Here is a 57,671-nt window from a genome sequence, read left to right as displayed (position 1 = left end):
TTGTTGTAAAAGGATTTTTCACGTTTTTTACAATTATGGTCCACATATCGACTGCATAAAAAATCCTCCCAGGGGAGATACTGTCCATGAACAGCATCATCGACTGGGAGGGTTGACTATAATGACAAGACATAAAGTAGAAATATGTGGGGTTGATACATCAAAGCTACCCGTACTTAAAAATGAGGAAATGAAGAAATTATTTGTTCGAATGCAAGAAGAAGGAGACCTCACTGCACGGGAGGAATTAGTAAATGGTAACCTACGTCTCGTGTTAAGTGTTATTCAACGATTTAATAATCGTGGTGAATATGTGGATGATTTGTTTCAAGTAGGTTGTATAGGACTAATGAAATCTATTGATAACTTTGATTTATCACATAATGTACGTTTTTCCACGTATGCTGTTCCGATGATCATTGGTGAAATTAGACGTTATCTACGTGATAATAATCCAATTCGAGTTTCCCGTTCCTTACGAGATATTGCTTATAAAGCATTGCAAGTGCGTGAAAAATTAATTAGTAAAACATCAAAAGAACCATCTCCTGCAGAAATTGCGAAGGAAATGGATATTCCTCAAGTAGATGTTGTGTTTGCTTTAGATGCAATACAAGATCCAGTTTCGCTTTTCGAACCAATCTATAATGATGGAGGAGATCCAATCTTTGTAATGGATCAAATAAGTGATGAGAAAGATAAAGACTCAAGCTGGGTAGATAAATTATCTTTGAAAGAAGGTATGCATCAACTCAATGAGCGTGAAAAAATGATATTAAACAAACGTTTCTTCCAAGGGAAAACACAAATGGAAGTAGCAGATGAAATTGGTATCTCACAAGCGCAAGTATCTCGCTTAGAAAAAGCGGCAATAAGTCAAATGAATAAGCAAATGTTCGAATAATAAATAGGTGTTGTTACATTTAGAAAAACCTGACCGTGATAGATAGGTCAGGTTTTTTGTAGTTGTTAACTTATTTTACGAAAAAATTAGGCTTGCTTGCATATATTGTATAAAGAAAGGATGATAGCTATGGTTAAATTATCGGACTTGCAGATGAAGGAAATTATAGCAGTGGATGATGGGAGTAGGTTAGGCCATATTATTGATTTAGAAATAGACGGGAATAACGGAAGGATTCTTGCAATCATTGTAGAAGGCAAGGAAAAAAAGCAAGGAATGTTTGCTAAAGCAGATGAACTTTTGATTGCTTGGGAAAAAATAGTTCGAATTGGTGAGGAAGTAATTTTAGTGAAAGAAATTTATGGGCCTGGAATCTATGGCAGTGCATAAGGAAAATAATTCATAAATATGATACCATTATGACAAGATGAAATAGTATTTTCCGGGGGGATATGAGAGTGAAAGATATATTTATACAAAAAGAAGCGAGTTATTTTCATGTGGAAGAGTGGGAGAAAGAATACCCTGGATTATTGGTGGGTTTCACGACGAAAAATGGTGGTACAAGTATAGATGAATATAATTCTTTAAATATGGGATTTCATGTAAATGATGAGGAGAGCAAGGTACTCCAAAACAGAAAAATTTTGAGTACGCAATTGCAAGTAGATTTATCGAATTGGGTGGCTGGTGAACAGGTACATGATACGAAGGTGGCAATTATCCAGACAAATGATATAGGGTGTGGTAGTAATACAAATAAGACATCATTATCTGGGATAGATGGATTAATTATCCCCCCTAATGTAGATGCCTTAGCTGTATCACTATATGCTGATTGTGTTCCATTGTATTTTTTTGATCCAGTGACGAAATTTGTTGGAATTGCACATGCAGGTTGGAAAGGTACAGTTGGAAGAATCGCAACGGAAATGGTACAGTCACTTGTAGACCAAGGATCTGAAAAGGAAAATATTAAAGTGGTTATTGGCCCTTCGATTTCTGGAGATGTTTACCAAGTGGATAGGAAAGTTATTCAGTATTTAACTGATAACGAAAAACAAATTTGTGCGAATCAAGTATCTGATAATCAGTTTTTATTAGATTTAAAGGAGTTAAACAGAGAAATCCTTTTACAATCTGGTGTTTTTCGTCATAATATAGAGGTAACCAAATATTGTACGTATCGAGATGAAAAGCTATTTTTCTCTCATCGTCGAGATAAAGGGAAAACAGGTAGAATGCTTGGATTTATCGGATATAATGTGTAAAAAAGGGTGGAGAACGACAAAATGGTAGATGTGGCAACGAATTTATCTAACATACAACAAAACATTAGACAAGCTTGTGAAAATGCAAACCGTAATCCTGAAGATATTCGCCTTATTGCTGTGACAAAATATGTTACAATTGAACGAGCGAAGGAAGCGATTAGTGCAGGAATTGACAATCTTGGCGAAAATCGAAACGAAGGTTTCTTAGAAAAATATAATGAAATTCAAGATCAAGCCAAGTGGCATTTCATTGGTTCCTTACAGTCACGTAAAGTGAAGGATATCATTGATCAAATAGATTATATACATTCTTTGGATCGAAAATCATTAGCTAAAGAAATTAATAAACGAGCAACTCATCCAGTTCACTGTTTTGTTCAAGTAAATGTAAGTGGGGAAGAATCGAAACATGGTATTTCTCCAGATGAAGTGATTACATTTATCAAGTCATTATCTGTATACGAAAATATTAAAGTTGTTGGACTAATGACAATGGCACCACATGTAGAGGATCCAGAAAATGTGAGATTTGTATTTAAAAATTTAAGAAATCTCCGAGATAAAATAAAGGAAGAAGCTTTACCGCACGCACCTTGTGAATGGCTTTCAATGGGAATGAGTAATGATTATCACGTTGCGATTGAAGAAGGAGCAACACATGTACGTATTGGGTCAAAACTTGTTGGATAGAATTTACTAAAGAAGAGAGGTGAAGGAGATGAGTTTTAAAAATAAATTAAAAGATTACTTTATGGGTGATGAGTATGACTATGAATATGTAGATGAAGAAGAAAATGATCAAACTCAAGAACCAAAACAGAAAGATTCTAAAGCAAGCACAAAAAATGTAGTTAATTTATCTAGCGTGCAGCAAAGTAATTCTCGTGTCGTGTTAATTGAACCGCGTAATTACAATGAAGCGCAAGAAATTGCCGATAATATAGTTAATAGACGTGCAGTAATTATTAATTTACAACGAGTAGATCATCAACAAGCAAAACGAATTGTTGATTTCTTAAGTGGTACTGTATATGCTGTCAAAGGTGATATCCAGAAATTAGGAGCAGAAACATTCTTATGCACACCAGATAATGTAGAGGTATCAGGTACAATTACTGAGATGTTGTACGAACAGGAAGAATATGATAAAGGATGGTAACAGCATATGATACAAATTTTAAATCTTATTAATATGGGGATCACAATATACAGCTTAGCTTTATTTGTTTATATTATGTTGTCGTGGTTACCAGGTGCAAGAGATACTTCATTTGGAGAACTGCTTGGAAAAATCTGTGAGCCTTATCTAGAAATATTTCGTAAGTTTATCCCCCCATTAGGTATGATTGATTTATCTCCACTCGTAGCTATCTTAGTACTTAATCTTGCAAATCAAGGAATTATCGAGTTTTTCCGAATGTTTATGTATTAAGGGAAAGGAATTATCATGGAAGTTTATCAACATTTTCGAAAAGAAGAACAGCCTTTTATTGATCAAGTACTTTCATGGAAAGAACAAGTGGAACGTTCTTTTATTCCAAAGCTAACGGATTTTCTCGACCCCCGTGAGCAAGAAATCGTCATCATGTTGATTGGGGAACATAATGAAGAGCTTCAGGTTAAAGACTTTGGTGGCGGTAATAATAGTGAGAGAAGGAGAATGCTATTAGCTCCAAAATATGAAGATTTAAGTGAAGATATGTTTCAGGTTGAACTACTCGAAGCAAATTTCCAACCAAAATTTGTAACAATAGAACATCCAGATGTAATGGGAGCTTTTTTATCACAAGGAATGAAGCGAAAGAAACTCGGTGATATTATCATTGCGGATGGAAAGATCCAGATTATGGCTGCTTCAGAAATATCCACATTTGTACAAATGAACTTAACATCAATTAGAAAATCGTCGGTCTATTTTGAACAGCGGGATTTGCAATTATTGATTAAAAAACATGAAAGCTGGATTGAACAAGAACGAACTGTATCTTCGCTCCGTTTGGATACGGTAGTTAAGGAAATTTATCCAATTTCACGAAAAGAAGCCACTACTTTTATCCAAAAAGGATTAGTGAAAGTAAACTATAAAGTAGTTGATGACAATAAATTCCAATTACAAGAAAAAGATATGATTTCAATTCGAGGTCATGGAAGAAGTAAGCTCACTTCTATAAGAGGGAAATCAAAAAAAGATAAAGTGAAAATAACGATTGCTACACTGAAATAATGATATAATTATTGCAGGAATTATTATTTATTTGTCGAATTAATGTGTAATAAGGATTTTTAAGTATTTATATCGCTTAAGGAGGTGACGATGGTGGCATTATCACCATTGGACATTCATAATAAAGAGTTTGCAAAAGGATTTCGCGGATATGATGAAGATGATGTAAATGAATTTCTAGATCAAATTATCAAAGATTATGAACTAGTTATTCGTGAAAAGAAAGAGCTAGAGGAAGAAGTTAGACAATTACGTGAGCGTTTAGGTCATTTTACAAATATTGAAGAAACATTAAACAAATCGATTCTTGTTGCACAAGAAACAGCAGAAGAAGTAAAAGGAAATGCTTCTAAAGAATCAAAACTTATTATTAAAGAAGCAGAAAAAAATGCTGATCGGATTGTTAATGAAGCACTCAGCAAGGCTCGTAAAATCTCTTTAGATGTGGAAGAATTGAAAAAGCAAGCGAAAGTATTCCGTACTAGAATGCGTATGTTAGTACAAGCGCAATTAGAAATGCTGGGTACAGATGATTGGGAAGAGTTGTTTGATACAGAGATTGATGAAGAACTAGAGCTTCTAGAACAACAATCATAGTGACTTGACGTTTATATGAAAATTACATATAATTCTATAAAATGAGACGCTATCAGTAAGGATTATTTAGCCTTTTCTGGTTGTTAGCGAGAGTTATCATGGCGCTAGCATCGTTTATAGCACACTTCGACTCACTCGAATCCTTCTCAAAGTCATGGATGAGAATTTACGGGCGATTCGTTATCGTGATAATCTGCTAGAAATTTAAAAATTTGTAAATACAATGATAGAGACAGTATAAAAGTAAAACTGGTTAAGCGATCTGAGGATGGTGAGAGCTCAGTCCAGAAGACTTTTAGAAAATCACTCTTGAGTTTTCATTATGAATAAAGTAGTAATGAACGGATAATCGCCGTTATCGATTTCGAGTGAATCTAATGAGTTATTATTAGATTTATAAGGGTGGTACCGCGAGTCTTCTCGTCCCTTTTGGGATTTAGAAGGCTTTTTTTATTAGGAAGAAAATAGGAGGTTTTAATGTAATGGATTATAAGGAAACATTATTAATGCCAAAGACTGCATTTCCAATGCGTGGAAATTTGCCGAATAAGGAACCAGAACGACAAAAACAATGGAAAGAAACTAATCAGTATGAAAAAACTCTTGAACGTACACAAGGTAGACCGTTATTTATCTTACATGATGGACCGCCATATGCAAATGGTGATATTCATATTGGTCACGCTTTAAATAAAGTATTGAAAGACTTTATTGTACGATACAAATCAATGACAGGGTATCATGCACCGTATATACCAGGATGGGATACACATGGATTACCAATTGAAACAGCTTTAACGAAGAAAAAGAAAGTTAAACGCAAGGATATGGATGTAGCTGATTTCAGAAAGCTCTGTGAAGAATATGCACTTGGGCAAATTGATAACCAACGTGAACAATTTAAACAATTAGGAGTACGTGGTGATTGGGACAATCCGTATATTACTCTAACAAAAGATTATGAGGCTTCACAAATTAAGGTTTTTGGCGATATGGCCAAGAAAGGATATATTTATAAAGGATTAAAACCAGTTTATTGGTCTCCTTCATCTGAGTCTGCATTGGCAGAAGCAGAGATTGAGTATCAGGATAAGCGCTCACCGTCCATCTATGTTGCATTTGAAGTGACTGACGGAAAATCCTTGCTGTCTGGTGGAGAGAAATTCATAATTTGGACAACTACGCCATGGACAATACCTGCGAACCTAGGAATCAGTCTACATGCAGATTTAACCTACATTGTTGTAGAAGTAAAAAATGATAAATACATTATTGCAGAGTCTTTATATGATGATGTTCGTGAGGAACTTGGGTGGGAAGATCCGAAAGTAGTCCAAAGCTTTACAGGAAAAGAAGCAGAAAGAATTGAAGCGCAACATCCGTTTTACAATCGAACGTCATTAGTGATGTTAGGAGAGCATGTTACAACAGATGCCGGTACAGGTTGTGTTCATACAGCTCCAGGACATGGGGAAGATGATTTTTATGTATCACGTAGTTATGGAATCGATGCTTTCTGTCCTGTAGATGAAAAAGGTGTATTTACTCAGGAAGCACCTGGTTTTGAAGGGCTGTTCTATGATGCGGCAAACAAAACGATTACGGAAAAATTAGAAGAGACTGGTGCATTATTAAAATTATCTTTTATTACACACTCTTATCCACATGACTGGAGAACGAAGAAACCAACTATTTTCCGTGCGACAGCACAATGGTTTGCTTCTATTAAAGATTTTCGTGAAGATATTTTGGAAGAGATTAAGGAAGTAAATTGGTATCCACATTGGGGAGAAACGCGGTTGTATAATATGGTTCGCGATCGTGAAGATTGGTGTATTTCCAGACAGCGTGCTTGGGGTGTTCCGATTCCAGTATTTTATGGAGAAGATGGTACTCCAATCATTACCGATGAAACGATTAATCACGTATCTGAATTATTCCGTGAACACGGCTCAAATATTTGGTTCGAAAAAGAAGCTAAAGATTTATTACCGGATGGGTTTACCTCCAAGCATAGTCCAAATGGACATTATACGAAAGAGACCGATATTATGGATGTTTGGTTCGATTCTGGATCTTCGCATGAAGGTGTTTTACTAAACAGAGAAGATCATCAACGACCAGCTAATGTGTATTTAGAAGGAAGTGACCAATACCGCGGATGGTTTAACTCATCATTATCAACATCAGTTGCAGTCACTGGAAAAGCTCCATATAAAACTGTAATAAGTCATGGATTTGTTTTGGATGGTAACGGAAGAAAAATGAGTAAATCATTAGGGAATGTCATCGTTCCTTCAAAAGTTCAGAAGCAATTAGGTTCCGATATTTTAAGACTCTGGGTTTCAAGTGTAGATTATCAAGCCGATGTTCGAATTTCTGATGATATTTTAAAACAAACCTCAGAGAGCTATCGTAAAATAAGAAACACATTCCGATTCTTATTAGCTAACCTTGCTGATTTTGATCCTCAAACGGATCGCGTAGAAGATGAGAATTTAGAAGAAGTAGATCGTTATATGATTCACCGTTTACAAAACGTATTATCTCAAGCGCATAAAAATTATAATCAGTATGAATTTGCTCCTGTTTTCCAACAAATTCACCACTTTTGCGCAGTCGATTTAAGTTCATTCTATCTGGATTTTGCAAAAGACATTCTATATATTGAAGCAAAAGATCACCCTCGTAGACGTAGTATTCAAACTGGTTATTATGAAGTATTGACGAGCTTAGTGAAGCTTATTGCCCCAATTATACCGCATACAGCGGAAGAAGTTTGGGAATATATCCCTGGTTCCGAAGCGGAAAGTGTTCATTTAACAGATATTCCAGATTCTCGAGAAGTTGGAATTGATGAGCAGACTGTGGATAAATGGAATCATTTTATGAAAATTCGAGATGATGTATTAAAAGCTTTAGAAGAATCTCGAAGTGAGAAAGTTATCGGTAAATCTTTAGAAGCAAAAATATCGATTGCAGTTAAAGATGCTAAAACCAAAACAGTATTAGAACAGATGGAGCACTTACATCAATATTTTATTGTTTCAGAGGCAGTAGTGGTTGATACATTAACGGATGCAAAAGAAGGGAATTATGTGGATGTAGTAGTTGAGGTACATCCTGGAGACACGTGTGAGCGCTGTTGGGTTTCTTCAGAAACAGTTGGTGACGATCAGAGTCACCCAACTTTATGTAGCCGTTGTGCTGAAGTAGTGACAACTCATTATGCTGAATGAATATAAATGTAGCTCTTTGATTTAAATGCATGTGTCCACTCTGTTGAACGAGGCTTTAACTAATAACTCGGAAAAGATAACTCCTTTTCCGAGTTGATTATTAGGTCGGGCTGTTCGGAAATAGAGTTGCCTCCTTTCATTAAATGAAACGTATGTATAAAATTAGAAAAGAACTTAATATATGTGTAGTTAAATCGTGAAAGCTTTTCTTATAGAATTATCTGACTTATCTTACTGGTCTCTCCGTGTTACTTTTGTTCTTAGAGACTGCCCCGAATGTTTTTTACCATCCCTATATTACTTTAGATTGGTAAATGATGCGATAAAACTAATTCATTTAACTTTTCCCATGAATCAATGTGTGTTTTTCTTTTCGATGTATTTTAGTTGCCATAATGGATAGGAATCACGTTTGTCCTTGAAAATGTTTGAGTAGCAGTATAAGATAAGAAATAGTTCGATTAGAATCGAGGGGTAAACAAATGATTATTTATTATTTAATAGCGATTGTGCTCGTTATCGTTGATCAATTTACGAAATGGTTGATAGTTTCGCGTATGGAATTAGGTGAATCTATTCCTGTTATCGATAATTTCTTCTATATAACTTCACATCGGAATACTGGAGCTGCCTGGGGAATTTTGGAAGGGCAAATGTTGTTATTTTATATAATTACTACCGTGGTTATTATCAGTATTATTTATTTTTTACATACATACGTGAAGGGTGATCGGTTATTATCCGTTGCATTAGCAATAATACTAGGTGGAGCAATAGGTAATTTTATTGATCGTATATTTAGACAAGAAGTAGTCGATTTTGCAAACTTTTACATCTTTAATTATAATTTCCCAATTTTTAATGTTGCCGATTCAGCCCTAACTATTGGTGTAATTATATTTTTAATAGCTACAATTTTGGAAGAAAAGCGTCAGAAAGGAAAATCAAAATCATGACAAAGAGTCAACACATCGTGAAAGAACAACAAGGGAAAACTAGAGTAGATAAACTATTAACGCAATTACTGACAGATCAATCACGTTCACAAATACAGGGATGGATTGATGAAGGATTAGTAGAAGTAAATGGAGTTATAGTAAAGGCAAATTATAAATGTGTTCCAGGAGATACACTAACCTGGGAAGTTCCAGAAACAAAGCCATTAGTATTAGAGCCTGAAAATATTCCATTAGATGTCGTTTATGAAGATGTGGACGTTATTGTGATCAATAAACCAAAAGGGATGGTCGTACACCCTTCTGCTGGTCACCAAACTGGAACACTTGTACATGCTTTACTTTACCATTGTGATGATTTGTCTGGTATTAATGGGGTTGAACGTCCTGGAATCGTTCATCGTATTGATAAAGATACAAGTGGATTATTAGTGGTTGCGAAAAATGATGTGGCGCATCAAAAATTATCCGAACAATTACAACAAAAACAATTAAAGCGTAAATATGTGGCAATTGTTCACGGTGAAATTGGACATGAAACGGGATTAATTGATGCTCCCATTGGTCGTGACTCTAAAGATAGACAAAAAATGGCCGTTGTAGATAATGGGAAATCTGCTGTTACACATTTTCGTGTAGTAGAAAGGTTTCCTGACTACACGATTGTGGAGTGTCAGTTAGAGACTGGAAGAACCCATCAAATTCGTGTGCATATGCAGTATATCGGTTTTCCGTTAGTGGGGGACCCAAAATATGGTCAACGTAAAACAATGAATGTAGAAGGTCAAGCATTACATGCAAAAGAAATTGGCTTTTATCATCCTAAATCTGGTGAATGGCTTGAGTTTGAAGCAAATCCACCTGCAATTTTAGAAGAAACCATTTCTTTTATCCGAAAAATGTATTGACAGTTTCACGATGTTTTGGAATAATACAAGAAGAACAGTTGAATAGAACCTTTAAAAAATAGTCCAGAGAGGCTAAAAAGGGATCGTCTGATACGTAGTAAAAGTATGCCCTTTTTCCTTTCTTGGAAGAGGGCATTTTTAGATTGAGGTGAGATACGCAGATGAAAAAGAAAACGGAAATACTGGATGCAGCATCCATACAGCGAGCATTAACAAGAATGTCTCATGAAATATTGGAAAAAAATAAAGGTGGAGAAAATCTTGTGTTGATTGGAATAAAGACGAGAGGTGTCCCACTAGCAAAGCGTATCCAGCAGAAAATTAAGCAAATCGAATCAATTGAGGTTCCGTTAGGTGAACTAGACATTACAATGTATCGAGATGATCTCGACAAAGTATCCGAACAAGAAGAGCCAAAGATTAATTCTGTTTCTATCGGAATGGATATAACAGATAAGCATGTCATTTTGATCGATGATGTATTATTTACTGGTAGAACGGTTCGAGCAGCAATGGATGCCGTTATGGACGTCGGTCGACCATCCACGATCCAACTAGGTTCATTGGTGGACCGTGGGCATCGCGAGTTACCGATTCGAGCTGATTATGTTGGTAAAAATATTCCAACATCGGACCGAGAAATTGTAGTTGTTCAATTAAGTGAGCAGGATCAACAAGACCTTGTATCCTTATATGAAAAATAAATATGTTCAGCTTTTAATCAAATCCCGTGAGGTTTGGAAGGTTGTTGTTTTTTGACTACGTATACCTATTAGATATTTTTTTTAGGATACGTATAGCTCTCTGCAACCTTTTTGCAGAGAGTTTTTTTTATAGCTAAAAACGAACACAACATGAAAGGGTTTCGTTATTACGGATACATGAAGGAGGAAGTCGATGAGAGATTTTATTTCTGTTAACCAGTTGGAAGCCGATGAAATGTATCAAATAATACGAAAAGCAAATGAGTTAAGAGATCGACCAAATCAATTAAATCGCCAATTATTTGCTGGTAATTTATTTTTTGAACCGAGTACGCGAACAAAAATGAGTTTTACAGTTGCAGAACGAAAACTAGGCGTGGAGATATTAGATTTCCATACAGAAGAATCAAGTTTAGCAAAAGGTGAATCATTATATGATACAGCAAAAACTTTTGAAGCGATCGGCGCTAATTTCTTAGTGATTAGGCATCCATCAGATCAATGGATAAGTGAATTGGAGCAGGAAGGAAAATTAAACATCCCAGTCATTAATGCGGGTTCCGGCAAAGAAGAACATCCAACCCAATGCATGCTCGATTTACTGACGATGTACCAAGAGTTTGATTCGATTAAAGGATTGAAAGTTATAATTGCTGGCGATATCAAACATAGTCGAGTAGCTAGATCGAATGCAATGGCGCTGACTAAATTAGGGGCAGAAGTAATCTTTAGCGCTGCACCAGGATTTGAAGACGATACGCTAGATTATCCATATCTGACTATGGATGATGCCGTAGAAGAAGCAGATGTGGTGATGTTACTGAGAATCCAGCATGAACGACATCTTCATAAAGCAGAGACTTCTGATTATCTATCCCTGTATGGATTAACGAAAGAAAGATATAAAAAATTACAAGATCATGCAATTATTATGCATCCAGCTCCGATAAACCGTGGAGTAGAAATAGATACAAGTTTAGTAGAAAGTGAGAAATCGAGAATTTTTAAACAAATGGACAATGGGGTCTATGTACGCATGGCAATTATCATGCACGTATTATCAGAATGGGGGATTATTCATGAAAACAATCTTATTAAACGCAAATCGCTTACTGCCATCTAATGAATTAGAGAAAGTAGAAGTACTTATTGAAGACAATAAAATAACAAAAATTGCATCGCAGATTCCTGAGGGGGCAGAAAACTATATTGATATAGAAGGAAAGTTGCTGCTTCCTGGACTAATTGATGTCCATATTCATTTACGTGAACCTGGTGGAGAACATAAAGAAACAATAGATACGGGAACGATGGCAGCTGCAAGGGGTGGATATACAACCGTATGTGCCATGCCAAATACAAATCCAGTTCCTGATCATCAAGGTGCTTTAACGAGTTTGCTTTCCAAAATAGCAGATGCTGCACATATACGTGTATTACCATATGCATCCATTACCATGGGTTTGAAGGGAGAAGAAAGAACGGATATTCAATCATTAATCGATGCTGGTGCATTCGCATTTACAGATGACGGGGTTGGTATACAGACAGCGGATCAAATGTACCAAGCGATGAAAGATGCAGCACGTCATAACACTACCATTGTGGCCCATTGTGAAGATAATAGTCTTGTATACGGTGGAGTTTTACATGAAGGAGAAGTAAGTGAACGATTAAATTTACCAGGAATCCCATCTTTAAGCGAGTCGGTACAAATTGCAAGGGATGTATTATTAGCAGAAGCAACAGGCTGTCACTATCATGTCTGTCATGTGAGTACAAAAGAATCGGTACGTGTGATTCGCGATGCAAAGAGAGCAGGCATTCATGTAACAGCGGAAGTCTCACCACATCATCTATTACTCAGTGAGACGGATATTCCTGAAGATAATGCAGACTGGAAGATGAATCCTCCATTGCGTTCAAAAGAAGATCAACAAGCATTATTCGAAGGGCTAATGGATGGAACGATTGATATAATTGCAACCGATCATGCTCCTCATGCAGCAGAAGAGAAAGCATTAGGATTCAGAGAAGCTCCTTTTGGCATTGTAGGATTAGAAACAGCATTTCCGCTTTTATATACACATCTGGTTTTAGAAGGAAAAATGACGCTACATCAGTTAGTAGAAAGAATGACCGAAAAACCAGCAGCGACATTTCAACTTCCTTATGGAAAGTTAGAAGTAGGCTCTGTAGCTGATGTTACTGTCATTGATCTTGAAAAAGAAGAAACGATTCATCGTGACACCTTTTATTCAAAAGGTAAAAACACACCTTTCGATAATTGGACAGTAAAGGGAATTCCTGTACTTACAATGGTAAATGGAATCGTCGTATATGAGGAGGCTAAACAACATGAAGAAGCGTAAATTAATTCTAGAAGATGGAACAGTTTTTAATGGAACAGCGTTTGGCAGTGATTCCGAATCTAGTGGTGAAATTGTATTTAATACTGGAATGACCGGTTATCAAGAAGTCATAACCGACCCAAGTTATTGTGGTCAATTCGTTACATTAACCTATCCTCTAATTGGAAATTATGGCATTAATCGTGATGATTTTGAGACAGTGACACCATTTATTCATGGTCTTGTTGTAAAAGAGTTTAGTGAAAATCCGTCTAACTTCCGGAATGAAGAGACATTAGATGAGTTTTTAAAGGTGCATAATATTCCAGGGATTGCAAATATCGACACTCGGAAGCTTACTCGAATCATTCGAAAACACGGTACAATGCGAGCAGTCATGATCGATGAGGAGAAAAAGGTACAGGACGTACTAGATCAATTAAGACTTGCTGAAATGCCAAGAGACCAAGTAAAACAAACATCAACTAGTAAACCTTATGTTGTACCAGGTAGAGGGCTACGTGTGGTGATGGTTGACTTCGGTGCAAAGCACGGAATCCTACGAGAATTAACAAAACGTGACTGTCATATCACTGTTGTACCTCACAACTATAGTGCGGAAGCAATTCTGCGATTAAAACCAGATGGAATTATGTTAACGAATGGTCCTGGAGATCCAAAGGATGTTCCAGAAGCAATTGAGATGATAAAACAGCTCATTGGCCAAATTCCTATATTCGGTATTTGCCTGGGGCATCAATTACTGGCGCTTGCTTGTGGAGCTGATACAGAAAAAATGAAATTCGGACACAGGGGAGCGAATCATCCAGTAAAAGATTTGAGAGCGAGAAAAACGTATTTAACATCGCAAAATCATAGTTATGCAGTTAACGCTTCTTCACTAATAGATACAGGACTTGAACTAACTCAGATTGCATTGAATGATGAAACGGTAGAAGGGATTCGTCATACTGCTTACCCAGCGTTTTCTGTTCAATATCATCCAGAAGCTTCACCTGGTCCGGAAGATACCAATTATTTATTTGATGAGTTTTTAAACCTGATGAAATACAGCACAGTGAAACAAGGAGGAGAAGTATATGCCTAAACGTACAGACATCAACAAAATTCTTGTAATCGGATCAGGACCAATCATCATTGGTCAAGCTGCTGAATTTGATTACTCAGGTACGCAAGCTTGTCAAGCATTGAAAGAGGAAGGGTATACCGTAATATTAGCTAACTCTAACCCTGCGACCATTATGACCGATCATACTGTAGCAGATAAAGTTTATATGGAGCCATTAACAGAAGAGTTCTTAACTAAAATTATACGTAAAGAACATCCGGATGCCATCTTACCAACATTAGGAGGACAAACAGGTCTTCATTTAGCAATGGAGCTGTTTCACAAAGGAATTTTGGAAGACCATCAAGTTCAGCTGTTAGGGTCAGCACCTGATTCGATTGAAAAAGCAGAAGATAGAGAGCTATTCCGGAAGTTAATGAATGAGTTAAACGAACCTGTTCCTGAAAGCGCGATTGTGCATACGGTAGAAGAAGCGTTCGATTTTGCTAATACGATCGGCTATCCACTAATTGTACGTCCTGCATACACACTGGGTGGAACTGGTGGTGGAATGTGTTACAACGAGGCAGATTTAAAGGAAATTACGAAAAATGGCTTATCTTTATCTCCAGTGAATCAGTGTTTAATCGAACGAAACATTGCAGGTTTTAAAGAAATTGAATATGAAGTAATGCGAGATAAGAATGACCAAGCTATTGTAGTGTGCAATATGGAGAATATTGACCCAGTTGGAATTCATACCGGTGACTCAATCGTAGTTGCGCCATCGCAAACATTAAGTGATCGTGAGTATCATTTATTACGAAATGCTTCATTAAAAATAATTCGAGCATTAGGAATTGAAGGTGGATGTAACGTTCAGTTAGCACTAGACCCGAACAGTTTTCAATATTATATTATCGAAGTTAACCCAAGAGTGAGTCGATCGTCTGCTCTTGCATCAAAGGCGACTGGGTATCCGATTGCGAAAATTGCTGCAAAAATTGCAGTTGGCTATTCCTTAGATGAAATCATTAATCCAATTACAGGTAAAACATATTCGATGTTTGAGCCTGCACTTGACTATGTAGTGACAAAATTCCCACGTTTCCCATTTGATAAGTTTACGACAGGAGATCGTCGCCTTGGAACACAAATGAAAGCAACCGGAGAAGTGATGGCGATAGGAAGGAATCTTGAAGAATCATTATTAAAAGGGGTACGATCGTTAGAAATAGGTACAGAAGAGTTATATTTAAAAAAGGCAGTAAATATTACAGAGGAAGATTTGGTGAAACGGTTAACTCGAGCAGATGATGAACGTATCTTCTTAATTGCAGAAGCACTTCGTCAGGGCTATTCTGTCGATTGGATTTTCAATCATACGAAAATCGATCCTTTCTTTTTATATGCCATTGAGCGGGTTGTAAATATGGAAGAAGAATTAAAAAGTGATGTTGGTAATCTAGAAAAATTAATAAAAGCAAAGCAATGGGGACTATCCGATTCTGAAATTGCTAGGTTATGGGAAATGACAGTTGATGATATATATCAAATTCGCAAAGAAAATCAAATTGTACCTGTGTTTAAAATGGTAGACACATGTGCAGCAGAATTCTCCTCAGAAACACCTTACTTTTACAGTACCTATGAAGAAGAAAATGAATCGATTGTTACAGATCGAAAGAAAATATTAGTGTTAGGTTCAGGACCAATTCGAATTGGTCAAGGAATCGAATTTGATTATGCAACTGTACATTCTGTTTATGCGATCAAAGAAATGGGTTACGAGGCGATTATTATGAATAATAATCCAGAAACCGTATCTACTGATTTTACAATTTCCGATAAACTTTACTTTGAGCCACTAACCTTAGAAGATGTTATGCATGTTGTCGATCTAGAACAACCAGAAGGAGTAATTGTTCAATTTGGAGGACAGACGGCAATTAATCTAGCAGAGGGACTAGAAAGAAGAGGTGTTCGCATCCTTGGTACAGGATTGGATGCAATTGATCGTGCAGAGGATCGAGATAAATTTGAAGTTTTATTAGATGAATTAAATATACTCAGACCAAAAGGAAAAGCTGTACCTCGGTTAGATCAAGCAATTGATACAGCCAATGCGATTGGTTACCCGGTTCTTGTTCGACCATCCTACGTAATCGGCGGAAGCAGAATGGAAATTGTATATAACGAACAAGAATTAGAAAATTATTTGGAAAAATCCAGTCACATTGATTCCGCACATCCAATTTTAATTGATAAGTATTTAACAGGTATGGAAGTAGAAGTTGATGCGATCAGTGATGGGGAGACAACGATCATTCCAGGTATCATGGAGCATATTGAACGTGCGGGAGTACATTCTGGAGATTCAATGGCGGTCTATCCACCTCAACGGTTGTCAAATGCTGTAAAAGAAAAATGCTTAGGTGCTGCGATAAAGATTTCAAAAGCACTTCAAGTGAAAGGATTAATAAATATTCAATTTATTATCCGCGAAGAAGACGTGTATGTTCTGGAAGTAAATCCTAGGGCGAGCCGGACGATTCCTTTCTTAAGCAAGATCACAGGGGTTACTATGGCAAATATCGCAACGAGATGTATTCTTGGTGAGAAACTAGCAGATCAAGGCTATGAAACTGGAATTCTACCAGAACAGGATCAAGTATCAGTTAAAATACCAGTATTTTCTTTTGAAAAATTACGTAGCGTAGATACAATTCTCGGACCAGAAATGAAATCAACTGGTGAAGCAATAGGCTATGACAGAACCTTAGAAAAAGCACTTTACAAAGGAATGATTGCTGCAGGTCTAACTGTACCTCAAGAAGGAGGAGTACTTCTCACGGTAGCGGATAAAGATAAGGCAGAGATGTTAGAAGTAGCGGAACATTTTCACCAACTTGGATTTGTTCTATATGCAACTGAAGGGACAGCGGAATACGTACAACATGAAGGGAATTTACCGGTGGTTCCAGTTGCTAAGATTGGAGCAGAAGAACCAACTGTACTCTCAATAATTGAATCAGGGCAAGTCCAGTTTGTGATTAACACCTTGAATTCCGGTCAAAAGCCTCGTTCTGATGGATTCTTAATCCGAAGAGAAGCAGTAGAACATGGAATTGCTTGTTTGACAAATATGGATACCGTAAACGCCATATTACGAGTAATTGACGCAACATCGTTTAGTGCGCAACCGATTGGAGTAGATAAGAAGGTGGTCATGTCATGAGAAAACGCGAGACAATGTCTGTTCTATCAGTAACACAAATTGCTACAGACACCTTTGAGATGATAGCGAAAAATAGTAGAATTAGTGAACAGGCAAAACCAGGACAATTCGTACACATTTACATTCCTGGACATACGTTACGGCGCCCAATCTCTATTGCAGCAGTGGATCCCTCCACTGCTAGCGTATCGCTTGTATTTAAAGCAATCGGGGAAGGGACCAAACAATTATCCAACTATCAAGCGGGGATGCAAATCGATGTGTTAGGACCAAATGGTAATGGTTTTTCGCTAGATATTAGTGACGATGAACGTGTGCTGCTAATTGGAGGAGGAGTAGGTGTTCCACCAATGTATCACTTAGCAAAACGATTATCCGAAGAAACTTCTATAGATATTGTCTCGGTACTTGGATTTCAGACGAAAGATGCAGTTTTTTATGAAAAAGAATTTAACCGTATTGGTGAAACACATATTGTTACCGATGATGGCTCTTATGGGACACATGGTGTTGTTACGGATGTAATAGGACAATTTAATGATTGTACACAATACTTTAGCTGTGGTCCATTGCCAATGTTAAGAGCAGTGAAAAGTCAGCTTAATCATATCCCCGGTAAGGTTTCTTTAGAGGAAAGAATGGGATGTGGAGTAGGTGCATGTATGGCCTGTGTGCTACCTACCGTGGATAATCACTATAAGAAAATTTGTAGTGAAGGACCAGTATTTGTTGCTGAGGAGGTTGTTCTATGAATCTATCTGTAAAGTTACCAGGGTTAAACTTAAAAAATCCTATCATGCCAGCATCTGGCTGTTTTGGGTTTGGGAAAGAGTATAGTGAATATTATGACTTAAGCCTTTTAGGCGGAGTAATGATGAAAGCAGCCACTCCATTTGAAAGATTAGGTAATCCAACTCCTCGTGTAGCAGAAACAAATGCAGGAATGTTAAATGCAATTGGACTACAGAATCCTGGAGTACAACAAATAATTGATTATGAAGTACCACGGCTGGCCAAATACGATACATCGATTATTGCAAATATTGCAGGTAGTTCTATTGAAGAATACGAGTTTGTAGCAGCTGCATTTAATCAAACAGAAGATGTACATGCACTCGAATTAAATATTTCTTGTCCAAATGTTAAACAAGGTGGAATTCAATTTGGTAATGATCCTACTATGGCAAAAAAAGTAACGGATATAGTTAAGAAAGTGAGTAACAAACCTGTTTATGTAAAGCTTTCACCAAATGTGCATAACATTACGGAGATGGCAAAAGCAGTGGAAGAAGCTGGTGCGGATGGGCTATCGATGATCAACACATTAACCGGAATGAAGATTCATCTACCATCACGAAAACCATTAATCGCTAATAAGACCGGGGGGCTATCTGGTCCTGCAATAAAACCAGTTGCTATTCGTATGATTTATGAAGTAAGGCAACAAGTTTCAATTCCAATTATTGGGATGGGAGGAATCTCTAACGCAGAAGATGTCTTGGAGTTTTTAATTGCTGGGGCAGATGCTGTCGCAGTTGGCACTGCGAATTTTCAGAATCCATTTGCTTGTGTGGATATCATAAACGAATTACCAGTAGTATTGGACCGGTATGGGTTTCAGTCAATTGAAGATGTTATTGAGGAAAGGGGGATAATGGTATGACGATGTTTGTAGCACTTGATTTTCCTAATTGGAAACAAACAGAGGCATTTCTATATAAAAATGAATTGCAAGGAGTTCCTGTTAAAGTTGGTATGGAACTTTTTTATAAAGAAGGTCCTAAGGTAATCGAAAAATTAAAAAAGAATAATCATTCGATATTTCTAGATCTGAAATTACATGACATACCAAATACAGTCCATCGAGCAATGAAAAATATTGCTTCTTTAGGTGTTGATTTAGTTACAACGCATACACTTGGCGGGAGCGAAATGATTACTCAAGCAAAATTAGGACTTGAACAATCACAAACAAAATTGATTGCAGTAACCTTGTTAACATCGGTAGATGAAGAAGTGATTCAACAACAATTGCGTCTAGCTGGAAATGTTCCGGAAAATGTTGATCATTTAGCAAGATTAGCAAAAGATGCAGGAGCGGATGGGGTAGTTAGCTCAGTCCATGAAGTAGAATTTATTAAAAAAGCATGTGATGCATCTTTCTTAACATTAACACCAGGAATACGGTTTGACACTTCAAATGTTCATGATCAAAAACGTGTCGCAACACCAGAAATGGCAAATCAAGTTGGTAGTGACTTTATTGTAGTAGGTAGAGCGATAACACAATCTGATCATCCTTACGCAACATATATGGAAGCAAAGAAACGTTGGGAGGGAGCATAGGATGAACAAACAAATAACAAAGGAACTACTGGAAATAGGAGCAGTACAGATTAATCTAGATACCTATTTTACTTGGACCTCAGGATTAAAATCCCCTATCTATTGTGATAATCGTTTAACAATGAGTTATCCTAAAGTTCGAAAAAATATTGCTTATGCATTTATTCATATGTTAGAAGATGATGGCTTTAAACCTGATGTAATAGCAGGATGTGCTACAGCTGGCATACCGCATGCTGCATGGCTATCTGATCTTTTAGATCTACCTATGGTATATGTTAGATCAAAACCGAAAGGACATGGAAAAGGAAATCAAGTAGAAGGTGCCAGTGTAGAAGGGAAAAAGGTACTAGTAATTGAGGATTTAATCTCAACTGGCGGCTCATCTATTGAAGCTGCAAAAGCTCTGCAAGGAGCAGGAGCTAACGTCCTAGCAGTCTATTCAATTTTTACATATGGGCTGAACAAATCAAAACATGCTTTTTCACAGGCTAATATCACTAATCGATCCATTACAGGTTTTGACGAATTAATTCAAGAACTAATCGATGCCTTAGGGTTATCAGAGAAAGAAAAAATAGAGTTATTGACTTTTAGAGAAAGTTTATAAACATAAAGAACGGTAGTTGGAGAAAAAACCTCCGTCTAGAATCGTAGTTCTAAAAAAGCAAGGTGAGTCTCGTTGATAAGGAATATATAGGGGCTCACCAGCTGCTTTATAAAGTGAAGATATTTCTTACAATCATAATTTATTTCTAAAAGTTAGATTTCTTTTAGAGGGTTTCGCAATAATTAATCTCCTTTTTGATACATTACCATCCATTCATCAATTGAAAATGATTGAAGTTGCTCATTTTGTTGCTTAACATCAAAATAAGCTTTCACTCTCGGATTAGCACCTAATAGATAAGATTCCACAATATTTTTCTGGTTTGGATCTTCAACAGTACGGTCAACCCAATCTTGGAAGGGGAGCACTTTCTTTTGAAGTTGCTCTTTTCTAATAGATAAGGGGTAGATAGAAATAATTTGTTTCCATTCAGAAACCTTTAATGAGCGCATATGACTGGGATCACGTAATTTTTCTAATTCGTTTACGTAGAGTTCAAGCTCAATGTCTTCACTGGAAATATTATCAACGAAAATAAATGTACCTTTTGGTTTTAAAACTCGATTTGTTTCTTCTATAAATTTTGTAGGATTTGGAAAATGATGAGCTGCAATTCTGCAGCTTACGATATCAAAAGATTGATCCAAAAACGGCAAGTTCTCTGCATCAGCAACTACATAATGAATATTAGTATAATTTTTTAGATGATTACGCGTTTCTTGAAGCATTTTTGGAGTTAAATCAGTTGCTATCACATTTTTTACATGAGGAGAATATTTTTTTGCTACATGCCCTCCACCTGTTGCTAGATCTAACATAACCATTTCTTTATTAGGCGCTGTCCACGTCATCATCTTATCCAGTTCTTTTTCATTGGCGTGAGTTTTACTTGTAATATACGCATTACTATTCTTAGCGAATGTCTTTTTTACTAACGATTTCTCATCCATCTACATCTTCCTCATCGATTTAATTTTAGAATTCCATTTACTATTAGTTTATGTGGTATGATGTAATAAGTAAAATACAATAAATTAATTAATATTGATAATATATACTTATATGAGGTGTTCAAAATGAGGATGGATGATTATGAGTTATTAATACGCTTAAATGAAATTGGTACGATTCGTGGAACGGCAAAGGCTGTTTTGATTTCCCAACCAGCTGTTACTCAACGCTTAAAATATATGGAAGAGTATTTCGGTGAAGCGATATTTATCCGAACTTCTAAACGTTTACTACCAACTCCAGCTGGGGAGATCGTTATTCAACATGCGAAGCAAGTCATTTATCAAGAAAAAGTCTTAAAGAACCGACTAGCAGAGACTGGTGAAGAAATTCAAGGAACGCTGTCTATTGCATGCTCTACCCTAATAAGTCAGCGATTTTTACCAAGTATCTTAGGTGAATTTACAGCTAAGTATCCCAAAGTAACAATTGATTTAGTGACCGGTATTAGTGAGGACATAAGGAGAAATCATAAAAAATATCATATTTGTATTATTCGAGGCGAAAAATTAAAAGAAACAACATCTGTTCATTTATTTGATGATCCGTTATATATGTTTGATACGGAACCATTTCCAAATAAACAAGTAAAGGAAAGGCCGTTAATTTCTTTTAAAAGTGATGATAGTATGCATGAACTTGTCGATAATTGGTTATATCATCAACAAGAATCTATTAAGCCCGTAAAAACATTAACAGTAGACCAAATCGAAACGTGTAAACAATTTATGAAACAAGGAATTGGAATGGCGGTTTTACCTGAAAGTGTTTCTGATCACCTAAAGGAAGAATATCCCCATATTGCTCTTGAGATAAATGGGAAGCCAGTTACACGCGATACGTGGGTATGTTATCAAGAAGGTATACGCAAATTACCACAGGTAGACCATTTTCTTGAATTACTACAGAAAACTACTTTTTAAATTCTATGTTTACAAATTGAATTTAACGGAAATATAAGAACTATACGTTAGAATAATAAGGAGTAGTGATCGTATGAGTGATATTCTATTTACTTCAACAGCCACAGCCAAAAATGGTAGAGATGGACATGTGAAATCAGATGATGGGATTATTGATGTAGATTTAGTTAACCCTGCTGGAGGTAAATCCGATAAAAAAGGATCGAATCCAGAGCAATTATTTGCTGCAGGATATTCTGCTTGTTACGATGGTGCGCTTAGCCATGTAGCATCTGAAAAAGGGAAGAAAATTAGTTCTGAGACAACTGCAGATGTCCATTTTATGAAAGATCCATCTGATGGTGGCTTCAAAATTGGAGCTACACTTCATATTAAAATAGAAGGTGTTAGCCAAGATGAGGCACAAGAATTAGCAGAAGCAGCACATGATTTCTGTCCTTATTCAAAAGCAACTCGTGGCAATATTGAAGTAACATTAAAACCAGAAGCTGTTTAATTAGGAAATATATAATAAAAGGTTCAAACCAAATCAGGTTTGAACCTTTTTTCTATGCTAAATTTAACTTTATCCTTTTCTTAATCGATCGACAGTTTCTTTAGATGGTGTTACATAAATCGTTTTTTGATTATCATAAATGACATAACCTGGTTTGGCACCGTTTGGTTTTCTAACATGACGAATGAATGTATAATCTACGGGTACCGAAGAAGATTGCTGTGATTTGCTAAAATAAGCAGCTAATTGAGCAGCCTCTTCTATCGTTTGTTCACTAGCTTGTTTATCTCGAATAATCACATGCGAACCAGGGATATCTTTTGTATGCAACCAAATATCATCACGATTTGCTAAACGCATCGTTGCGTATTCATTTTGTTTATTGTTTTTGCCGACAAGGATCGTAGTACCTTCTGAAGAGATATACTCTTCTGGTGCTGGTTTTTGCGGCTTTTTTTTCTTCTTCGACTGTCGCTGTTTTTTCAAATAGCCTTCTTCTCTTAATTCTTCGCGTATTTCCTCAATATCTTCTGTACTAGCGACATCTAATTGTTGTAATAACTGGTCTAAATACTGGATTTCCAAGTCTGTCCGTTTAATTTCTGATTGCATAACCTGTCTTGATTTTTTTAATTTAGCATACGTTTTAAAATAGCTTTGTGCATTTTCACTTGGTGATTTTTGAGGATTTAGTTTGATTAATACCTTTTTTTGGTCAGGATCGTAATAATCCACAACCTCTACCTGCTTATCGCCAAATTGAACTTCATGCATATGCGCAGTCAAAAGTTCTCCTAATCGCTGATATTCATCGGCATGCTCTGATTTTTTAACTGTTTGTTGATGTTTTTTTAGTTTACGTTCATTTTTCTGTTTTTCATTTTTTATAAATCGATATAAATCCTTTGCTTGCTGTTTTACTCTATCTCGTTCTGCTTTTCCAGAATAGAACGCATCTAACATTTTATTTACTGATTCAAATGATTCTTTTTCTACATTGCTTTTTAATGTTAATGGAAGTACGTGAAAATCTTCTTTTCCATTTCGGTAGATCGATGGAGTATATTCATGTGTAGCTAATCGACGTTGTACTTCTTCAAACATGGATTGATATTGTTCATTTGTTCCTAGAGCTACTTTTGATGCAAGATCTTTCGTAACCAATGGTGAAAAACCTTCCAGTATTTCTAGCATCTGCTGATCAATTTTGCCTGAATTAAAATCAAGCTTTTGAATAAATTGCTCGCTTGAAAGTTCTAATGGATGGAACTTTTGCTGATCTGGTGGTGCTTGATAGGATTGACCAGGAAGTATAGAACGATGCCGATTTTGAGAATAAGAAATGTGTTTTAAGCTATCAATGATAACACCTTTTTCTTGATCGACTAAAATAAGGTTACTGTGTTTTCCCATTAGTTCCATGATTAATTGTTTATAGCTTACATCACCAATTTCATTTCTTGTACGTATTGTTAATATTACAATTCTTTCCAATCCTTTTTGTTCGATTTTTTCAATAATGGCTCCAGATAAATGCTTTCGTAAAATCATACAAAACATCGGAGGTTCTTTCGGATTCATATAATTATCATTTGTTATATGAAATCTAGCATATGTTGGATGTATCGAAAATAACAGGGTCTGATTCACAGAATTGTTCCGTACAGTCATGACAATTTCACTATCAGTTGGTTGATAGATTTTTGCAATTTTACCACGAACTATTTCATTTTGTAACTCTTCGGTTATGGCTCTAGTAACAATACCATCAAATGGCATAATAAATCACCTCTTGCGACATTATAGCATTTTTTTACTGGGAACGGCATAGATATGGATTAAGAGCTTGTACAATCTATTCATTGTCGGAGGAATGCTGATGAAATGGTATCAATTAGATGTAGAAAAAGTAGAGCAGAAGCTCCAAGTAATTTCAAATCGCGGTTTAAACAACAATCAAGCAGTGGAAAGAAGAAAACAACATGGCGAAAACGTATTAGAATCTAAGAAGCAAGTTTCAAATTGGATTCTATTTTTCAAACAATTTCAAGATTTTATGGTGTTGGTTTTGTTAGCCGCGACATTAATCGCTGGTTTACTTGGAGAATATATTGATGCAATCGCAATTATGGTGATTGTATTGATAAATGGGTGTATTGGATTTTTTCAAGAACAAAAAGCAGAAAATTCATTAGAGAAATTAAAAGAGCTTTCTGCTCCAATTGCTAGTGTGTTACGAGAAAAACAATGGGAAAAAATATCTTCTCGCGATATCGTTATTGGAGATGTTGTACGCATTAATAGCGGGGATCGTATTCCAGCTGATATTCGCATTATTAAGTCTAATGGTTTGGAAACTGAAGAATCTGCATTAACTGGAGAGTCACTACCCGTCAGCAAACATGCTACAGCAATAACTGCTGAGAACTTGGATGTTCAAGACCAAACGAATATGGGGTTCATGGGGACAATGGTTACCCGTGGTTCTGGAACCGGTGTTGTTGTTGGGACAGGTATGAAGACGGTGATGGGCCAGATAGCATCTCTCATTCAAGGAACGAAAAAATCCGTAACTCCACTTGAAATGAAACTGGCAGAGTTAGGGAAAATTTTAATTGTAGTTGCCTTGTTATTGACGGTGTTGGTAGTAGGTGTTGGGGTAGTACAAGGGCATCCTATGTACGAAATGTTTCTAGCAGGTGTCTCACTTGCGGTAGCAGCTATTCCAGAAGGATTACCTGCAATCGTGACAGTAGCGTTGTCTCTTGGAGTACAGCGTATGATACGAAAGAAAGCAATTGTACGTAAATTATCTGCCGTAGAAACATTAGGCTGTGCATCAGTTGTTTGTTCTGATAAAACAGGAACCATGACGGAAAATCAAATGACTGTTAAAGAAATGTATTTGAATGGTGAATATTTATATGTAACTGGAGATGGTTACCAAACTCAAGGTGATTTCTTTTTAAACAAAAATAAAGTTGAGCGAACGCACCCAAACCTAGAAACGATGCTACTCTATGGAATGATATGTAATCATTCACAGTTAATGGTTAAAAAAGGAAAAAATTTTATTGACGGAGATCCAACTGATGGCGCGTTATTAGTAGCAGCACGAAAATTAGGTTTACATGTTGATAGAAAAGAAGACTATCATGTTATTAAAGAATTACCATTTGACTCTGATCGTAAACGAATGAGTGTAATTGTTGAAGACAAAAATGGAATGAAGATGGTTATAACAAAAGGAGCTCCCGATGTTTTATTACCTCGATCCACCTATTATCTAGATGAAAATGGACGCTCACTATTAAAAAAAGAAGATACTAAAGAAATTGAAAATGCTGTGTATCATATGGCTGGAAAAGCGCTCCGAACAATTGCGATTGGAGTACGTATTTTACCTAATAATATGAATATTGATAGTGCACTGATTGAAAATGAACTCACATTTATTGGATTGTATGGGTTAATGGATCCACCTAGAAAAGAAGTGAAGTCAGCAATACGTGAATGTAAGGAAGCAGGAATCAAAACAGTAATGATAACGGGAGATCATGCACATACTGCTCGAGCAATTGCAAGTCATTTACAATTGTTACCTGAAAATGGACTACTATTTGAAGGGAAACAATTAAACAACATGTCAGATCATGAATTGGAAGATGTCATTGAAGATGCATACGTTTTTGCAAGAGTTACTCCAGAACATAAATTACGAATCGTAAAAGCTTTTCAAAATAGGGGGCATATAGTTGCTATGACGGGGGATGGAGTGAATGATGCTCCAGCAATAAAGGCAAGTGATATTGGTATCAGCATGGGGATTAATGGTACAGATGTAACAAAAGAAGCTTCATCACTCGTATTAATGGATGATAATTTTGCAACGATAAAATCTGCTATAAACGAAGGCAGAAACATCTATGAAAATATCCGTAAATTTATTCGATACTTACTAGCTTCTAATGTTGGAGAAATACTAGTCATGTTATTTGCTATGTTATTAGCATTACCACTACCACTCGTTCCGGTACAAATACTTTGGGTGAACTTAGTGACGGATGGATTACCTGCCATGGCGCTTGGTGTGGATAAAGCAGAAGGCGATGTAATGAAGCGTAAGCCAAGGAATCCTAGAGAAGGTATTTTTTCAAGAGGGTTAGGATATAAAATTGTATCGCGAGGAATATTAATAGGGATTGTTACATTGATAGCTTTTATGGTAACGCATCAAAATAATCCTGAGCATCTGATTTATGCTCAAACTACTGCATTTGCTACATTAGTAGTTGCACAATTGATTCATGTTTTTGATTGTCGAAGCGAACATTCGGTCTTTGCCAGAAATCCATTTGGAAATATGTACCTTGTTTATGCGGTGCTTTCCTCGTTATTATTGTTATTAGTTGTGATTTATTGGACACCACTTCAACCGATTTTCCATACAACTGCACTCAGTCTTATAGATTGGTTGTTAGTTGTTGGGTTAGGAGCAATCCCGACTGTAGTCTTCGGCTATTCAAAAAAATAAATAAACCATGTAGTGGAATCATTCGTATCCCGAGCCCGAATTTTACGCGTCTTAGATCAAGTGCCGTAAAAGTTCGGGTCTTTTGTTTGTAAAACATGATAGAATATTAGTTTGTGACTGTTGTTTAGATCAGCTTTTTAGTAGGTTAGTTGCGTTCGATCATCTATGGCAGTTGTATTCAAAACTTTTTGTTTGCTAAATATTTTTTTTCTTCCAACTCTTCTATACGTATTGTGTCTAGCAAATTTATGGTATAAAATTCGATAAAGATAAAGTATAATGTTACTATTAGAGAAGAATAATTAGAGAAAAAAGTAGTTGTAATATGATTGAGGGGGAAGTAAGTTGAATTTAAGTCTAATAAATATCGGTTTTGGTAACGTTGTTTCTGCCAATCGAATAATTTCAATTGTTTCACCGGAGTCAGCACCTATTAAACGTATTATAACCGTTGCTAGAGATAATAATAAACTAGTGGATGCTACATATGGTAGACGTACAAGAGCAGTTATTATTACAGATAGTGACCATGTTGTTCTTTCTGCTGTACAGCCAGAAACAGTTGGTCAGCGAGTAATTAGTAACGATGAAATTTCAGATGAGTAGAATCACATAGTAGGAGGAAATAAGTTGATAAAAGAGAAAGGCATTTTATTTATTCTATCTGGCCCATCCGGAGTTGGAAAAGGGACGGTAAGAAAGAAGTTATTTGAAGAAGAAACGGATTTGCAATATTCTATTTCAATGACAACGAGAGATAGGCGACCTGGAGAAGTAGACGGTGTTGATTATTTTTATAAAACAAAAGAGGAATTTGAACAATTAATTAAAGACGGCCAGCTTTTAGAATATGCTCAATATGTCAATAATTATTATGGAACACCTCGAAACTATGTGGAAGAAACGTTAGAAAAAGGACAAGATGTTTTCTTAGAAATAGAAGTGCAAGGTGCATTACAAGTAAAAGAAAACTTCCCAGAAGGCGTGTTTATATTTTTGTTCCCACCAAGCCTTGATGAGTTAAAAAACCGGATTGTAAGTCGTGGAACAGAATCTCAGGAATTGGTGCTTAATCGATTAAAAGAAGCGCGTAATGAAATCGAGATGATGGATGCTTACGATTATGTAGTGGTGAACGACGAAGTACAGCATGCAGTTGATAAAGTAAAAACAATTATTAAAAGTGAACACTTGAAACGAGAGAGAATTGCAAAACAATATAAAAAGATATTGGAGGATGAGTTATCATGATGTTAGAACCTTCTATTGACTCTTTACAAAAACGAATTAAATCTAAATACAGCCTAGTTACACTATCTGCAAGAAGAGCGAGACAATTGAGTGAAACGACAAAACAACCATTGGTTGAGAAATCGAAATCTCATAAGTTTGTTGGTATGGCTCTTGAAGAAATTGAAGCAGGAAAATTATATATTGAGAATTAAAATGGACCCTCTGCCACTGCGGAGGGTTTTTCATTGTATCGGATGGTTAATACTTTTGAAAAGCGATTGTTCACATTATATGTTATAAATAAGGTAGAATGATCGGATAGTTGAAGGGGGTAAAATCATGCTACAAAACAAAAAAATTTTACTTGGCGTTTCTGGTGGAATAGCTGTATATAAAGCATGCGGTCTTGCAAGTAAACTAAGTCAAGCAGGCGCAGAGGTAAGGGTAATAATGACAGAAAGTGCTCGTGAATTTGTTTCACCACTTACGTTTCAAGCATTGACTAGAAATCCAGTATATACAGATACTTTCGATGAAAAAAATCCAAAAAAAATAGCGCATATTGATATTGCTGATTGGGCAGATATTGCCATTATTGCTCCAGCTACAGCAAACATTATTAGCAAACTGGCTAGTGGACAAGCAGATGATATGCTCTCAACTACGATGTTGGCGACACAAGCGGAAGTCTATATAGCGCCTGCAATGAATGTACATATGTACGCGCACCCAGCTGTTATTAAAAATATGAAACAGCTTGAATCTTGGGGATATCACTTTATTGAACCTGGCGCAGGTTATTTAGCTTGTGGTTATGTCGGAAAAGGAAGATTAGAAGAACCGGAAGAGATTGTTTCTGTCATCCAAAGACATGTTTCACAACAACAATATTTACATGGAAAGAAAATCCTTATTTCTGCAGGTCCAACTCGAGAAATCGTAGATCCTGTTCGCTTTTTCTCTAATCGTTCATCGGGGAAAATGGGATTTGCCTTAGCCGAGGCAGCGGCAAATCTAGGAGCGGAAGTTACACTTGTTTCAGGTCCAGTAAATTTACAAATAAGCCATCCTAATATTAAACGAATTGATATAACTTCTGCAGAAGAGATGTTTAATGTGATCATAGACCATTTTGACCAACAAGATATTGTCATTAAATCTGCAGCAGTTGCAGATTATCGTCCTAAATTCATTCATCAAGGAAAAATAAAGAAAAGGGACGGAGATTACACAATTGAAATGGAAAGAACAAGAGATATATTAGCAACACTAGGTGAACAGAAAAAACATCAGTTTTTAGTAGGATTTGCTGCTGAAACAGATACACCAATTGAATACGGATTAGGAAAACTAGATCGTAAAAATCTAGATGCAATTGTTGTAAACGACGTTAGTTCAGAAGGTGCTGGTTTTGAGAGGGATACGAATATTGTTACTTATATAAACAAGAAAAAACAACAAGAGCCAATCCAGCAAGCAACAAAGTCAGATATAGCCTACCAATTATTTAAATTGATTGCTCGAGACTTAAAGGATGATGACCGTTGAATATAGCAAGTGTTATTGTGGATGTGCCATCTAGTTCAACGAATCAAACATTTGATTATCTTATTCCTGAGCAGTTTCAAGGTATTATCCAAAAAGGTATGAGGGTAATTGTACCCTTTGGACCAAGAAAAATTATGGGTTTTGTGACAGAAGTTAAAGCTAAGACTTCTTTAACAAAGGTAAAAGAAATAATCGATGTATTGGATATTAGTCCAGTATTAACAGAGGAGTTATTGAATTTAGGTAAATGGGTTTCTCAGAAAACATTAAGTCTATCCATTACTGTTCTTCAAACGATGCTTCCACAAGTTTTAAAATCACAGTATAGTAAAGATTTAGTAAGAGAAACCGAAGGGAAATTGCCAGATGAACTTGAAGCGTTATTTGCTGGTCGTGAATCGATTGACTTTGAAGAGATTGGAAAATCAACCATCTCATATAGGGTGATTAAAAGTTATATTGATTCTGGAGATCTATCTGTATCATATCATGTACAATCCAGAATCACGAAGAAATATCAAACGATGGTCATCCCTTCAAAATCTCCAATTCAGTTAGAAGAAGAGATAATGAGTTTACCAAAGAATGCAAGTAAACAACAGCAATTAATAAACTATCTTGCAGATAATCAAAGTGAAATAGAAAAGAAACATCTATTACAAATAACCAATGCTTCTGCACAGACATTAAAGACAATTGAGGAAAAGGGAATTGTTCAAACCTATCAAAAAGAAGTCTTTCGTGATCCATATAAAGACCATTTTATCGAACCAACTTCTCCTTTAACGTTAACAAATGAACAAGCTCAAGCTATGGAACCAATAAAAAAGAGTATGGAAAACCATACCGATGAAATTTTCTTGTTGCATGGAGTAACTGGTAGCGGGAAAACAGAGATTTATTTACAAGCGATTCAACAAGTAATTGAAGAAGGAAAAGAGGCTATTGTACTTGTACCGGAAATTTCTCTTACCCCTCAAATGGTAAATAGATTTAAAGGTAGGTTTGGAAGTAAAGTAGCGGTTATGCATAGTGGATTATCCTCGGGAGAAAAGTACGATGAATGGAGAAAAATTCATCGTCAAGAAGTACAAGTAGTAGTAGGTGCTCGATCAGCCATATTTGCTCCATTTGAAAATCTAGGAATTATCATTATAGATGAAGAGCATGAAACAACATATAAACAAGAGGATCAACCGCGTTATCATGCAAAAGATGTTGCGATCGAGCGGGCCAAATATCATCAATGTCCAGTTGTACTTGGGAGTGCCACTCCATCCCTTGAATCTTTTGCTAGAGCTTCTAAAGATGTGTACACATTATTAACATTACAGGAACGAACAAACCATCAGACCATGCCAAAAGTGGATATCGTGGATATGCGTAATGAATTACATGCAGGCAATCGATCCATGTTTTCTCGTCCATTGATGGAACAGATGGAAGAAAGATTACGACGTGGAGAACAAATTGTACTTCTATTAAATCGACGTGGATACTCCACATTTGTCATGTGTAGAGACTGTGGCCATGTGTGTGAATGTCCTCATTGTGATATTGCATTAACATATCATAAGAATACACAACGTCTGAAATGCCATTATTGTTCGTATGAACAAGCAGTGCCGCAGATTTGTCCTGAGTGTGAAAGTGATTTAATACGATATTTTGGTACGGGTACACAAAAAGTAGAAGAAGCATTGGCAAAACAAATGCCTGAAGCTAGCGTGATTAGGATGGACGTTGATACAACGAGACGAAAAGGTTCTCACGAAAAACTCTTAAAACAATTTTCCGAGAAAAAGGCAGATATATTATTAGGAACACAAATGATTGCTAAAGGTCTTGATTTTGCTAATGTAACATTAGTGGGTGTACTTTCTGCAGACTCTATGTTGCATATTCCAGACTTTCGATCATCTGAACGAACTTTCCAATTATTAACACAGGTTAGTGGAAGAGCTGGTAGACATGAGCTTCCAGGAGAAGTAATTATTCAAACGTATACGCCAGAGCATTATAGTATTGAGTTTGCATCTGAGTATGATTATGACAACTTTTATAGGAAAGAAATGGCGATGAGAAAGGCGTTTCAATATCCACCTTATGTATTTTTAGGGCTTATTACAGTAGCTCATGAAAACCATGCAAGAGCAATTCAAGTGACGCAAGAAATTGTACAGATGCTTTCCAATATTGTGGAGGAAAGAACAACTGTGTTAGGTCCAACTCCATCACCTGTACCTAGGATCAAAGATAGATATCGCTATCAATGCATGATAAAATACAAAAATGAACCAAATTTGCATGAATACCTAGGTCATATACAGGATCACTTTTCTGATGAAATTAGAAAGCAGCAATTGCAATTAACTATCGATATGCAGCCTTATTATATGATGTAAAAAAGCGTACAATGAAAGAAGGTATAAATAGTGAAACGAATTGTATTTATGGGAACTCCAGATTTTGCAGTACCAGTATTGCAAAGGTTAATAGAATTAAAATATGACATTGTGTTAGTGGTTACACAGCCTGATCGGCCGAAAGGGAGAAAAAAAGTAATCACACCACCTCCAGTTAAAGAAGAAGCAATCAAACATAATTTGGATATTTTTCAACCGGAAAAACTACGAGATGATTTTGAAAAAATTATTGATTTAAAACCTGATTTAATAGTCACTGCAGCATATGGTCAAATATTGCCGAAAGAGATACTAGAAAGTCCAACTTATGGTTGTATTAACGTACATGCTTCACTTCTTCCAGAGTTACGTGGCGGTGCACCAATTCATTATGCAATTATGCAAGGAAAAAATGTGACTGGCGTTACGATTATGTATATGGCAGAAAAATTAGATGCAGGAGATATTTTGACGCAGGTTGAAGTTCCAATTGAAAAGGATGATCATGTTGGAACGATGCATGATAAATTATCGCAAGCTGGTGCTAATCTACTTGCCGAAACACTTCCTCCATTATTTAATAATGAAATAACACCGAGGAAGCAGGATGAAAGTTTGGTTACTTTTGCTTCTAATATAAAAAGAGAACAAGAACGGATTGATTGGTCAAAATCAGCTGAAGAAATTGTAAATCATATCAGAGGTTTACATCCATGGCCAGTAGCATTTACAACCTATGAAGGTAAAGTAATGAAAATATGGTGGGGAGAAGAAACCTCTCGATTTACAAAATCGGGAAATATTGGTGAGGTTATTGAAAAAGATACAAATGGTTTTTATGTACAATGTGGTAATAACACCACGGTGAAAATCAGTGAAATACAACCTGCCGGTAAAAAACGCATGTTGGTTGAAGATTATTTAAAAGGTTCACAAGATCGAATAAAATTAGGAGTTAAATTAGGTGATTAAAATGAAGTATCAACTACGTAATACGATGCTCGATATATTAATTCGTATCGAGAAAGATCATGGTTTTAGTAATCTACTGCTAAACCATGAATTAAAACAACGACAATTTAATGAAAAGGATGAACGTCTACTTACAGAAGTAGTATATGGAAGTTTACAACATCAGATGACATTGGATTATTACTTATCTAAATTTGTTAAATCAAAGAAAAAGCTAGATGTTTGGGTTCAATCCTTGCTTAGAATGTCATTTTATCAAATGATTTATTTAGAAAAGGTTCCTGACCATGCGGTAATTCATGAGTCAGTGGAAATTGCAAAACAGCGTGGTCACAAAGGAATAGCATCTTTTGTGAACGGAGTATTACGTAGTTTACAACGTCAGGGAGTACCAGATCTAACGGATATTAAAGATCCAATAGAACTTATAGCAATTGAGACGAGTCATCCAGAATGGTTAGTAAAACGGTGGGCAGAAATGTATGGTATAGAAACTACAGCGAATATGTGTAGAAATAACTTAGAACGTCATCCACTTTCCATACGTATTCAACCCTTGCGAACTTCTAGAGAAGAAGTAATGCAAGAATTGAATCAATTAGGTATTGAATCTCGTCCATCTATATTTTCTAATCAAGGTATTATTATTAAAAAAGGAAATATTTTTAGAACAAACCTTATAAAAGAAGGAAAAGCCACCATTCAGGATCAAAGTTCCATGCTTGTTGGTGAAATGTTAGCAGTGGAATCGGGGATGCATGTATTGGATGGTTGTAGTGCACCTGGAGGAAAAGTGACACATGTCGCTGAGAAGATGCAAGATAAGGGTACTATCCATGCTTTTGATTTACATGCCAAAAAGATTAAATTAATTGATGAAAAAGCATCTACATTGCATCTAACTTCTATCCACGCTCAAAAAGGCGATGCAAGGAAACTAGCAAGTAAATATGAGAAAGATTCGTTTGATCGTATTGTTGTCGATGCTCCATGTTCAGGATTAGGAGTAATTAATGGAAAACCAGAAATTAAATATGAGAAATCAGAAGAAGATATTCACCGGTTAGCAATTATTCAGCAGGATATACTTAACGAAGTTATTCCATTGTTAAAACAAAATGGCTTACTCATTTATAGTACGTGTACAGTCGATAAGGAAGAAAATGATAATGTAGTTCGTAATGTAGTGCAGCAACATAATGATGTGGAAATTGATTTAAGCTTTCGTGATGAATTACCTAAAGAATTACAAGATGCTCCTGGATGGTCAGGAGAAGGGTTGCAATTATTCCCACAAGACTTTCACACAGATGGCTTCTTTTTAACGAGATTTAAAAAAATCCGATAATTTCGTTTTGTTATTGGTAAAATTGTGCAATACTTGATGTAAAGTTAGTTAATTATGATTAATGAAATAAAATTGGAGATAGGGGGGGAACAAGTGGAAGGACATTTTCTTACGGATCGCGGTAAGGTTCGAAATCATAATGAAGATGCTGGTGGATTATTTTACAATAAGAGTAACCAACTAATTGCAATTATTGCTGATGGTATGGGCGGTCACCAAGCAGGTGATGTAGCTAGTAAATTAGCAACTGATAGTATTAAACAAAAATGGTTAGATACCGACCGCTTGGAAGGACCAGAACAAGTGGAAGGTTGGTTAAAAGAAGCTGTTCAACTAACAAACCAACATATCTTTCGAAAGTCACAAGAAGATAAACGTTGTGAAGGAATGGGGACAACGGTAGTTATTGCTGTTGCTGTAGAGGAATATGTAACAATTGCTCATGTTGGAGATAGTCGCTGTTATCTACTAAACGAAGATGGCTTCCAACAAGTAACCGAGGATCATTCTTTTGTAAACGAATTAGTTCGAATTGGACAAATTTCTGAGGATGATGCTGAAATACACCCCCGTAAAAATGTGATTCTGCGAGCATTAGGTACGGATAATCAGGTGAATGTGGATTTAAAAACGTTAACATGGCAAAAGAATGATCGATTATTATTATGTTCGGATGGGTTATCTGATAAGGTGACTGAACACGAACTTGCTGATTTTACGGATTCTACTAAGGATATTGAAGCAATTGGTAGTGAACTGATTCAGTTAGCAAATAATCGGGGAGGAGAAGATAATATTTCTCTGATATTAATTGTCCATGACGATAGTTCTGTGGAGGCAGGTGATCCTGTTGAATAAAGGAGAACTACTGAATGAACGATATAAGATAATTAAGAAAATTGGCGGGGGCGGAATGGCTAATGTCTATCTTGCCAGAGATACGATTTTAGAACGAGATGTTGCTGTGAAAGCCCTCCGCATGGAATATATACATGATCAAGAGTTTATCGCTCGATTTGATCGTGAGGCGCAATCAGCGACGAGTTTATCTCACCCTAATATTGTAAATATATTTGATGTTGGGGAAGAAGATCAACTGTTATATATGGTTATGGAATATGTAGATGGAATGACGTTAAAAGAATACATACATGAACATGGGCCAATCGATGTACCAGAAGCATTAGATATTATGAAGCAATTATCATCCGCAATAGCTCATGCACATGCGAATGAAATCGTTCACCGAGATATAAAACCACAAAATATTTTAATTAATAGTATTGGACAAGTTAAAGTAACAGATTTCGGTATTGCAATGGCATTAAGTGCTACAGCTCTGACACAAACTAATTCTATTTTAGGTTCTGTTCATTACCTTTCACCAGAACAAGCACGTGGAGGAATGGCTACGAAAAAGTCAGATATTTATTCAATGGGAATTGTTTTATATGAATTATTAACAGGTAAGTTACCTTTTTCCGGGCAATCGCCTGTATCAATCGCACTTAAACATTTGCAGAATAATACACCGTCTGTAAAAAAAGCGAATCCTTCAATTCCACAAAGTGTGGAAAATATTGTACTACAGGCTACAGCAAAAGATCCATTTCATCGCTATAATAGTATTTATGAATTAGAAGAAGCACTAGAAACTGCGCTGGATCCAAGTAGATTGGATGAAGAACCATTTACGTTACCAGATGAAGTTGGTGACGAAACAAAAGCGATACCAATCATTACTGATCAAGATAATGTAGTCGATAATAATGATGATACCATTATTCATTCGGCCAATCAGAGTACAAAAAATTTCCCAGAAGAAACCGACTCAAAAGATGGTAAAAAGAAGAAAAAAGGTAAAGTGAAAAAACAGAAGTCAAAATCCAAGAATAAAAAACCAAAATCAAAAAAGAAAAAAGTTTTTTGGATTGTATTTTCAATTCTTCTATTGGCGCTATTGATAACTGGTATTACGGTATTTGCGACACAACCGAAAGATATTCCAATGCCAGACGTCATTGAGATGGATTCTGCAGATGCGAAACAGACACTTGAAGAGAACAATTTAGAAGTAGAAGAAGAAGAAGTATTCTCAGATGAAATTGAAAATGGACTTGTTGTACGAACTGATCCGAATGCTGGAAGAACGGTCAAGGAAGGTTCAACAGTTACCATCTTTGTAAGTCAAGGTCAGGAAAGAGTGGAATTTGAAGATTATGAAGGTCAAGACTTTGAGCAGGTGAAAGAGTTACTAGAAGAAGAAGGTTTTACCGATATTACCTCTTATGAAAAAACATCTGATGAGCCAGTAGGTGAGATTATTTCACAAATACAACCAGAAGCAGGTAGTGAAGTGGTTCCAGGAGAAACAAAGGTAATATTCGAGATTAGCTCTGGTCCAGAGCTAATTAGTTTAAATAATCTAACTGGCATGACGAAGGAAGAAGTTCAGGATTATATTGATCGCAATGAATTAACAATGAATTCTCATGAAGAATACTCAGGCAACGTGGAAGAAGGAAGAGCAATAAGACAAGAGCCACCTTCTGGAACGGATTTGGAGAAGGGATCAACTGTTGATGTGTATTTCTCTATGGGTCCAGAGGAAATCCCCCCTCGTTCGCACACGGTTTCTTTTACAGTAAATTATGAGCCTCCTGAAGAGGATTCGGAGAATGAAGAAGGTAATGAGGGTGAGCCAGTTGAACAAATAGTTCGTGTCTATATTGGTGATGCCAATAATGAAATTTCCGATGTTTATGAAGAAAGACCGATTACAGAGGATGAAGAATTCACCTTCACCTTAATGGTTCCGCCTGATTCAGAGGCAGAGTATAAAGTTACAAGAGATGATGAGGTAATTAGAGAAAGAAGTGTTTCTTATGAAGGAGAAGAAGATTAAATGGCTGAAGGAAGGATTATAAAAGCACTGAGTGGCTTTTATTACGTACAATCAGATAATCAACAATTCGTTTGTAAAGGGAGAGGGCTATTTAGAAACAAAAAAATAACCCCTCTAGTTGGTGATTATGTTGAATTTGAGCCAAAAGATGATAACGAAGGATATATTATGGAAATTAAAGAAAGGTCGAATGAATTAGTTCGACCTCCAATTGCTAATATTGATCAAGCAATTATCGTTAGTTCTGCGGTTGACCCTGACTTTAGTACGTTGTTGCTTGATCGATTTCTAGTATTAATTGAATCTAAACATATCGAACCAATAATATTAATTACAAAAGTCGATTTATTAGATGAAGAACAACTTGTAAGTATCAAAGCATATAGACACCAGTATGAACAAATTGGCTATCGAGTTGAATTAGTTTCTTCTAAGGATCAGGATCTATTGCCAGAATTAGAACCATATTTTGATGGGAAAGTATCTGTTTTCGCAGGACAATCAGGAGTAGGTAAATCATCCTTAATCAATGTGCTAGATCCTTCTTTATTATTAGAAACTGCTGAAATCTCTAAAAGTCTTGGTAGAGGAAAACACACTACTCGACATGTCGAATTAATGAAAATAGGAACTGGCTTGGTTGCAGATACACCTGGTTTTAGCGTACTAGAGTTTCAGGAGATCGAAGCCGAGGAATTAGCAGGTACTTTTCCTGAATTTAGTGCTCGCATGCACTTATGTAAATTCAGGGGGTGTATGCATGACAAAGAGCCAAAGTGTGCAGTGAAAGAAGCTGTAGAAAACGAGGAAATCGCCCAATTTCGTTACAATCACTATTTACGTTTCTTAGAAGAAATACAAACAAGAAAGCCGAGGTATTAGAATGACAAAAATAGCACCATCGATATTATCAGCGGATTTTGCAAAACTAGGTCAAGAAATAAAGGAAGTGGAAGAAGCAGGTGCGGATTATATCCATGTTGATGTAATGGATGGACATTTCGTTCCTAATATAACAATTGGTCCCCTAGTTGTGGATGCAATTAAACCAATAACGAATTTACCTATAGATGTTCACCTAATGATAGAAAATCCAGACGCATATATTCCTGCTTTTGCAGAAGCTGGCGCATCTATTATTACTGTACATCAGGAGGCGTGTATACATTTACATCGAACACTGCAATTGATTCGTTCTTACGGTGTAAAACCAGGAGTAGTTATTAATCCTGCAACACCAGCAGAAGCAATTAAACCGGTTCTTACTGAAGTAGATCTTATATTAGTGATGACGGTTAATCCTGGTTTTGGTGGACAATCATTTATCGAAGCGACAACTTCAAAAATTAAGCAACTAGCAGATTGGCGAAAAGAGTATAAGCTCTCCTATGAAATCGAAGTGGATGGTGGAGTTAATGAAAAAACAGCTGGAATATGTACAGCTAATGGCGCAGATGTATTAGTAGCTGGAAGTGCTATCTTTAATCAAAAAAATCGACAGCAAGCTATTGAGACGATAAGAGAAAAGGCTAGAGGATAATGAAAACCATCGGTATCATTGGAAATGGCCCGAAGAATATGCTCCCCGATCTAAACCACTATCATGATGAAATAGATTGTTGGATAGGTGCAGATCGAGGAGCACTTTACTTGGCAGAGTCTAATATAAATATGGATATTGCTCTCGGTGACTTTGACTCTGTATCCAACGAAGAAAGACAATTAATAAACAAACATGCCAAGGAAGTATTAACTTATTCTGCAGAAAAAAATTATACTGATTTAGAAATTGCCATTCAAACCGCTAGTGAACAGCAGGTGGATCGTATATTATTATTTGGTGTTACAGGTGGCAGACTCGATCATGAACTAATGAATATTCAATTATTATATCAGTTACTTCAAAGCAACATTGAGGCGAGAATTATTGATAAATCTAATCAAATTGAGATGCTAGAATCAGGAAAATATATCATCGAAAGTCATGGCTATACCTATATTTCTTTTATTGCTTATACAAATAAAATAGAAGGATTAACTTTAAAAGGTTTTGAATATCCTTTAATAGAACAAACAATTGAATGGGGATCCTCTTTATGTATTTCAAACAAGCTTAGTCAAAAAAAAGGTACTTTTTCTTTTCGGGCAGGCATACTATTACTAATAAAGAGTTGTGATACGATCCAGTAGCAACATAGATGCTGGATGGTAAAACAGGAGGGGTCCTTATTCATGAAATTTTATACGATTAAGCTTCCTAAGTTTGTTGGTGGGTTTGTGAAGATTGTCATAGGTATTTTTAAAAAAGATAAGTGATAAGTAAACAGGCTTTTGTCATTGATGGCAGAAGCATTTTTTTTCATAAATCGGACTACTTCTATAAAAATCCACTAAAAAAACCTTGTGCCACTATTGGCATAAGGTTTTTTTATCATACGGTTATCATTGTATATTAGACGCGCTCAACTTTACCTGATTTTAGGGCGCGAGCGGATACATAAACTTTTTTCGGTTTACCGTCTACCATGATACGTACTTTTTGTACATTCGCTTTCCAATTACGCTTGTTGGAATTCATAGCGTGAGAGCGTTGGTTACCACTACGAGTTTGACGTCCAGTTACAACACATTTTCTAGCCATGTTATTCCCTCCTTACTCTATAACTGTCTCAGTATTACTAATTTAATTTATCATATGTAACCTAATAATGCAATTGAATCTTTCGCAGATAGGGATTTATCATACTCTAGTTACCAAAAAAAATAACATAACCAGATTTTGGGATAAAGAAAAAAGACTTGACAGAATCAGGGATTTCGTCCATTGTATAAAGGGGAAATTTTGTAAGCACTTATACTTAATCTTAGTACTTGCTTTTAAATTTATCAGCGGTGTAGTATAATTTATTCAACTATGTAGCGTTATTATACGTATATAATGTCGAGTGATAAAATAAGCGAAATTTATTGTAGAGAATGGAATAATAGCCATTCTAAAGTCTAGTTAAGACAAAGAATAAAATCTACAGCCATAAAAGGATTTTTAGAGACCTGAATCTATCGTCAAGCCATGAATGGGGAAGGAGAATACCAATACCCATAAGATGGAAGCTTTGATTTATAGATAACCATAAAGGAGGAACTATAAATGTCCATTGAATTAAATACAAATGACGGCCAAGTAACGATTACTACAGACGTTATAGCAACAATTGCAGGAGGAACAGCAGTAGAGTGTTATGGAATTGTTGGAATGGCTTCAAAAAGTCAAATAAAAGATGGAATTGCTGAAATGTTACGCAAGGAAAATTATTCACGTGGAATAGTAGTCCGACAAGAAGATGATAAGCTACATATAGACATGTATATTATTGTGAGTTATGGAACTAAAATTTCTGAAGTTGCGAATAATGTACAGTCACAGGTGAAATATACATTAAGCCAATCATTAGGATTATCAATAGACTCTGTCAACATTTTTATTCAAGGAGTTCGTGTAGCGAAGGATTAATTGCTACAGTTTATGAGGAGGAAATAGAGTGGCGATTGAAAAAATAGATGGCGTAATGTTATCACAAATGGTGCTTTCCGGAGCACATCATCTTTCGAATAACGCTAAAAAAATAGATGCTTTAAATGTATTTCCTGTACCAGATGGTGATACAGGAACGAATATGAATTTGTCGATAACTTCTGGCGCTAATGAAGTAAAAAAACTTGATACCAGTCATGCATCTGAAGTTGCTAATGCATTTGCTAAAGGACTGCTAATGGGCGCACGTGGAAATTCGGGAGTAATACTTTCGCAAATCTTTCGTGGCTTTGCTAAAGGAATGGAAAACAAGGAAACATTAGCAATTAAAGATCTAGCAAAAGCATTTGATGGAGGAGTCGCTACTGCGTATAAAGCAGTTATGAAGCCAGTAGAAGGCACAATTTTAACAGTAGCGAAAGATTCTGGAAAGAAAGCAATGAATATTGCAGATCAGCATACAGATATCATCGAATTTATGGAAGAAGTATTAAAAGAGGCAAAAGCGTCATTAAAACGCACTCCAGATTTATTACCAGTTTTAAAAGAAGTAGGCGTAGTTGATTCAGGTGGACAGGGACTAGTAACAATTTATGAAGGCTTCTTAGCATCGTTAAAAGGTGAAGAACTTCCTGAAGATGATGCTTCTAATGTGAATATGGATGAAATGGTAAATGCAGAACATCATAAAGTCACGCAAGACTTTATGGATACGTCTGAAATAGTTTTTGGATATTGTACAGAGTTTATGGTTAAGTTTGAAGATGATAAACTTAAACAAAATCCATTTAACGAAGATGATTTCCGTAATGAGCTTAGTGAGTTGGGTGATTCTTTACTCGTTGTTTCCGATGATGAAATTGTAAAGGTACATGTTCATTCTGAAACACCAGGCACTTGTATGAACTTAGGACAACGATATGGTAGTCTAATTAATATGAAAATTGAAAACATGCGAGAACAGCATACTGCCATTGTTGGTGATAAGAAAAAGCCAAAAGAGAAAACAGAATTTGCTATTGTAACAGTCGCAATGGGAAGTGGACTAAAAACATTATTTGAAAGTTTAGGTGTGACTGTAGTTATTGAGGGTGGACAAACAATGAATCCAAGTACTCAAGATATTACAGAAGCGATTAATCAAACAAATGCCAGAAATGTAATTGTTTTACCAAATAATAAAAATATCTTAATGGCTGCAGAACAAGCAGCAGAAATTGCTGAAGTAAATGTACGAGTAGTCCCAACAAAGACAATTCCTCAAGGTATTAGCGCGGTGTTATCTTTCCATCCGGATGTGGATATTGATAAGAATAAAGCGGTGATGGAAGAAGCAAGTCTGCAAGTTAAAACTGGGCAAATTACGTATGCGGTAAGAGATACACAAATTGATGGCTTGCCGATTGAAAAAGGCAGCTTCATGGGACTTAATGAAGGAAAAATTGTCAATACAAACAAAGACCAATTAGAGTCAGCAAAATCATTAATAGAAAAATTAGTTACAGAAGAAGATGAATTGTTAACCATTCTATATGGGGAAGACGTAGATGAATCGGAAGTTGATAAGTTAACTGCTTTCATCGAAGATAACTACGATCTAGAAGTAGAAGTTCATGATGGAAAACAACCTATATATTCTTATATCTTTTCTGTGGAATAGTAATTTAAAGCAGGTGATGGAATGTGTCCAACACCTGCTTTTTTACGTGTGCAGGATTTTGTTGTTTTTTTAGAAAACTATTAAACCCGTTACTAGTTATTAATTTGTCGTATCCGAACCAATTTCATAATTAAGGTATTTGGTTTAAAAAACGAATGTTGTGCTGTTTGATTTCCATTGCAGGCGACCGCTTTTTAGCAGGCACGGCTTCAACTAACTAGAAAAAGATCCCTTTATTAGAGAAAAAGTTTATGGGATAATTGAAATACTGATTTACAAATGACATAAACACAAATATATAAACATGTATATACTAGAGCATGTGAAATCTATATGTTGAATAATAACTATTAATACAATACTTAAATCAAATACAAATCATCAATATCAGCGAACAGACCTTCAAGGTGGAATAGGCAAAGCAGAAGAGAGTCTTGCTTACCTTAATATTTGACTTAGAATTATAATTTGCTGATTATTAAAATAAGCTACCGATAAGTTCGGTAGCTTATTTTAATAATTAAATACCAATTACTTTTAAAGCAAATTCCAAGAAAAATAATCCTGAAATAATTAGCAATGGTTTTGAAATTTCTTCTTTTTTACCTAATGCCCATTTTACAATCGGGTAAGCAATAAATCCAAAAGCCATTCCATCCCCAATACTATACGTAAAAGGTATCATGACAACAATTAACAGAGCTGGAATACAATCTGCAAGTTGCTGTAAAGGTAAATGCTTAATATTTTGTGCCATAAGAAAGCCGACAATAATTAAAATAGGACTAATTGCTGTATTAGGAACTAGCGATATCCAAGGAATGAATATAATCGTTGCTAGGAATAATATTCCTGCAGTGATTGCCGCTTTTCCTGTTTTTCCTCCAGATGCAATTACCGCCGCATTCTCAGCACTTGAGACCGTTGGAGATGTTCCAAACAAAGCAGATGTTAACGAAGACATTGCTGTAATTCGAAATGCTTTTTTATACCCTTTTTGTTTACCCAACATATCAAGTTGACCGTTTAATATTCCCATATTCTCAAATATGAGAATCAGTGATAGCGTAAATATAGCTAGCCAGAAGGATATATCTCCAATAGCTTGAAATGATGGGATGAACACCAATTCGTTTAATTGTAAATTAATCGAGCTAGCTTGTCTCGTTTCAACACCAGCTACCATCGCAATCACAGTTCCAATTACCATCGTTATTAAAAAGTTAGCAGGGACATTTTTGACAAACAGGAAGATAGCAATAAATAAAGTGATTAACCCGGTAATCACTGTCGGTGATGTAAAGTCTCCAATCGCTATTACCGTGCTATCTCCACTGATGACAATCCCGCTTTTTTCTAATCCGATAAGAATTAAGAAGAAGCCTAATCCGACAGTAATCGCATGTTTTAATGAGTCTGGGATTGCTTCTTTTAAAATAGTCCCTAAACGAGTGAACGCGGTAATAACAAATATAAGACCGGCAATCCACACAATGGCTAACCCTTCTTGAAAAGAGAAGTCATTATTACCGATAATGGAATATGCAAATAATGCATTAATACCCATTCCAGGAATAAGTATTAATGGTAGTTTACCAAATATACCCATCATCATCGTACCAACGAAACTGGCCATAATAGTTGCAATCATTCCAGTTTCTAAAGACACTCCCGCTTCACTTAAGATGGACCCATTCACAATAACGATATAAACGGTTGTAAAAAAGCCGATTACTCCAGCAATGATTTCCTTTCTTAATGAATCATGTTGCTCCATAATAAACCTCTGCAATCATGCTGTCCCTCTCCCGCCCGATAAAGAACATATGCTTTATCCACAAAGAAATATTATAGTGATAGGAAGAAGGAAAGTCAAATTTACTATAGTATTAGAAGGTATGTTCGTTTTGATTCATGAATAATATAGGGATTTTTGTTATACTGATGAAGTAAGAAGAGCTTAATAAAGTAAATAGGCGGTGACAACACATGAAATATAATTCAGTGTTTGATATAATCGGTCCGGTTATGGTTGGACCATCTAGCTCACATACTGCAGGTGCTGCACGTATAGGGAAAGCAGCAAGGAATCTTTTTGGAAAACAACCTAAATGGGCGAAAATTCATCTTTATGAATCATTTGCAAAAACGTATCGTGGTCATGGTACCGATTTTGCGTTAGCCGGGGGATTATTAGGTTTTGAAACAGATGATCCTCGTATGAATGATGCATTAAAAATTGCTGAAGATGAAGGATTAGAAATTGAATTTATAGAAGACAGTGCCTCAGCAGATCATCCTAATACTGCTCGGCTTATTATTGGTGATGAAAAAGACCAGCAAGAATTAATGGGAATTTCTATAGGTGGAGGAAAAGTGGAAATCACTGAATTAAACGGTTTTGAATTACGATTGTCAGGAAATCATCCTGCGATCTTAATTATGCACAATGATCGATTTGGTGCAATCGCTTCCGTTACGAGGATACTTGCAAAACACGAAATAAACATTGGACATATGGAAGTTAACCGGAAAGATGTTGGAAAAGAAGCTTTAATGGTAATAGAAGTTGATCAAAATATAGAAGATTCCATACTAAAGGAATTAAAAGCAGCAGATCATATCATTTCAATCTCAAAAATTGTAAGTTAAGTTTCGATGAATGGATTTCAAAGGAGGGTTTGAAGATGTTTCGGACAGTTAAAGAATTAGTTGATATGGCGAATGAAAAACAAATACCGATATCAGAAGTAATGATTTTACAAGAGATGGAAGTAAAAGAACAGTCGAGAGAACAAGTAATGGCAGAAATGGAAAAGAATCTTCAGGTAATGGAAAACGCAATTGATGATGCGTTAAAAGGAGTAGAATCTGTAACAGGATTAACAGGTGGAGACGCTGTTAAAGTGCAAAAATATATGAAAGAAAAAACACCTTTGTCAGGAAATTTAATGATGGATGCGGTAAGTAAGGCAATGGGAACCAATGAAGTGAATGCGGCAATGGGAATAATTTGCGCAACACCAACTGCAGGTAGTGCCGGATGTGTACCAGGAACACTATTTGCCGTAAAAGAACAACTTAATCCGAGTCGGGAGGACATGATTCGTTATTTATTCACTTCTGGGGCATTCGGTTTTGTTGTTGCAAATAATGCGTTTATTTCGGGGGCAGCTGGTGGTTGTCAAGCAGAAGTAGGTTCAGCTGGTGCGATGGCATCTGCTGCTATTGTTGAAATGGCTGGGGGAACACCAGAACAATCTTCACATGCGTTTGCAATGACTTTAAAAAACATGCTGGGACTAGTGTGCGACCCTGTAGCAGGTTTAGTAGAAGTACCTTGTGTTAAACGTAATGCAGGAGGATCTTCATTAGCAATAGTATCTGCTGATTTAGCATTAGCAGGTGTCGAAAGTAGAATTCCTTGTGATGAAGTTATTGGAGCGATGTACCGTATTGGAAAGCAAATGCCATCAAGTCTGCGTGAAACAGGAGAAGGTGGATTAGCTGATACGCCAACTGGTCGTTTATTAAAAGAGAAAATATTTGGGGTATCCGTGTAAAGAGAGTGTGATTTAAGTGATACAAAAACCTATAACTGATGTAAAAGGGATTGGAGAAAAAGTTGCCGAACAATTAGCGACGATGAATATCTATACTGTAGAGGATATGTTGGAATATTTCCCCTATCGATACGATATTTTTGAAAAAAAACCTCTACATGAATTAATTCATGATGATAAAGTAACGATAGAAGGGAAAGTGGTCCATGACCCTTCCCTTACTTTTTATGGAAGAAAAAAATCTAGGCTTTCCTTTACCGTAGAAGTTGATGGTGTCGCGGTAAAGGCTGTCATGTTTAATCGTTCATTCGCTAAAAAACAAATAACGCAACAAAGTTGGATTACTTTAACTGGAAAATGGGATGCGCACCGTTTGCAAATAACGGTCAGTAACTATCAATTAGGTAGGATGGAAGAAAAAAGCGCTATTAAGCCAATTTATTCCGTAAAAGGTGATTTTACATCCTATAAACTTCAAAAACTTATCTCTAATACATTAAAAGAGTCTCTAACAGAAATAAAAGAGATACTTCCTGCTAAATACTTGGAGCAATACAAACTACCAAGCCGTGAGAATGCGGTTAAAACAATGCATTTCCCAAAAAATCGTGTGGAGTTAAAACATGCCAGAAGGCGATTTATATATGAAGAATTTTTGCTTTTTCAATTAAAAATGCAACTATTTCGTAAAAAACATCGAGAATCTACAACTGGTAATCGCCAAGATTTTAATCATGAGAAATTGACATCTTTTATACAGAGCTTTCCATTTGAATTGACAGATGCACAAAATAGAGCACTTAAGCAAATATTAGATGATATGAAGGATCCATATCGAATGAATCGTTTGCTTCAAGGGGATGTTGGTTCAGGGAAAACGGCTGTTGCTGCTATTTGTTTGTACGCATCCGTGACGTCTGGTCAACAAGGGGCGTTAATGGTGCCTACAGAAATTTTAGCAGAACAACATTTTCAATCCTTGCAGCAAATGTTTGGTGATAGAGCTGAAATTGCGCTCTTAACAGGGTCTGTAAAAGGGAAAAAGAGAAGAGAACTGACCGAAAAAATTGAAAATCAGAAGATAGATATAGTCATAGGTACACATGCATTGATTCAAGATGATGTGTTGTTTAGAAAGTTAGGATTAGTAATCGTTGATGAACAGCATCGCTTCGGTGTAGAACAAAGACGGGTCTTACGTGACAAAGGCTTACATCCAGATGTTTTATTTATGACAGCTACACCAATTCCTAGAACACTCGCAATAACAGCTTTTGGTGATATGGATGTATCCGTAATTGACCAACTCCCTTCAGGGCGCAAAGAAATAGAAACGTTATGGGTTAAAGCGAATACCTTTGATCGAATATTAGACTTTGTGAGAAAGCGTGTGGAGGAAAGCGAACAAGCATATGTAATAAGTCCGCTCATTGAAGAATCAGATAAACTAGATATACAGAACGCAGTAGAATTATATCATCAACTTGAAGCTTATTACTCTGGTGATGTTCAAATTGGATTAATGCATGGCAGATTAGCTACAAATGAAAAAGAAGACGTTATGCGTGAATTCGCAGAAAATAAAATTCAAGTACTAGTTTCTACAACGGTAGTCGAAGTAGGTGTGAACGTTCCGAATGCGACTATAATGATTATATATGATGCAGAGCGTTTTGGTTTGTCACAACTACACCAATTAAGGGGAAGAGTAGGACGCGGTGAGAAGCAAAGTTATTGTATTCTTATTGCTGAACCAAAAGGAGAAATCGGGAAAGAACGAATGCGAATAATGACGGAGACTACAGATGGATTCGAGTTGTCAGAACAAGATTTACAGTTAAGAGGACCTGGGGACTTTTTTGGTAAAAAACAAAGTGGTATGCCAGAGTTTAAAGTAGCAGATATGGTACATGATTATCGAGCGCTTGAGACGGCGAGGGATGATGCATCGATAATTATTGAAGATAATCTTTTAGAAGAGGAAGGTTATCAAGGAGTTCGCTCCCTTTTGGAAGAAGAAATGGATCGTATGGAAAAATTGGATTAATAGATAGCTTGCATAAATAAGCTGACTATTATATATTACTATTAGTACCAAGTCTTAAATTTGAATGAAAGATAGTTGATGCAGATGAAAAGATCTAAAGTTGAACGTCAGAGTATGCTTAAAGAAAAAATAGAATTAACTCCTTTTGTAACGGATGAGCAATTAGCAAAAGAATTTCAAGTAAGCATTCAGACGATTCGTCTGGATCGAATGGAATTAGCTATTCCAGAACTAAGAGAGAGAATAAAACACGTGGCCACTAATCAATGGAATGAAACAGTTAAAGCTTTGCCTTTAGAGGAAGTCATTGGAGAAGTAATTGATTTAGAGTTAGATGAACGTGCTATATCAATTATGGATATTACGCCAGATTTAGTATTTTCTAGAAATAAAATCGCTCGTGGGCATCATATATTTGCCCAAGCAAATTCACTAGCCGTTGCTGTTATCAATGATGAACTTGCTTTAACAGCAAAATCAAATCTGAAATTCACGAGACAGGTAAATGAAGGTGAACGTGTTATTGCAAAAGCTATCGTAAAAGGAAAAGACAATCGAGATCAGACAATTGTAGAAGTGAATAGCTATGTAGAAAATGAACTTGTATTTACAGGTGAGTTTTTCATGTTCCATTCTAGTAACGATAAAGGAGAAATTTAATATGCGCTTAGCGATAGATGCGATGGGTGGAGACCATGCGCCAAAAGAAATTGTTCTCGGTGCAATGGATGCTGTAAAGGAATTAGATGTTGAAATCACTTTATATGGTGATGAAAGTCAAATTACCCCTCATCTAACGAATGATAAAAATATCACAATAGTACATACAGAAGAAGTAATTACGAGTGAAGATGAACCAGTCCGTGCAGTCCGAAGAAAGAAAAATGCTTCACTTGTACTAATGGCAAATGCGGTTAAAGAAAAAGAAGCTGAGGCATGTATTTCTGCTGGGAATACGGGAGCCTTAATGAGCGCAGGACTGTTTGTAGTTGGAAGAATTCCTGGTATCGATCGTCCAGCACTAAGTCCAACATTACCAACGGTTGATGGTAAAGGGTTTTTAATGCTTGATGTTGGAGCAAATGTAGACGCTAAACCAGACCACTTACTGCAATACGCAATTATGGGGTCTATTTATTCTGAAAAGGTAAGAAAGATTCAACAGCCAAGAATAGGACTTCTAAATGTCGGGACCGAAGATGGTAAAGGTAATGATCTTACAAAGAAAGCTTTTGAATTATTGCAATCTGCACCAATTAATTTTGTAGGTAATGTGGAAGCAAGAGATATTTTAAACGGCGTTGCAGATGTAGTAGTCACCGATGGATTTAGTGGAAATATTGCGCTAAAAACGATTGAAGGCACTGCAGATACAATCTTCTCCCTTTTAAAAGGAACGTTAATGTCTTCTACCAAAACAAAGTTAGCTGCTGCATTAGTGAAGAAGGACTTGGGAGGATTAAAAGATAAGCTTGATTACTCTGAATATGGTGGAGCAGGCTTATTTGGACTTGCTGCCCCGGTAATTAAAGCACATGGTTCTTCCAATGCAAGAGCAATCTATAATGCTATTAAGCAAGCAAAACACATGGTGGAATTTGATGTTACACCAACGATAACAACTACAGTTGAATCTATAGGGAGTGTAGAGGAGGAGTAAACGTGAAAAAAGTAGCATTCATGTTTCCAGGACAAGGATCACAAACTGTCGGGATGGGGAAGGATTTATATGATGCAAATCCAAAGATCCAAGAGCTTTATTCAGAAGCAAACGAGATATTAGATAAAGATATTCGACAATTAATGTTTGAAGGTCCTGAAAATGAGTTAACGCAGACAGAAAATGCACAACCAGCACTTTTACTTACGAGTGTAGCTGTTCAAAAGTTATTAGAAGAACGTGGAGTAAACCCTACGATGACAGTTGGTCATAGTTTAGGAGAATATAGTGCATTAGTTGCTTCAGGGGCATTTACATGGCAAGAGGCTATATCGTTGGTACAAATACGGGGGCGTTTAATGGAAGCAGCATTTCCGAAAGGGCAAGGAACGATGGCTGCAGTACTAGGTCTTGACGCAACTACGATTGAAGCTACTTTATTAGAAATTACAGATGAAATAGTTGATATTGCTAACTTAAATTGTCCAGGACAAGTTGTTATATCTGGATCTATAAAAGGCGTAGAACAGGCAACCACACTCTTAAAAGGTAAAGGGGCAAAACGAGTACTTCCTTTAAATGTAAGTGGACCATTTCATTCTAGATTAATGAAAGCAGCAAATGATGAATTTGCTACGTATTTAGATAATATTGAAATTAGTGATGCAAAACCACCGGTATATGCAAATGTATCAGCAAATGCTACATCAGTTGGTGGAGAATTAAAAGAATTGCTTTTAAAGCAGCTGTATTCTCCGGTTAGATTTGAAGAGTCAATTAATCAAATGATAGAAAATGGTGTAGATGCATTTGTGGAAGTTGGGACAGGGAAAGTCTTATCAGGTTTAGTAAGAAAAATTAATCGTAAAATGCCTACATTTGTAATTCAAGATCAGGCATCACTAGATAAATTTATGGAATGGTATGAGGAGGAAGCATAAATGCTACAAGGAAAAAATGCGATTGTAACAGGAGCTTCTCGAGGCATAGGTAAATCTATTGCACTTGAACTTGCAAAACAAGGTGCAAATGTTGTGGTGAATTATGCAGGAAGTGAAGCCAAAGCAGAAGAAGTAGTTCAAGAAGTGATAGGTCTTGGTGTCCGTTCGTTCAAAATCCAGGCAGATATCTCAAAAGAATCAGAAGTGAAAGAAATGATGAAGTCAGTTACAAATGAATTTGGTTCTATTGATATCCTTGTGAATAATGCAGGAATTACAAAAGATAATCTTTTGATGCGGATGAAAGAAGATGAATTTGATCAAGTAGTGCAAACAAATCTAAAAGGTACATTCTTATGTACAAAAGCAGTAACGCGTCAAATGATGAAACAAAAATCTGGCAGGATTATAAATGTTGCATCAATAGTAGGAGTGAGTGGTAATCCAGGACAAGCAAATTATGTTGCTGCAAAAGCAGGTGTTATTGGATTAACAAAAACAACCGCGAAAGAATTAGCGTCTCGAAATATTTTAGTGAATGCTGTAGCTCCAGGATTTATTTCTACAGATATGACTGATCAATTAAGTAAAGAACAACAAGATTCACTCTTGAGTCTTGTGCCATTAGAGCGTTTTGGTAAACCGGAAGATGTTGCAAGAGTTGTTCGTTTCTTAGCAACAGAAGATGCCAATTATATTACTGGTCAAACCATTCATATTGACGGTGGTATGGTGATGTAATACAATGACATAGCTAAAGTTTAAGCTATGGAATGGTTTATATGGACAATCTTTGAAAGGAGGTGAAGGAAGTGGCAGACGTATTTGATCGTGTAAAAGAAATTATAATTGATCGCCTTGATGTGGAAGAAGCTAAAGTAACTATGGAAGCATCTTTCAAAGATGATCTAGATGCAGATTCTCTAGATGTGGTGGAGCTTGTTATGGAATTAGAAGATGAATTCGATATGGAAATCGCAGATGAAGATGCTGAAAAAATAAATACAGTAGGTGATGCTGTAGACTACATAAACAGCAAAGCTTAAGTGAATAATCGTTTTCTTTAGAGGTTGGGATATCATAAAGAGTTTTAAAGGCAGATAGTATAGCATAGCGAAGGAAATATACGTTAATCTTTGGAGGGCTGTCTTCTCAAAGGAAAAGTGAAGTATATTAGAAAATGTTGTGTTTTGCTTTATCTTTATTTAAATACTTTTATTGTCTCAACCTCTTCTTAATTTATTTATTGTAAATGTTTTTAGGATGAGTTACCACAGTTCAAAGGTGACGAACTTGCACTTGTTTCCGTCGATTAGAAGAGAGAATAAATCCGTCACTTATATAAGTTTCATTTTATTAATAGGAGGTGTCTAAATGGATATACGTCCATTGGAGGAACACTTAGGTATCTCTTTTCAACAAAAAGCATTGTTAAAGGAAGCCTTTACCCATTCATCGTATGTGAATGAGCATCGGAAACAACGATTATCAGATAATGAGCGTCTCGAATTTTTAGGAGACGCAGTTTTGGAATTAGCTGTATCACAGTATTTATATCGTAATAACAAGGATATGCCAGAAGGTGAAATGACTAAACTTCGAGCGGCAATTGTATGTGAGCCTTCCTTGAAAAACTTTGCAGAAGAGTTGGAATTTGGTAAGTTCCTTCGGTTAGGTAAAGGAGAACAGCAAACTGGAGGGAGAGAAAGACCTGCCATTTTAGCAGATGCTTTTGAAGCTTTTCTAGGAGCGCTTTATTTAGATCAAGGTTTTGACAATGTGCTGGAGTTTTTAAATATCCATGTCTTTCCTAAATTAACAACGGGTGCTTTTTCGCATGCGATGGATTATAAAAGTCAATTACAAGAATTTGTTCAGCAACATAAAGATCAAAAAATTGAATATAGAATCATCGAAGAAAAGGGACCATCTCATAATAAAGAATTTGTTGCAGAAGTTGTTATTCAAGAGAAAGCTGCTGGAAATGGTACTGGACGTACCAAAAAAGAAGCGGAACAACGAGCTGCCAAAAATGCATTAGATGGTATCAATAAGAGTTAATAAAAAATCTCAAGGTAAAAATTCCCCTTGAGATTTTTATGTATATTATTTACGTATACTTGATAATTCTTGGATAAATGCTTGTTTTTCAAGTGCGCTTAATTGCCCTTTACTTTTCACCATTTCATACATCATCTTTAGATCCTCATATTTATCAAGGTTGTAATCTTCCACTTCCATAATCGATCGATTAACAATTTGAAGTTCCTCTGATAGTGTATCCAAAATATATTTCATATTTTCCGTGTTAGGTTGATCTAGATTCATCATCTTCCTCCTTCAAATACTACTTACCTTTTCGTTTTAATCATAACATAGGATGATACATTCAAGACTACTATTTTTCATAGAATTAATAAAATGCATTACTTATCTGTCAAAATTGACGAAATATAGGAACCAATTGGTCTCAACCATATGCGAAATAACGATAATATGGTAAAATATATTAGTTAAAAACAGATAGAATAGGTATATAATAAGTCATTTACATAGAATATTTATGCAGTCTCAAAGATGTTATTTTAAAGTTTAAGTAGTTACATAATTGAATACCGATTCTAAGTTACATAAATGAATCAAATCTAAGCCATTTTGACAAGGTAACCTAAAAGCGAGAACAGCTGGTTTATAAATAGGAGAATGATAATGTATTTAAAACGTTTAGAAAGTAAAGGATTTAAATCATTTGCAGAACGAATAAGTGTTGATTTTGTTTCCGGAGTAACAGCGGTAGTTGGCCCAAATGGAAGTGGAAAGAGTAACATTACAGATGCAATACGTTGGGTACTAGGGGAACAATCTGCAAAATCACTACGTGGCTCTAAAATGGAAGATATTATATTTCAGGGTAGTGATACAAGAAAAGCATTAAATGTTGCTGAGGTCACGCTAGTACTTGATAATCAAGATCAGCGAGTTCCACTGGATTATGAAGAAGTTAGTGTAACAAGACGAGTCTATCGATCAGGAGAAAGTGAATTCTATATCAATAAACAACCATGCCGGTTAAAAGATATCATTGATTTGTTTATGGACTCAGGCTTAGGGAGAGAAGCTTTTTCGATTATTAGTCAAGGAAAAGTGGAAGAGATATTAAGTTCTAAGGCGGAAGAAAGAAGAACGATATTTGAAGAAGCTGCTGGAGTCTTAAAATATAAACAGCGAAAGAAAAAAGCAGAATATAAACTTGCAGAAACACAGGAAAATTTAAATCGTGTAGAAGATATTATCTATGAGATCGAACAACAAATTGATCCTATGGAAGAGCAAGCAGAACGTGCAAATCGCTATCAACAATTACATGGACAATTAAGAGATACAGAAGTGTCGCTATTAATAACAGAAATTGAAAGAATTCATGCGGATTGGCAAGTCGTATTACAAGATTTAGAGGTAGAAAAAAATAATCAAGTAAAACAGCAACAGCAAGTGAAGTCAATTGAAAATAATTTATTTGAACAAAAACAAGTTTCTTCAAGTATAGATGAATCGTTAGAGAAATTACAATCTACGCTATTACAATCTACTGAACAATTAGAAAAATATGAAGGTAGAAAACAATTACTCGATGAACGGTCGAAGCATTTCGGTGAAAATCGAGAAAAGTTAACACAACAGCTACATGAAATCGAACAACAAATTGATGTACTTGCTAATGATTTAAAAATGGAGCAAAGTAAATTAACAGACATTCAACAATCCAAAAAGCAAACGAAAGAAAAAGTGGAAATACTTCATCAAAAGTTATCTACGAGTCAAGAAAAAATTGCAGACCAAATTGAAGATTTAAAATCCGAATATATTGAGCTGTTAAACCAACAAGCGGCTAAAAGAAATGAATTACAATCTGTATCACAACAAACGGAACAAATAGATCAAAAAAATGAACATCAATCATCAAAATTCAAAGATCTTGTAACAAAAAGAGAGCAATTGCAATTGGAGAAAGACGATGCTGAACAGGAATTAGAAACAATTGATACGGAATTAAAAGCAAAAGAAAAGGAAATGATGTCTGTAAAGCTAGAGCTACAGTCAGAGCGAGGAAATTATGAAGATGTACAGTCTAAACTGTATCAAGGGTACCAATACATTGAAAAACTAAAATCAAAAAAAGAAATGCTTGAAGAAATGAAAGAAGATTACCAAGGCTTCTTTCACGGTGTAAAGTCCATCTTAAAGGCAAGGGAAGACAACAAGCTTCAAGGTATTGAAGGTGCGGTTATCGAATTAACGGAAGTCCCAAAACAGTATGTGACTGCGATGGAAACCGTATTAGGTGGTCAAGCACAGCATATTGTAGTTACGGATGATCAATCGGCAAGAAAAGCAATTGGTTGGTTAAAACAAACTAATAACGGTCGTGCAACATTCCTTCCGTTAGCCTCCATTCAAGAAAGATTTATTTCAAATGAATGGATAGAAAAGATTAAAACGCATGAAGGTTTTGTAGGTATTGCTGCAGAATTAATTAAAGTTGATAAAAAGTATAAAAAAGTGCTTAATCATTTAATGGGTCATGTAATTATCACAAAAACATTAAAAGATGCGAATGAAATTGCCAAGCAAGTACAACGTCGTTACCGAATCGTTACTTTGGAAGGGGATGTGGTTAACCCCGGCGGATCGATGTCTGGTGGAGCACAAAAAAAATCGAACCAATCTTTATTTACGAGAGAAAAAGATCTACAAGATATTTCAGAGCGATTGGAAGAATTTCAACAAAAAGCTCTTCAATTTGAACATACAGTAAAAAAACGTAAAGAGTTAGTCCAACAGCTTGACAACAAAATTTCAGAAGGGGATAAAGTCAAGTCTACGTTGCAAGAAAGATTACAAGCTCAAAGAAATACGATCAATGAATTAGATATAAAATTGACATCTGTTAATGATAATTTGTCCATTTACGATTTGGATAAACAACAATATGCAAAAGACGTTGATCGACTATCAACGAGGAAAGACCAATTAATGATTGAATTAGATTCGATTCAACAACAGCTGGAGAAAATACAATCAGAAATCGATAAGTTAACAGAAGAAGAATCTCTTTGGAAAGAAAATCGAGAAAAGCTTCAAGATGAGTATCATCATTTGCAAGTTTTGTTAGCAGAGCAAGAAGAGAGGCTTAAGCATCAACAGTTAAAAACAAAAGAATTGAAAGATCAATATGCGGAAGCTATAGAGCGCAAAGATGATCAGGTTGCTGAATTAAAAAATCTAGATGAAATCCATACATCTGATGAGTCGGAGGAACAAATAGACGAAATTATAGAAACAAATCGAAAGAAAAAACAAGAAACCTCGACGAAAATTGCTGAGCAACGAGAAAAAAGAATGCAACAAGTTTATTATTTGGATCAATTAGATGAACAATTGAAAAAAGCAAATCAACAACTTGAAGAAATAAATGAAAAAAAACAGCAGGCAGAAGTAAAATCCAATCGACTTGATGTAGAATTAGAGAACCGATTAAGCCAATTAGAAAAAGACTACACCATGACGTATGAGAGAGCTTGTGAAGAATTTGATAAGGTAGATAATATACAACAATCTCAAGTAGAAGTGGACAGGTTAAAAGCAGATATTGAAAGACTAGGTACTGTTAATTTAGGAGCAATTGAAGAATTTGAACGTATTTCTGAACGATATAATTTTTTGTCAGAACAAAAAAATGATCTTGTTGAAGGGAAGCAGACATTATATTCGGTTATTAGCGAGATGGATACAGAAATGAAAAATCGCTTTGAAGAAACATTTAATAAGATTAAAGATGAATTTGCAACTGTGTTTGTACATTTATTTGGCGGTGGACATGCAGAGTTAAAACTAACTGATCCAAACAATTTATTAGAGACGGGAATTGATATTATAGCGCAACCACCCGGAAAGAAATTACAGCATCTCGGATTATTATCCGGTGGAGAACGGGCTTTAACAGCAATCGCTTTATTATTTGCAATCTTAAGGGTTCGACCAGTACCATTTTGTATTTTAGATGAAGTAGAAGCAGCATTAGACGAAGCAAATGTAGCTAGATTTGCTAAATATGTAAAACAATATAGCAAAGAAACACAATTTATTGTGATTACTCACCGTAAAGGTACAATGGAAGAGGCAGATGTATTATACGGAGTTACGATGCAAGAATCTGGGGTATCGAGATTAGTTTCTGTTCGGCTTGAAGATACAAAGGAATTAATGAGTTCATAGGAGGTATGTACGGATGGGATTTATGGATAAATTGAAACAAAAGTTTAAGCAAGATGATGAAACGAAAGAGGTTACAGAAAAGTATCAAGAGGGAATGAAAAAAACGCGTAATTCTTTCTCTGGAAAATTAAATGATTTAATCGCTCGTTATCGAAAAGTAGATGAGGACTTTTTTGAAGAATTAGAAGAAGTACTTA

General features: G+C 35.9%; 54 protein-coding genes and 1 other annotated feature (1 of these 55 running past the window's edge). Of the genes, 49 read left to right on the top strand and 5 right to left on the bottom strand.

The window, feature by feature from the left end:
* Nucleotides 1–121: 121 nt before the first annotated feature.
* From sigG to pyrE, 20 genes are all read left to right on the top strand, one after another.
* Nucleotides 122–904, top strand: a complete 783-nt coding sequence (gene sigG / locus ABC346_RS15250) for an RNA polymerase sporulation sigma factor SigG (protein WP_413235654.1) — start codon at nt 122–124, stop codon at nt 902–904.
* 129 nt (nt 905–1,033) lie between these two features.
* Nucleotides 1,034–1,294 carry a YlmC/YmxH family sporulation protein gene (locus ABC346_RS15245; protein WP_413235653.1) on the top strand — a complete coding sequence of 87 codons (261 nt, stop codon included), beginning with the start codon at nt 1,034–1,036 and terminating at the stop codon, nt 1,292–1,294.
* Nucleotides 1,295–1,362: 68 nt separating this feature from the next.
* The gene (gene pgeF, locus ABC346_RS15240) at nt 1,363–2,175 is read left to right on the top strand and encodes a peptidoglycan editing factor PgeF (protein ID WP_413235652.1); all 813 of its coding nucleotides are present in this window, start codon (nt 1,363–1,365) and stop codon (nt 2,173–2,175) included.
* A gap of 21 nt (nt 2,176–2,196) precedes the next feature.
* Nucleotides 2,197–2,868, top strand: a complete 672-nt coding sequence (locus ABC346_RS15235) for a YggS family pyridoxal phosphate-dependent enzyme (RefSeq protein ID WP_413235651.1) — start codon at nt 2,197–2,199, stop codon at nt 2,866–2,868.
* Between the two features lie 28 nt (nt 2,869–2,896).
* A complete protein-coding gene (locus ABC346_RS15230; protein WP_413235650.1) occupies nt 2,897–3,337 on the top strand; it encodes a cell division protein SepF in 441 nt (146 codons plus the stop codon).
* 6 nt (nt 3,338–3,343) lie between these two features.
* On the top strand, nt 3,344–3,610 hold the full coding sequence (locus ABC346_RS15225) for a YggT family protein (protein ID WP_413235649.1): 267 nt from the start codon (nt 3,344–3,346) through the stop codon (nt 3,608–3,610).
* 15 nt (nt 3,611–3,625) lie between these two features.
* A complete protein-coding gene (locus tag ABC346_RS15220; protein WP_413235648.1) occupies nt 3,626–4,402 on the top strand; it encodes a YlmH family RNA-binding protein in 777 nt (258 codons plus the stop codon).
* A gap of 93 nt (nt 4,403–4,495) precedes the next feature.
* Nucleotides 4,496–4,999 (top strand): DivIVA domain-containing protein, encoded by a 504-nt coding sequence (locus tag ABC346_RS15215; protein WP_026133759.1) that lies wholly within the window; start codon nt 4,496–4,498, stop codon nt 4,997–4,999.
* Between the two features lie 214 nt (nt 5,000–5,213).
* Nucleotides 5,214–5,430 (top strand) — a binding site (T-box leader).
* Nucleotides 5,431–5,481: 51 nt separating this feature from the next.
* Nucleotides 5,482–8,238, top strand: coding sequence for an isoleucine--tRNA ligase (gene ileS, locus ABC346_RS15210; RefSeq protein WP_413235647.1), 2,757 nt, complete (start codon nt 5,482–5,484; stop codon nt 8,236–8,238).
* A gap of 482 nt (nt 8,239–8,720) precedes the next feature.
* The gene (gene lspA / locus ABC346_RS15205; RefSeq protein ID WP_413235646.1) at nt 8,721–9,194 is read left to right on the top strand and encodes a signal peptidase II; all 474 of its coding nucleotides are present in this window, start codon (nt 8,721–8,723) and stop codon (nt 9,192–9,194) included.
* A complete protein-coding gene (locus ABC346_RS15200; protein ID WP_413235645.1) occupies nt 9,191–10,102 on the top strand; it encodes an RluA family pseudouridine synthase in 912 nt (303 codons plus the stop codon). Before lspA ends, ABC346_RS15200 begins: the two co-directional genes overlap by 4 nt.
* Before the next feature lie 161 nt (nt 10,103–10,263).
* Nucleotides 10,264–10,806: a bifunctional pyr operon transcriptional regulator/uracil phosphoribosyltransferase PyrR gene (pyrR, locus tag ABC346_RS15195; RefSeq protein ID WP_413235644.1), complete on the top strand. Its 543-nt coding sequence runs from the start codon at nt 10,264–10,266 to the stop codon at nt 10,804–10,806.
* 193 nt (nt 10,807–10,999) lie between these two features.
* The gene (locus ABC346_RS15190) at nt 11,000–11,929 is read left to right on the top strand and encodes an aspartate carbamoyltransferase catalytic subunit (RefSeq protein ID WP_413235643.1); all 930 of its coding nucleotides are present in this window, start codon (nt 11,000–11,002) and stop codon (nt 11,927–11,929) included.
* Nucleotides 11,886–13,178, top strand: a complete 1,293-nt coding sequence (locus ABC346_RS15185) for a dihydroorotase (protein ID WP_413235642.1) — start codon at nt 11,886–11,888, stop codon at nt 13,176–13,178. The genes ABC346_RS15190 and ABC346_RS15185 overlap by 44 nt, the downstream gene beginning before the upstream one ends.
* Nucleotides 13,165–14,265 (top strand): carbamoyl phosphate synthase small subunit, encoded by a 1,101-nt coding sequence (locus ABC346_RS15180; protein WP_413235641.1) that lies wholly within the window; start codon nt 13,165–13,167, stop codon nt 14,263–14,265. Before ABC346_RS15185 ends, ABC346_RS15180 begins: the two co-directional genes overlap by 14 nt.
* Complete coding sequence (carB, locus tag ABC346_RS15175) at nt 14,258–17,464, top strand: carbamoyl-phosphate synthase large subunit (protein WP_413235640.1); 3,207 nt, start codon at nt 14,258–14,260, stop codon at nt 17,462–17,464. The genes ABC346_RS15180 and carB overlap by 8 nt, the downstream gene beginning before the upstream one ends.
* On the top strand, nt 17,461–18,216 hold the full coding sequence (locus ABC346_RS15170) for a dihydroorotate dehydrogenase electron transfer subunit (RefSeq protein ID WP_413235639.1): 756 nt from the start codon (nt 17,461–17,463) through the stop codon (nt 18,214–18,216). The genes carB and ABC346_RS15170 overlap by 4 nt, the downstream gene beginning before the upstream one ends.
* Nucleotides 18,213–19,127, top strand: a complete 915-nt coding sequence (locus tag ABC346_RS15165) for a dihydroorotate dehydrogenase (RefSeq protein ID WP_413235638.1) — start codon at nt 18,213–18,215, stop codon at nt 19,125–19,127. The genes ABC346_RS15170 and ABC346_RS15165 overlap by 4 nt, the downstream gene beginning before the upstream one ends.
* Entirely contained in the window at nt 19,124–19,810 is a 687-nt protein-coding gene (gene pyrF / locus ABC346_RS15160) for an orotidine-5'-phosphate decarboxylase (protein WP_413235637.1), read from the top strand. The genes ABC346_RS15165 and pyrF overlap by 4 nt, the downstream gene beginning before the upstream one ends.
* A 1-nt stretch (nt 19,811) precedes the next feature.
* Entirely contained in the window at nt 19,812–20,420 is a 609-nt protein-coding gene (gene pyrE, locus ABC346_RS15155; RefSeq protein ID WP_413235636.1) for an orotate phosphoribosyltransferase, read from the top strand.
* A 182-nt stretch (nt 20,421–20,602) separates the two neighbouring features.
* Here the strand turns inward: pyrE and ABC346_RS15150 are convergent, their stop codons facing one another.
* Nucleotides 20,603–21,370: a class I SAM-dependent methyltransferase gene (locus ABC346_RS15150; protein ID WP_413235635.1), complete on the bottom strand. Its 768-nt coding sequence runs from the start codon at nt 21,368–21,370 to the stop codon at nt 20,603–20,605.
* Between the two features lie 126 nt (nt 21,371–21,496).
* On the opposite strand from ABC346_RS15150, the gene ABC346_RS15145 reads away from it, so the two are divergent.
* Together ABC346_RS15145 and ABC346_RS15140 are read left to right on the top strand one after the other, a co-directional pair.
* Nucleotides 21,497–22,354, top strand: coding sequence for a LysR family transcriptional regulator (locus tag ABC346_RS15145; protein ID WP_413235634.1), 858 nt, complete (start codon nt 21,497–21,499; stop codon nt 22,352–22,354).
* Between the two features lie 73 nt (nt 22,355–22,427).
* A complete protein-coding gene (locus ABC346_RS15140) occupies nt 22,428–22,850 on the top strand; it encodes an organic hydroperoxide resistance protein (protein WP_413235633.1) in 423 nt (140 codons plus the stop codon).
* A 69-nt stretch (nt 22,851–22,919) separates the two neighbouring features.
* Here ABC346_RS15140 and ABC346_RS15135 read toward each other — a convergent pair whose 3' ends face one another.
* On the bottom strand, nt 22,920–24,629 hold the full coding sequence (locus ABC346_RS15135) for an Rqc2 family fibronectin-binding protein (RefSeq protein ID WP_413235632.1): 1,710 nt from the start codon (nt 24,627–24,629) through the stop codon (nt 22,920–22,922).
* Nucleotides 24,630–24,729: 100 nt separating this feature from the next.
* Between ABC346_RS15135 and ABC346_RS15130 the strand changes: the two genes are divergently transcribed.
* The 14 genes from ABC346_RS15130 (at nt 24,730) to spoVM (ending at nt 40,111) form a co-directional block, all read left to right on the top strand.
* A complete protein-coding gene (locus ABC346_RS15130) occupies nt 24,730–27,384 on the top strand; it encodes a cation-translocating P-type ATPase (RefSeq protein WP_413235631.1) in 2,655 nt (884 codons plus the stop codon).
* A gap of 345 nt (nt 27,385–27,729) precedes the next feature.
* Nucleotides 27,730–27,990, top strand: a complete 261-nt coding sequence (remA, locus tag ABC346_RS15125; protein WP_011065902.1) for an extracellular matrix/biofilm regulator RemA — start codon at nt 27,730–27,732, stop codon at nt 27,988–27,990.
* Nucleotides 27,991–28,014: 24 nt separating this feature from the next.
* On the top strand, nt 28,015–28,635 hold the full coding sequence (gmk, locus tag ABC346_RS15120; RefSeq protein ID WP_017796618.1) for a guanylate kinase: 621 nt from the start codon (nt 28,015–28,017) through the stop codon (nt 28,633–28,635).
* The gene (rpoZ, locus tag ABC346_RS15115) at nt 28,632–28,829 is read left to right on the top strand and encodes a DNA-directed RNA polymerase subunit omega (protein ID WP_413235630.1); all 198 of its coding nucleotides are present in this window, start codon (nt 28,632–28,634) and stop codon (nt 28,827–28,829) included. The genes gmk and rpoZ overlap by 4 nt, the downstream gene beginning before the upstream one ends.
* 127 nt (nt 28,830–28,956) lie before the next feature.
* A complete protein-coding gene (gene coaBC, locus ABC346_RS15110; RefSeq protein ID WP_413235629.1) occupies nt 28,957–30,165 on the top strand; it encodes a bifunctional phosphopantothenoylcysteine decarboxylase/phosphopantothenate--cysteine ligase CoaBC in 1,209 nt (402 codons plus the stop codon).
* Entirely contained in the window at nt 30,162–32,570 is a 2,409-nt protein-coding gene (priA, locus tag ABC346_RS15105; protein WP_413235628.1) for a primosomal protein N', read from the top strand. The genes coaBC and priA overlap by 4 nt, the downstream gene beginning before the upstream one ends.
* Before the next feature lie 30 nt (nt 32,571–32,600).
* The gene (gene fmt / locus ABC346_RS15100) at nt 32,601–33,542 is read left to right on the top strand and encodes a methionyl-tRNA formyltransferase (protein WP_413235627.1); all 942 of its coding nucleotides are present in this window, start codon (nt 32,601–32,603) and stop codon (nt 33,540–33,542) included.
* A 1-nt stretch (nt 33,543) separates the two neighbouring features.
* A complete protein-coding gene (gene rsmB, locus ABC346_RS15095; protein ID WP_413236564.1) occupies nt 33,544–34,890 on the top strand; it encodes a 16S rRNA (cytosine(967)-C(5))-methyltransferase RsmB in 1,347 nt (448 codons plus the stop codon).
* 93 nt (nt 34,891–34,983) lie between these two features.
* Nucleotides 34,984–35,748: a Stp1/IreP family PP2C-type Ser/Thr phosphatase gene (locus tag ABC346_RS15090; protein ID WP_413235626.1), complete on the top strand. Its 765-nt coding sequence runs from the start codon at nt 34,984–34,986 to the stop codon at nt 35,746–35,748.
* Nucleotides 35,741–37,795, top strand: coding sequence for a Stk1 family PASTA domain-containing Ser/Thr kinase (gene pknB, locus ABC346_RS15085; protein ID WP_413235625.1), 2,055 nt, complete (start codon nt 35,741–35,743; stop codon nt 37,793–37,795). The genes ABC346_RS15090 and pknB overlap by 8 nt, the downstream gene beginning before the upstream one ends.
* On the top strand, nt 37,796–38,677 hold the full coding sequence (rsgA, locus tag ABC346_RS15080) for a ribosome small subunit-dependent GTPase A (RefSeq protein WP_413235624.1): 882 nt from the start codon (nt 37,796–37,798) through the stop codon (nt 38,675–38,677). It abuts the gene before it with no gap.
* Between the two features lies 1 nt (nt 38,678).
* On the top strand, nt 38,679–39,335 hold the full coding sequence (gene rpe / locus ABC346_RS15075; RefSeq protein ID WP_413235623.1) for a ribulose-phosphate 3-epimerase: 657 nt from the start codon (nt 38,679–38,681) through the stop codon (nt 39,333–39,335).
* A complete protein-coding gene (locus tag ABC346_RS15070) occupies nt 39,335–39,985 on the top strand; it encodes a thiamine diphosphokinase (RefSeq protein WP_413235622.1) in 651 nt (216 codons plus the stop codon). Before rpe ends, ABC346_RS15070 begins: the two co-directional genes overlap by 1 nt.
* A 15-nt stretch (nt 39,986–40,000) precedes the next feature.
* On the top strand, nt 40,001–40,111 hold the full coding sequence (spoVM, locus tag ABC346_RS15065; protein ID WP_413235621.1) for a stage V sporulation protein SpoVM: 111 nt from the start codon (nt 40,001–40,003) through the stop codon (nt 40,109–40,111).
* 136 nt (nt 40,112–40,247) lie between these two features.
* On the opposite strand, the gene rpmB is transcribed toward spoVM, so the two are convergent.
* Entirely contained in the window at nt 40,248–40,436 is a 189-nt protein-coding gene (rpmB, locus tag ABC346_RS15060) for a 50S ribosomal protein L28 (protein WP_010649390.1), read from the bottom strand.
* 507 nt (nt 40,437–40,943) lie between these two features.
* Between rpmB and ABC346_RS15055 the strand changes: the two genes are divergently transcribed.
* Both ABC346_RS15055 and ABC346_RS15050 read left to right on the top strand, forming a co-directional pair.
* On the top strand, nt 40,944–41,306 hold the full coding sequence (locus ABC346_RS15055; RefSeq protein WP_413235620.1) for an Asp23/Gls24 family envelope stress response protein: 363 nt from the start codon (nt 40,944–40,946) through the stop codon (nt 41,304–41,306).
* 28 nt (nt 41,307–41,334) lie between these two features.
* On the top strand, nt 41,335–42,987 hold the full coding sequence (locus ABC346_RS15050; protein WP_413235619.1) for a DAK2 domain-containing protein: 1,653 nt from the start codon (nt 41,335–41,337) through the stop codon (nt 42,985–42,987).
* Nucleotides 42,988–43,507: 520 nt separating this feature from the next.
* Here ABC346_RS15050 and ABC346_RS15045 read toward each other — a convergent pair.
* Entirely contained in the window at nt 43,508–44,764 is a 1,257-nt protein-coding gene (locus ABC346_RS15045; protein WP_413235618.1) for an NCS2 family permease, read from the bottom strand.
* A gap of 212 nt (nt 44,765–44,976) precedes the next feature.
* Between ABC346_RS15045 and sdaAB the strand changes: the two genes are divergently transcribed.
* The 9 genes from sdaAB to rnc all read left to right on the top strand — a co-directional run bounded on the left by sdaAB (nt 44,977) and on the right by rnc (nt 53,259).
* The gene (gene sdaAB, locus ABC346_RS15040) at nt 44,977–45,639 is read left to right on the top strand and encodes an L-serine ammonia-lyase, iron-sulfur-dependent subunit beta (protein WP_413235617.1); all 663 of its coding nucleotides are present in this window, start codon (nt 44,977–44,979) and stop codon (nt 45,637–45,639) included.
* 35 nt (nt 45,640–45,674) lie between these two features.
* Nucleotides 45,675–46,550, top strand: a complete 876-nt coding sequence (gene sdaAA / locus ABC346_RS15035) for an L-serine ammonia-lyase, iron-sulfur-dependent, subunit alpha (protein ID WP_413235616.1) — start codon at nt 45,675–45,677, stop codon at nt 46,548–46,550.
* Between the two features lie 16 nt (nt 46,551–46,566).
* The gene (gene recG / locus ABC346_RS15030; protein WP_413235615.1) at nt 46,567–48,597 is read left to right on the top strand and encodes an ATP-dependent DNA helicase RecG; all 2,031 of its coding nucleotides are present in this window, start codon (nt 46,567–46,569) and stop codon (nt 48,595–48,597) included.
* An 84-nt stretch (nt 48,598–48,681) separates the two neighbouring features.
* Nucleotides 48,682–49,257 carry a transcription factor FapR gene (gene fapR, locus ABC346_RS15025; protein WP_413235614.1) on the top strand — a complete coding sequence of 192 codons (576 nt, stop codon included), beginning with the start codon at nt 48,682–48,684 and terminating at the stop codon, nt 49,255–49,257.
* 1 nt (nt 49,258) lies between these two features.
* Nucleotides 49,259–50,257, top strand: a complete 999-nt coding sequence (gene plsX, locus ABC346_RS15020; RefSeq protein WP_413235613.1) for a phosphate acyltransferase PlsX — start codon at nt 49,259–49,261, stop codon at nt 50,255–50,257.
* 2 nt (nt 50,258–50,259) lie between these two features.
* Nucleotides 50,260–51,198, top strand: a complete 939-nt coding sequence (fabD, locus tag ABC346_RS15015; RefSeq protein ID WP_413235612.1) for an ACP S-malonyltransferase — start codon at nt 50,260–50,262, stop codon at nt 51,196–51,198.
* A complete protein-coding gene (fabG, locus tag ABC346_RS15010; RefSeq protein WP_413235611.1) occupies nt 51,199–51,939 on the top strand; it encodes a 3-oxoacyl-[acyl-carrier-protein] reductase in 741 nt (246 codons plus the stop codon).
* Between the two features lie 71 nt (nt 51,940–52,010).
* A complete protein-coding gene (gene acpP / locus ABC346_RS15005; RefSeq protein WP_413235610.1) occupies nt 52,011–52,244 on the top strand; it encodes an acyl carrier protein in 234 nt (77 codons plus the stop codon).
* Nucleotides 52,245–52,572: 328 nt separating this feature from the next.
* Nucleotides 52,573–53,259 (top strand): ribonuclease III, encoded by a 687-nt coding sequence (gene rnc / locus ABC346_RS15000; protein ID WP_413235609.1) that lies wholly within the window; start codon nt 52,573–52,575, stop codon nt 53,257–53,259.
* A gap of 45 nt (nt 53,260–53,304) precedes the next feature.
* Here the strand turns inward: rnc and ABC346_RS14995 are convergent, their stop codons facing one another.
* Nucleotides 53,305–53,526, bottom strand: a complete 222-nt coding sequence (locus tag ABC346_RS14995) for a DUF1128 domain-containing protein (protein ID WP_413235608.1) — start codon at nt 53,524–53,526, stop codon at nt 53,305–53,307.
* A gap of 381 nt (nt 53,527–53,907) precedes the next feature.
* Here ABC346_RS14995 and smc point away from each other — a divergent pair, with 381 nt between their 5' ends.
* Together smc and ftsY are read left to right on the top strand one after the other, a co-directional pair.
* A complete protein-coding gene (gene smc / locus ABC346_RS14990; protein WP_413235607.1) occupies nt 53,908–57,474 on the top strand; it encodes a chromosome segregation protein SMC in 3,567 nt (1,188 codons plus the stop codon).
* Between the two features lie 13 nt (nt 57,475–57,487).
* On the top strand, nt 57,488–57,671 hold the start of the coding sequence (gene ftsY / locus ABC346_RS14985) for a signal recognition particle-docking protein FtsY (protein ID WP_413235606.1). 818 nt of this gene lie beyond the right edge of the window; 184 of the gene's 1,002 nt are visible here — the first part of the coding sequence; it begins with the start codon at nt 57,488–57,490; its stop codon lies beyond the right edge, outside the window.

The sequence above is a fragment of the Oceanobacillus phoenicis genome, assembly GCF_047238145.1.
Classification (GTDB): Bacteria; Bacillota; Bacilli; order Bacillales; family Amphibacillaceae; genus Oceanobacillus.
The sequence above is the reverse complement of the archived record's forward strand: the minus strand, read 5'-3'. Positions and strand labels throughout refer to the sequence as shown.

Coding starts and splice junctions, on each gene's coding strand:
- sigG (WP_413235654.1), top strand. CDS start 122: ATGACAAGACATAAAGTAGAAATATGTGGGGTTGATACATCAAAGCTA.
- ABC346_RS15245 (WP_413235653.1), top strand. CDS start 1,034: ATGGTTAAATTATCGGACTTGCAGATGAAGGAAATTATAGCAGTGGAT.
- ABC346_RS15235 (WP_413235651.1), top strand. CDS start 2,197: ATGGTAGATGTGGCAACGAATTTATCTAACATACAACAAAACATTAGA.
- ABC346_RS15230 (WP_413235650.1), top strand. CDS start 2,897: ATGAGTTTTAAAAATAAATTAAAAGATTACTTTATGGGTGATGAGTAT.
- ABC346_RS15225 (WP_413235649.1), top strand. CDS start 3,344: ATGATACAAATTTTAAATCTTATTAATATGGGGATCACAATATACAGC.
- ABC346_RS15220 (WP_413235648.1), top strand. CDS start 3,626: ATGGAAGTTTATCAACATTTTCGAAAAGAAGAACAGCCTTTTATTGAT.
- ileS (WP_413235647.1), top strand. CDS start 5,482: ATGGATTATAAGGAAACATTATTAATGCCAAAGACTGCATTTCCAATG.
- lspA (WP_413235646.1), top strand. CDS start 8,721: ATGATTATTTATTATTTAATAGCGATTGTGCTCGTTATCGTTGATCAA.
- ABC346_RS15200 (WP_413235645.1), top strand. CDS start 9,191: ATGACAAAGAGTCAACACATCGTGAAAGAACAACAAGGGAAAACTAGA.
- pyrR (WP_413235644.1), top strand. CDS start 10,264: ATGAAAAAGAAAACGGAAATACTGGATGCAGCATCCATACAGCGAGCA.
- ABC346_RS15190 (WP_413235643.1), top strand. CDS start 11,000: ATGAGAGATTTTATTTCTGTTAACCAGTTGGAAGCCGATGAAATGTAT.
- ABC346_RS15185 (WP_413235642.1), top strand. CDS start 11,886: ATGAAAACAATCTTATTAAACGCAAATCGCTTACTGCCATCTAATGAA.
- ABC346_RS15180 (WP_413235641.1), top strand. CDS start 13,165: ATGAAGAAGCGTAAATTAATTCTAGAAGATGGAACAGTTTTTAATGGA.
- carB (WP_413235640.1), top strand. CDS start 14,258: ATGCCTAAACGTACAGACATCAACAAAATTCTTGTAATCGGATCAGGA.
- ABC346_RS15170 (WP_413235639.1), top strand. CDS start 17,461: ATGAGAAAACGCGAGACAATGTCTGTTCTATCAGTAACACAAATTGCT.
- ABC346_RS15165 (WP_413235638.1), top strand. CDS start 18,213: ATGAATCTATCTGTAAAGTTACCAGGGTTAAACTTAAAAAATCCTATC.
- pyrF (WP_413235637.1), top strand. CDS start 19,124: ATGACGATGTTTGTAGCACTTGATTTTCCTAATTGGAAACAAACAGAG.
- pyrE (WP_413235636.1), top strand. CDS start 19,812: ATGAACAAACAAATAACAAAGGAACTACTGGAAATAGGAGCAGTACAG.
- ABC346_RS15150 (WP_413235635.1), bottom strand. CDS start 21,370: ATGGATGAGAAATCGTTAGTAAAAAAGACATTCGCTAAGAATAGTAAT.
- ABC346_RS15145 (WP_413235634.1), top strand. CDS start 21,497: ATGAGGATGGATGATTATGAGTTATTAATACGCTTAAATGAAATTGGT.
- ABC346_RS15140 (WP_413235633.1), top strand. CDS start 22,428: ATGAGTGATATTCTATTTACTTCAACAGCCACAGCCAAAAATGGTAGA.
- ABC346_RS15135 (WP_413235632.1), bottom strand. CDS start 24,629: ATGCCATTTGATGGTATTGTTACTAGAGCCATAACCGAAGAGTTACAA.
- ABC346_RS15130 (WP_413235631.1), top strand. CDS start 24,730: ATGAAATGGTATCAATTAGATGTAGAAAAAGTAGAGCAGAAGCTCCAA.
- rpoZ (WP_413235630.1), top strand. CDS start 28,632: ATGATGTTAGAACCTTCTATTGACTCTTTACAAAAACGAATTAAATCT.
- coaBC (WP_413235629.1), top strand. CDS start 28,957: ATGCTACAAAACAAAAAAATTTTACTTGGCGTTTCTGGTGGAATAGCT.
- rsmB (WP_413236564.1), top strand. CDS start 33,544: ATGAAGTATCAACTACGTAATACGATGCTCGATATATTAATTCGTATC.
- rsgA (WP_413235624.1), top strand. CDS start 37,796: ATGGCTGAAGGAAGGATTATAAAAGCACTGAGTGGCTTTTATTACGTA.
- rpe (WP_413235623.1), top strand. CDS start 38,679: ATGACAAAAATAGCACCATCGATATTATCAGCGGATTTTGCAAAACTA.
- ABC346_RS15070 (WP_413235622.1), top strand. CDS start 39,335: ATGAAAACCATCGGTATCATTGGAAATGGCCCGAAGAATATGCTCCCC.
- spoVM (WP_413235621.1), top strand. CDS start 40,001: ATGGTAAAACAGGAGGGGTCCTTATTCATGAAATTTTATACGATTAAG.
- rpmB (WP_010649390.1), bottom strand. CDS start 40,436: ATGGCTAGAAAATGTGTTGTAACTGGACGTCAAACTCGTAGTGGTAAC.
- ABC346_RS15055 (WP_413235620.1), top strand. CDS start 40,944: ATGTCCATTGAATTAAATACAAATGACGGCCAAGTAACGATTACTACA.
- ABC346_RS15045 (WP_413235618.1), bottom strand. CDS start 44,764: ATGGAGCAACATGATTCATTAAGAAAGGAAATCATTGCTGGAGTAATC.
- sdaAB (WP_413235617.1), top strand. CDS start 44,977: ATGAAATATAATTCAGTGTTTGATATAATCGGTCCGGTTATGGTTGGA.
- sdaAA (WP_413235616.1), top strand. CDS start 45,675: ATGTTTCGGACAGTTAAAGAATTAGTTGATATGGCGAATGAAAAACAA.
- fapR (WP_413235614.1), top strand. CDS start 48,682: ATGAAAAGATCTAAAGTTGAACGTCAGAGTATGCTTAAAGAAAAAATA.
- plsX (WP_413235613.1), top strand. CDS start 49,259: ATGCGCTTAGCGATAGATGCGATGGGTGGAGACCATGCGCCAAAAGAA.
- fabG (WP_413235611.1), top strand. CDS start 51,199: ATGCTACAAGGAAAAAATGCGATTGTAACAGGAGCTTCTCGAGGCATA.
- rnc (WP_413235609.1), top strand. CDS start 52,573: ATGGATATACGTCCATTGGAGGAACACTTAGGTATCTCTTTTCAACAA.
- ABC346_RS14995 (WP_413235608.1), bottom strand. CDS start 53,526: ATGAATCTAGATCAACCTAACACGGAAAATATGAAATATATTTTGGAT.
- smc (WP_413235607.1), top strand. CDS start 53,908: ATGTATTTAAAACGTTTAGAAAGTAAAGGATTTAAATCATTTGCAGAA.